At 66.5% G+C, this 50610-nt stretch carries 41 protein-coding genes and 1 riboswitch; of the genes, 20 read left to right on the top strand and 21 right to left on the bottom strand.

The window, feature by feature from the left end:
- The 5 genes from ACREB7_RS01050 to ACREB7_RS01030 form a co-directional block, all read left to right on the top strand.
- Nucleotides 1-875 (top strand): DUF4886 domain-containing protein (locus ACREB7_RS01050; protein ID WP_431590447.1); only part of this gene is annotated, 875 nt, incomplete at its 5' end.
- Between the two features lie 61 nt (nt 876-936).
- Nucleotides 937-1158: riboswitch (cobalamin riboswitch) on the top strand.
- Between the two features lie 176 nt (nt 1159-1334).
- Nucleotides 1335-3239 (top strand): TonB-dependent receptor plug domain-containing protein, encoded by a 1905-nt coding sequence (locus ACREB7_RS01045; protein ID WP_431590446.1) that lies wholly within the window; start codon nt 1335-1337, stop codon nt 3237-3239.
- The gene (locus ACREB7_RS01040) at nt 3239-4144 is read left to right on the top strand and encodes an ABC transporter substrate-binding protein (protein ID WP_431590445.1); all 906 of its coding nucleotides are present in this window, start codon (nt 3239-3241) and stop codon (nt 4142-4144) included. Before ACREB7_RS01045 ends, ACREB7_RS01040 begins: the two co-directional genes overlap by 1 nt.
- Entirely contained in the window at nt 4141-5127 is a 987-nt protein-coding gene (locus ACREB7_RS01035; protein WP_431590444.1) for a FecCD family ABC transporter permease, read from the top strand. Before ACREB7_RS01040 ends, ACREB7_RS01035 begins: the two co-directional genes overlap by 4 nt.
- A complete protein-coding gene (locus tag ACREB7_RS01030) occupies nt 5124-5891 on the top strand; it encodes an ABC transporter ATP-binding protein (protein ID WP_431590443.1) in 768 nt (255 codons plus the stop codon). The genes ACREB7_RS01035 and ACREB7_RS01030 overlap by 4 nt, the downstream gene beginning before the upstream one ends.
- A gap of 14 nt (nt 5892-5905) precedes the next feature.
- Here the strand turns inward: ACREB7_RS01030 and ACREB7_RS01025 are convergent, their stop codons facing one another.
- The gene (locus ACREB7_RS01025) at nt 5906-7609 is read right to left on the bottom strand and encodes an N-acyl-D-amino-acid deacylase family protein (RefSeq protein ID WP_431590442.1); all 1704 of its coding nucleotides are present in this window, start codon (nt 7607-7609) and stop codon (nt 5906-5908) included.
- A gap of 130 nt (nt 7610-7739) precedes the next feature.
- On the opposite strand from ACREB7_RS01025, the gene ACREB7_RS01020 reads away from it, so the two are divergent.
- Nucleotides 7740-8708 (top strand): NAD(P)H-dependent flavin oxidoreductase, encoded by a 969-nt coding sequence (locus ACREB7_RS01020; protein ID WP_431590441.1) that lies wholly within the window; start codon nt 7740-7742, stop codon nt 8706-8708.
- A 100-nt stretch (nt 8709-8808) separates the two neighbouring features.
- Here ACREB7_RS01020 and ACREB7_RS01015 read toward each other — a convergent pair whose 3' ends face one another.
- From ACREB7_RS01015 to ACREB7_RS01005, 3 genes are read right to left on the bottom strand one after another with little or no spacing between them, the layout of a single operon-like run.
- Entirely contained in the window at nt 8809-10236 is a 1428-nt protein-coding gene (locus ACREB7_RS01015) for an efflux transporter outer membrane subunit (protein ID WP_431590440.1), read from the bottom strand.
- Nucleotides 10236-13436, bottom strand: a complete 3201-nt coding sequence (locus ACREB7_RS01010) for an efflux RND transporter permease subunit (protein WP_431590439.1) — start codon at nt 13434-13436, stop codon at nt 10236-10238. Before ACREB7_RS01010 ends, ACREB7_RS01015 begins: the two co-directional genes overlap by 1 nt.
- On the bottom strand, nt 13433-14602 hold the full coding sequence (locus ACREB7_RS01005) for an efflux RND transporter periplasmic adaptor subunit (RefSeq protein ID WP_431590438.1): 1170 nt from the start codon (nt 14600-14602) through the stop codon (nt 13433-13435). Before ACREB7_RS01005 ends, ACREB7_RS01010 begins: the two co-directional genes overlap by 4 nt.
- Nucleotides 14603-14754: 152 nt before the next feature.
- Between ACREB7_RS01005 and ACREB7_RS01000 the strand changes: the two genes are divergently transcribed.
- Entirely contained in the window at nt 14755-15348 is a 594-nt protein-coding gene (locus ACREB7_RS01000) for a TetR family transcriptional regulator (protein ID WP_431590437.1), read from the top strand.
- A 17-nt stretch (nt 15349-15365) separates the two neighbouring features.
- On the opposite strand, the gene ACREB7_RS00995 is transcribed toward ACREB7_RS01000, so the two are convergent.
- The 4 genes from ACREB7_RS00995 to ACREB7_RS00980 form a co-directional block, all read right to left on the bottom strand.
- Entirely contained in the window at nt 15366-18647 is a 3282-nt protein-coding gene (locus ACREB7_RS00995; RefSeq protein WP_431590436.1) for an error-prone DNA polymerase, read from the bottom strand.
- Nucleotides 18644-20206, bottom strand: coding sequence for a Y-family DNA polymerase (locus ACREB7_RS00990; protein WP_431590435.1), 1563 nt, complete (start codon nt 20204-20206; stop codon nt 18644-18646). The genes ACREB7_RS00995 and ACREB7_RS00990 overlap by 4 nt, the downstream gene beginning before the upstream one ends.
- On the bottom strand, nt 20109-20906 hold the full coding sequence (locus ACREB7_RS00985) for an ImuA family protein (protein ID WP_431590434.1): 798 nt from the start codon (nt 20904-20906) through the stop codon (nt 20109-20111). Before ACREB7_RS00985 ends, ACREB7_RS00990 begins: the two co-directional genes overlap by 98 nt.
- A 245-nt stretch (nt 20907-21151) precedes the next feature.
- A complete protein-coding gene (locus tag ACREB7_RS00980; protein ID WP_431590454.1) occupies nt 21152-22039 on the bottom strand; it encodes a LysR family transcriptional regulator in 888 nt (295 codons plus the stop codon).
- A 95-nt stretch (nt 22040-22134) separates the two neighbouring features.
- On the opposite strand from ACREB7_RS00980, the gene ACREB7_RS00975 reads away from it, so the two are divergent.
- From ACREB7_RS00975 to mmsB, 9 genes are all read left to right on the top strand, one after another.
- Entirely contained in the window at nt 22135-23628 is a 1494-nt protein-coding gene (locus ACREB7_RS00975; RefSeq protein WP_431590433.1) for a CoA-acylating methylmalonate-semialdehyde dehydrogenase, read from the top strand.
- Between the two features lie 64 nt (nt 23629-23692).
- Entirely contained in the window at nt 23693-24232 is a 540-nt protein-coding gene (locus ACREB7_RS00970) for a hypothetical protein (RefSeq protein ID WP_431590432.1), read from the top strand.
- Between the two features lie 29 nt (nt 24233-24261).
- Nucleotides 24262-24570 carry an I78 family peptidase inhibitor gene (locus ACREB7_RS00965; protein WP_431590431.1) on the top strand — a complete coding sequence of 103 codons (309 nt, stop codon included), beginning with the start codon at nt 24262-24264 and terminating at the stop codon, nt 24568-24570.
- Nucleotides 24563-24982: a RidA family protein gene (locus ACREB7_RS00960; protein WP_431590430.1), complete on the top strand. Its 420-nt coding sequence runs from the start codon at nt 24563-24565 to the stop codon at nt 24980-24982. Before ACREB7_RS00965 ends, ACREB7_RS00960 begins: the two co-directional genes overlap by 8 nt.
- Nucleotides 24979-26124 carry an acyl-CoA dehydrogenase family protein gene (locus tag ACREB7_RS00955; RefSeq protein WP_431590429.1) on the top strand — a complete coding sequence of 382 codons (1146 nt, stop codon included), beginning with the start codon at nt 24979-24981 and terminating at the stop codon, nt 26122-26124. Before ACREB7_RS00960 ends, ACREB7_RS00955 begins: the two co-directional genes overlap by 4 nt.
- A complete protein-coding gene (locus tag ACREB7_RS00950; protein ID WP_431590428.1) occupies nt 26121-27806 on the top strand; it encodes a PHA/PHB synthase family protein in 1686 nt (561 codons plus the stop codon). The genes ACREB7_RS00955 and ACREB7_RS00950 overlap by 4 nt, the downstream gene beginning before the upstream one ends.
- A gap of 8 nt (nt 27807-27814) precedes the next feature.
- Nucleotides 27815-28867 carry an enoyl-CoA hydratase/isomerase family protein gene (locus tag ACREB7_RS00945; protein WP_431590453.1) on the top strand — a complete coding sequence of 351 codons (1053 nt, stop codon included), beginning with the start codon at nt 27815-27817 and terminating at the stop codon, nt 28865-28867.
- Nucleotides 28867-29649, top strand: a complete 783-nt coding sequence (locus ACREB7_RS00940; protein ID WP_431590427.1) for an enoyl-CoA hydratase-related protein — start codon at nt 28867-28869, stop codon at nt 29647-29649. The genes ACREB7_RS00945 and ACREB7_RS00940 overlap by 1 nt, the downstream gene beginning before the upstream one ends.
- 118 nt (nt 29650-29767) lie before the next feature.
- On the top strand, nt 29768-30643 hold the full coding sequence (gene mmsB, locus ACREB7_RS00935) for a 3-hydroxyisobutyrate dehydrogenase (protein ID WP_431590426.1): 876 nt from the start codon (nt 29768-29770) through the stop codon (nt 30641-30643).
- A 106-nt stretch (nt 30644-30749) separates the two neighbouring features.
- Here the strand turns inward: mmsB and ACREB7_RS00930 are convergent, their stop codons facing one another.
- From ACREB7_RS00930 to ACREB7_RS00880, 11 genes are all read right to left on the bottom strand, one after another.
- Nucleotides 30750-30986, bottom strand: coding sequence for a hypothetical protein (locus ACREB7_RS00930; RefSeq protein ID WP_431590425.1), 237 nt, complete (start codon nt 30984-30986; stop codon nt 30750-30752).
- A 144-nt stretch (nt 30987-31130) separates the two neighbouring features.
- Nucleotides 31131-33164: a 3-hydroxyacyl-CoA dehydrogenase NAD-binding domain-containing protein gene (locus tag ACREB7_RS00925; protein ID WP_431590424.1), complete on the bottom strand. Its 2034-nt coding sequence runs from the start codon at nt 33162-33164 to the stop codon at nt 31131-31133.
- 20 nt (nt 33165-33184) lie between these two features.
- Nucleotides 33185-34399 (bottom strand): serine hydrolase domain-containing protein, encoded by a 1215-nt coding sequence (locus tag ACREB7_RS00920; RefSeq protein ID WP_431590423.1) that lies wholly within the window; start codon nt 34397-34399, stop codon nt 33185-33187.
- A complete protein-coding gene (locus tag ACREB7_RS00915) occupies nt 34396-35343 on the bottom strand; it encodes an aldo/keto reductase family protein (protein ID WP_431590422.1) in 948 nt (315 codons plus the stop codon). The genes ACREB7_RS00920 and ACREB7_RS00915 overlap by 4 nt, the downstream gene beginning before the upstream one ends.
- 13 nt (nt 35344-35356) lie before the next feature.
- On the bottom strand, nt 35357-36163 hold the full coding sequence (locus tag ACREB7_RS00910; protein ID WP_431590421.1) for an SDR family NAD(P)-dependent oxidoreductase: 807 nt from the start codon (nt 36161-36163) through the stop codon (nt 35357-35359).
- Nucleotides 36160-36921 (bottom strand): SDR family oxidoreductase, encoded by a 762-nt coding sequence (locus tag ACREB7_RS00905; RefSeq protein WP_431590420.1) that lies wholly within the window; start codon nt 36919-36921, stop codon nt 36160-36162. The genes ACREB7_RS00910 and ACREB7_RS00905 overlap by 4 nt, the downstream gene beginning before the upstream one ends.
- Entirely contained in the window at nt 36918-37985 is a 1068-nt protein-coding gene (locus tag ACREB7_RS00900; RefSeq protein WP_431590419.1) for a phosphotransferase family protein, read from the bottom strand. The genes ACREB7_RS00905 and ACREB7_RS00900 overlap by 4 nt, the downstream gene beginning before the upstream one ends.
- Entirely contained in the window at nt 37982-39073 is a 1092-nt protein-coding gene (locus ACREB7_RS00895; RefSeq protein ID WP_431590418.1) for a Zn-dependent alcohol dehydrogenase, read from the bottom strand. The genes ACREB7_RS00900 and ACREB7_RS00895 overlap by 4 nt, the downstream gene beginning before the upstream one ends.
- Nucleotides 39074-39193: 120 nt before the next feature.
- Nucleotides 39194-40483, bottom strand: coding sequence for an acyl-CoA dehydrogenase family protein (locus ACREB7_RS00890; protein ID WP_431590417.1), 1290 nt, complete (start codon nt 40481-40483; stop codon nt 39194-39196).
- Nucleotides 40484-40594: 111 nt separating this feature from the next.
- Complete coding sequence (locus ACREB7_RS00885; RefSeq protein WP_431590416.1) at nt 40595-42052, bottom strand: MFS transporter; 1458 nt, start codon at nt 42050-42052, stop codon at nt 40595-40597.
- Complete coding sequence (locus tag ACREB7_RS00880) at nt 42049-42906, bottom strand: SDR family NAD(P)-dependent oxidoreductase (RefSeq protein WP_431590415.1); 858 nt, start codon at nt 42904-42906, stop codon at nt 42049-42051. The genes ACREB7_RS00885 and ACREB7_RS00880 overlap by 4 nt, the downstream gene beginning before the upstream one ends.
- A 171-nt stretch (nt 42907-43077) precedes the next feature.
- Here ACREB7_RS00880 and ACREB7_RS00875 point away from each other — a divergent pair, with 171 nt between their 5' ends.
- The 4 genes from ACREB7_RS00875 to ACREB7_RS00860 all read left to right on the top strand — a co-directional run bounded on the left by ACREB7_RS00875 (nt 43078) and on the right by ACREB7_RS00860 (nt 47224).
- A complete protein-coding gene (locus ACREB7_RS00875; RefSeq protein ID WP_431590414.1) occupies nt 43078-44259 on the top strand; it encodes an acyl-CoA dehydrogenase family protein in 1182 nt (393 codons plus the stop codon).
- Between the two features lie 149 nt (nt 44260-44408).
- Nucleotides 44409-45527: an acyl-CoA dehydrogenase family protein gene (locus tag ACREB7_RS00870; protein WP_431590413.1), complete on the top strand. Its 1119-nt coding sequence runs from the start codon at nt 44409-44411 to the stop codon at nt 45525-45527.
- A gap of 118 nt (nt 45528-45645) precedes the next feature.
- Entirely contained in the window at nt 45646-46449 is an 804-nt protein-coding gene (locus ACREB7_RS00865; RefSeq protein WP_431590412.1) for an SDR family oxidoreductase, read from the top strand.
- A 256-nt stretch (nt 46450-46705) separates the two neighbouring features.
- Nucleotides 46706-47224, top strand: a complete 519-nt coding sequence (locus ACREB7_RS00860) for a hypothetical protein (RefSeq protein WP_431590411.1) — start codon at nt 46706-46708, stop codon at nt 47222-47224.
- A gap of 122 nt (nt 47225-47346) precedes the next feature.
- Here the strand turns inward: ACREB7_RS00860 and ppc are convergent, their stop codons facing one another.
- Together ppc and ACREB7_RS00850 are read right to left on the bottom strand one after the other, a co-directional pair.
- Nucleotides 47347-50025: a phosphoenolpyruvate carboxylase gene (gene ppc, locus ACREB7_RS00855; protein ID WP_431590410.1), complete on the bottom strand. Its 2679-nt coding sequence runs from the start codon at nt 50023-50025 to the stop codon at nt 47347-47349.
- A gap of 78 nt (nt 50026-50103) precedes the next feature.
- Nucleotides 50104-50550: a hypothetical protein gene (locus tag ACREB7_RS00850; RefSeq protein WP_431590409.1), complete on the bottom strand. Its 447-nt coding sequence runs from the start codon at nt 50548-50550 to the stop codon at nt 50104-50106.
- Nucleotides 50551-50610: the final 60 nt, after the last annotated feature.

The raw sequence follows: 50610 nt of genomic DNA, 5'->3' as shown, positions 1-50610 counted from the left end.
CGGCAGCGGCAAAGGAGAGCGCGCCCGCGCCGACCGCCGCCGGCGCGACGACCCCCGCGCCGCCGGAAAAAGCGGCGCCGCGCACGATCCTGTTCATCGGCAACAGCTTTACCCAGGGCGCGCATTCGGCGGCGCGCAACTGGGGCGCCGACAGGGTGACCGACCTCAATGGCGCGGGCTATGGCGGCGTGCCGGCGCTGTTCAAGCTGTTCGCCGAACAGGCGGGGCTCGACTATGACGTCAGCCTTGAGACGCAGGGCGGCAAGTCGCTCGGCTTTCATTATGACGAGCGGCGCGCGCTGTTCGACCGGGCGTGGGATGTCGTCGTGCTGCAGGAGTTCAGCACCCTCGACCGCAAAAATCCCGGCGACCCCGGCGACTATCTGATGAATGTCGAACGGCTGGCAAAGCTCTTCACCGCGTGCAATCCGGCGGTCGATATCCGCCTCGCGTCGACCTGGACCCGCGCCGATCAGGCCTGGCAGCCGACAGGCCATTGGTACGGCAAACCCGTCACCGCGATGGCCGATGATCTGCGCGCCGCCGCCGACCGGGCGCGGCGCGCCAATCCGGCGGTGAAGGGCATCCTGCCGGTGGGCCAGGCGTGGAACCGGGCCTTCGCCGCCGGCGTCGCCGACCCCAATCCCTATGACGGCATCGCCTTCGACCAGCTCGATCTGTGGGCCTATGACCATTATCATGCCAGCGTCGCGGGCTATTATCTCTCGGCGCTGGTGACCTTCGGGGCGATCACCGGGATCGATCCGACCAGCCTCGGCCCGCGCGAGAAGGGCGGCGACCAGCTTGGCCTCGGCGCGGGGCAGATCGCCGCGCTGCAACGCGTGGCGCGCGATCAACTGGCGGCGGCGCCCTAGCTGCAAATGTCCATTGCGAAAGCGCGGGGTTCCGCTATGGGCTTGCGCCGCAGGGGCCTGGCCCCCGCAAGATCGCGCCGGTGCCCGAAAGGGCTTAAAATGGGAACGCGGTGAAAAGGCCCCTCGGGACCTTTGAATCCGAGGCTGTCCCTGCAACTGTAAGCGGTGAGCGCGATGCACCGGTCCGGATATCTGTCCGGGCCAGCCACTGGGGCAACCTGGGAAGGCGTGCATCAAGCTGTGACCCGCGAGCCAGGAGACCTGCCAGCGCACCGGTCGCTCTTGCCTTGGTCCAGGGGATGGTCATGGCACGGTACTTCTCCGTCTGAGCGACGACCTGTGCGGCTGGGGCCGCATCGGTGCGTGGTGACGGATGCCTGTGCGCCGCCCCTTCGCTCGCACCGACCGGTTCGCCGGTACGCCCCGCCAATGTTGCTCTGGCGCCAGAGGGGCTCCCCCATGTTGAAGACCGGTTTCATTTCTCTCCTCGCGCTGACGGCGGCCACGCCCGCCCTCGCGCAGTCCAATCCGGACGAATCGACCACCGATGCGAACGGCGACGCCATCGTTGTCACCGCCAGCGGTGTCGAACAGAGCCGCACCGAAACGGGCCACACCATCTCCGTTATCACGCGCGACGATCTGGAAACATCGCAAGTGACGTCGATCAGCGACGCTTTGAACCTCTTGCCAGGCGTCGCTGTCGCACAAAGCGGACCCGTCGGATCGCAAACCAGCGTATTTATCCGCGGTGCGGAAAGCAGCCAAACACTGGTGCTGATCGACGGCGTGCGGATCAATGATCCGTCGACGCCCAATGGTGCTTTCGATTTCGGTGCATTGCTGACGGGCAATATCGATCGGGTCGAAGTGCTGCGCGGGGCCAATTCGGTGATCTGGGGCAGCCAGGCGATCGGCGGCGTCATCAGTGTGCAAAGCGTCGCACCCACCGATACGCTGTCGGCCAATGCCATCGCCGAATATGGCAGCCATGACACCGCCAAAGTCTTTGGCAATGTGTCGGGCAAGAGCGGGATCATCTCCGGCAGCGTCGGCGCCGGCTATTATCGCACCGACGGTATGTCGTCGCTGATCGGCGGCACCGAACGCGATGGGTACAGGAACTTCTCCGCCAACGGAAAGTTGCTCGTCGAATTCTCGCCCACCCTCGCGCTCGATCTGCGCGGTTATTACAACAAGGGCCGGATACAATATGACGACGCCTTTGCCTTTCCGGGCAACCCGGCAAATTCTGTTCCCGAATCCGATAACGAACAGTTTGTCGGCTATGTCGGATTGAACCACGACCTGCTCGACGGCAAATGGAAGGGGCGCCTGTCGTACAGCCGTACCGACCTGACCCGCAAAGGCAGCGAGGATGGCGCGACCGGTCCGTTCAACTACAATGTTTTCACCGCGCGCGGCGAAGTCGATCGCTTTGCCTATGACGGCAATGTCGACTTCGGCATCGCATCGCTGGTTTTCGGCGGCGCCTATGAAGAGACGTTCGCCAGCACCTTCTACCCGCTGGGCGGCGACACCGCACCCACCAGGTTCAAAAGCGACTATAGCAGCTTTTACGGACAGATTGGCGTACACCCGTTCGACGGTCTGACGGTCAACGGTGGCGTGCGATATGAAGATCATTCGCAATATGGCGACCACACAAGCTTTGGTGCCGACGCGGCCTATACGCCCAATGATGGCAAGACCATATTCCGCGCGAGCTATGCCGAAGGCTTTCGTGCGCCGACGTTGAGCGAGGCATTGCCGCCATTCGGCAATATCAATCTGAAACCGGAAACCTCGAAAGGCTTTGACGCCGGAATCGAGCACAGCTTTATCGATCGTAAAGTCACGGCGACCGCGACCTACTTCCGTCGCAAAAGCAATGATCTCATCGCTTATAACCCCGCGACATTTCAATCGGAGAACATCGGGCGGGTGAAGTCGGAGGGCGTCGAGCTTGGACTTATCGTCCGGCCCAACGACGATCTGGACGTGCGGGTGAACTACGCCCTGGTCGATGCCACCACCCGCTCGCCGGGTGCCAATTTTGGCAACCAGCTTGCCCGGCGTCCCAAGGACAAAGCGAGTTTCGTCGCCGACTGGAAATCGCCCTGGGGCCTGAAACTGGGTGCAACGATTGCCCTGACCGGCGACAGTTTCGACAATATCAACAACAGCTTTGCCAATAGGCTCGACGGATATTGGCTGACCGCTGTACGTGCGGCTTTCCCGATTACCGACCAGCTCGAAGTCTATGGCCGGGTCGAAAATCTGTTCGACGAGGATTATGTGGTTGTCAAAGGCTACAACACTTATGGCCGCACCGCCGCCATTGGTATCCGCGTAAAAATCTGATGCGGCGGGTCGGCCTGGCGTCGGGGATTGCCGCTGCGGTGCTGCTGGTTTCGACCGGCAGCGCCGTGGCGCCGCCCGCCGCCGGGCCGCCGCCTTCCAAAGCGCTGCGTGTCATGTCGACGAACCAATGCACCGACCAGCTGGTGCTGGCGTTGCTGCCGCCCGAACGCATCGTGTCGGTGACCTGGCTGTCGCGCGATCCCTCGGGGTCGCTGATGGCCGATGCGGCGAAGAAGGTCGGGATCAACCACGGCCTTGCCGAAGAGGTGGTGCAGCAAGCGCCCGACCTGATCGTCACCGACCAATTCTCGAAGCCCGCGACGCGCGCGATGCTGAAGCGGCTCGGCTATGCGATGGTCGAGGTCGAGGATGCGAGCAGCTTCGCGAGCATCCGCACCAATGTCCGGCAGGTCGCCCGCGCCGTCGGCGAAGTCGCGCGCGGCGAAGCGATGATCGCCGCAATGGACCGCGACCTTGCCGAACTGGCGCGCGACCCCGGCCCGCCGCTGCGCGTCGTCGCGTGGGACGGCGGCGGGTTCAGCGCGAGCAAGGGGTCGCTTTACAATGCGGTGCTTGAAGCGGCGGGGGCGGTGAATATCGCCAACGAACCGCCGGTGTCGCGCTACAACCGCCCCGACACCGAGGTGCTGCTCGTCGCGGCGCCGACCTTGCTGGTGAAGGGCGCCGGGGTGCGTCCCGAATATGGGATGCGCGAGAATATCGAGCGCCACCCGCTCGTCCGCCGTTATTGGGATGGCGCGCGGACGGTGGCGATTTCGCCCGCCTATTACACCTGCGGCACGCCGACGATCGCCCAGGCGGCGATCCGGCTGCGCACCGAGCTGCGCGCTGCGGCCGGGGCCGCGCGCACGCCGCTGCCTTTCGCTGCGGGAGGGCCGCTATGACGCGCTGGCTCGTCCCGCTGCTGATCGTCCTGCTGCTGCTCGCGGGATTCGCATCGCTGCTCGCGGGCACCGTATGGCTGACCCCCGAACAGGCGCTCGGCGGCTTGTTCGCGGGTCGCACCGATCTTGCTTCGCTGATCCTCACCGAAATCCGGCTGCCCCGGCTGATCCTCGGGCTGATGGTCGGCGCAATCCTCGGTCTGTCGGGCGCGGTGCTGCAGGGACTGCTGCGCAACCCGCTCGCCGAACCTGGGCTGCTCGGCGTGTCGGCGGGGGCGTCGCTCGGCGCGGTGATCGCGATCTATTTCGGCTTTGCCGCGAGCTTCGCCATGGCGCCGCCGCTGTTCGGGCTCGTCGGCGGCTTCGTCACTGCGGGCACCGCGCTCGCGCTGTCGCGGCGCGGCGGCACTTTGTCGCTGATCCTCGCGGGTGCGGCGGTCAGCAGCATCGCCGCCGCCGGGGTCAGCGTCGCGCTCAACGTCGCGCCCAACCCCTATGCCGCTTACGAGATCATGGTCTGGCTGATGGGCTCGCTCGTCGATCGCAGCTGGGACCATGTCTGGCTCGCGGCGCCCTTCATCCTGATCGGCGGCCTGTTGCTGCTCCTCACCGGCCGCGCGCTCGACGCGCTCGCGCTGGGCGAGGCGCAGGCCGAAAGCCTGGGCATTGATGTTGCGCGCACGCGGCTGCTCGCGCTGCTCGGCACCGCGATGGGGGTCGGCGCGGCGACCTCGGTCGCGGGGGCGATCAGCTTTGTCGGGCTGATCGCGCCGCATATCGTCCGCCCGCTCGTCGGGCATCGCCCGGGCAAGACGCTGGTCCCCGCCGCGCTCGTCGGCGCGCTCCTGGTGACGCTCGCCGACATCGGCACGCGGCTGCTCGTCGTCGACGGCAAGATCCTCGCGCTTGGGGTGTTCATCAGCCTGTTCGGCGCGCCCTTCTTCCTGTGGCTCGTCCTCCATGTGCAAAGGCGCACCGCATGAGCGCGCTGACCTTCGCCGCAGTGACCGTGAAACGCGATGCGCGCGTCGTGCTGCGCGACATAGACGCCCTCTTTGCGCCGGGCCGGTTGACCGCGGTGATCGGCCCCAACGGCGCGGGCAAGAGCACGCTGCTCGAGGTCGCGGCGGGTCTGCGCGCGCCCGACGCGGGGCGGGTCGAACTCGGGGGGCAATCGCTCGCGGCTATCGGCCGCCGGATGCTCGCGCGGCGCCGCGCCTATCTGCCGCAGCGCGCCGAGGTCGAATGGCCGATCAGCGTCGAGCGCGTCGTCGCACTCGGGCTGACCCCGGTGCTGCCGAGCTTCGGTGATCTGCCCGCTGCGCTGCGCCCCGCGATCGATGGGGCGCTCGCCGCTTGCGATCTTGTCGAACTCCGGGATCGCCCGGCGACCAGCTTGTCGGGCGGCGAGCTCGCCCGCGCGATGCTGGCGCGCGCGATCGTCGGCGATCCCGAATTGCTGATCGTCGACGAGCCGACCGCAGGGCTCGACCCGCGCCACGCGCTCGACGCGGCGCGCCGGCTGCGGTCGCGCGCCGACGCCGGTCGCACGGTGATCATGGCGATCCACGACCTCGATCTCGCGCTGCGCCACGCCGACGATGTCGTCGCAATCCGCGACGGCGCGTTGCTCGCGGCGGGGTCGGTCGCCGAGGTGATGAGCGAGGAGCTTCTCGGTGCGCTCTACGATGTGCGCGTGCGGATCACCCGCGATGCCGACGGCGCCGTGATCCGCTTTCGCGACTGAGGCTCAGCGGGCGCTCAGCGGCATTTCCCGAAGCCCGCGCCGCGCACCGCACGCCCGGGGGTGGCGCCGGTTGGCGCGCCGTCCTTGAGCACGGCCGCGCCGTTGACGAAGACGTCGCGCACACCGGTCGCATATTGGTGGGGCTTCTCGAACGTCGCATGGTCGGCGATCGCCTTGGGGTCGAAGATCACGACATCGGCATAATAGCCGGGCTTCAGCGCCCCGCGCTCCTTGATGCCGAGGTTGGTCGCGGGCAGCGTCGTCAGCCGGTACACCGCCTGTTCGAGCGGGATCAGCTTCTCGTCGCGGACATAGCGGCCGAGCAGCCGCGCAAAATTGCCATAGGTGCGCGGGTGCGACCCCGATTTCAGGAACACCCCCTCGGCCGATTGCGACGCGGCGTCGGACCCGAAGCTCATCCACGACAGCTGGATCTGCTTGCGGACATTATCCTCCGACATCAGGAAATAGACGGTGCCGACGCGCGAGCCGTCCTCGACGACCAGGTCCATCGCGGTTTCTTCGGGCGACGTGCCGCGCATCGCCGCAACCTCGGCGAGCGTCTTGCCGGTGAGCGGTTTCAGCGCCTCGCTCTTGAAGCCCGACAGGATCATCTTGTCGGCGCCCGCGCCGTAAAAGAGATTTTCCCAGTCGCTCCCCGGCTTCTGCATTTCGGCGGCGACGCGCGCCCGGGTCGCGGGGTCCTTCAGCCGTTCGATCCACGCCTCGAGCCCGCCCGCCTGCACCCAGGTCGGCATCGCGGCGTCGAGCCCGGTCGCCCCAGCCGTATAGGTATACATGTCGGCGGTGATCCGCTGGCCCGCAGCGCGCGCCGCTTCGACCTTCTTCACCACCGAATCATATTTCTCCCAATTGTCGCGGCCCGCCATTTTGAGGTGATAGATTTCGGCGGGGGCGCCCGAGCGACGCGAAATCTCGATCAGTTCGTCGACGGCTTGTTCGAGCCGGTCGCCTTCGGAGCGCATATGGCTGATGTACATGCCGCCGCATTTGGCGGCCGCGCTGGTCAGCGCGACCAGCTCGTCGGTTTCGGCATAGGAGCCGGGGGCATAGATGATCGAGCTGCCGACCCCGAGCGCGCCCTCGTCCATCGCCTGACGAACGAGGGCCTGCATACGGAAGAGCTGCTCGGGGGTCGGATCGACATCGTCTTCGCCGAGCTCGTGGATGCGCACCGTCGCCGCGCCGACGAAGCTTGCGACATTGGGCGCGACCCCGCGCTTCTCCAGATAGCTCAGATAATCGCCAAGGCTGGTCCACTCGATGGCGTATTTGATGTCGCCCTGGCGTTCGGTCTCCAGTCGCTTCATTTCGGGATTCAGCGGCCCCATCGACCAGCCTTCGCCCATCACCTCCAGCGTCACGCCCTGGCGGATATCGCTCTGGCTGCGCGGGTCGGCGATCAGCGATTCGGTCGCCCAGCTGAGCATGTTGATGAAGCCCGGCGCGACCGCCATGCCGCTGGCGGAAATCTCTTTGCGGCCCTTGCCCTTGACCTTGCCGACCGCGACGACGCGGTCGCCCTTGATCGCGACGTCGCCGGTGAGCGGGGCCTTGCCCGACCCGTCGTAGATCGTGCCGCCGCGGATCACGACGTCATAGGCGGGCGCCTCGGCGGCCGGGGCGCTCGCGGCGGACAGCGCGATCCAGCTCGCGACGAGGACGACCGACCGTCCGATGCTTTGCCTGCCTGCCATGTCCCGTCTCCTGTTTCCCGTCGATACCCCACCCTGCCCGAGCGGCGCGCGCTTGCCTATCGCATTTAGCGGCTTGATCGCCGCGCATCGCCGCGCCAAGGCCAGCGCAACGAAACGATGGGAGGAAGCCTTGATCAAGACGCGCATTACCGAGAAGTTCGGCATCGAAACCCCGATCATCATGGGCGGCATGACCGGCGTGGGCTATGGCCCGCTCGTCGCCGCGGTCGCCAATGCCGGCGCGCTGGGCTTCATCACCGCGCATATGTATCCGACCGGCCAGGCGCTGTTCGACGAGATCGAGGCGACGCGCAAGCTGACCGACAAGCCCTTCGGCGTAAACCTGACTTTGCTGCCGTCGATCAACCCCATCCCCTATGACGAATATCGCGAGGCGATCATCGCGAGCGGGATCAAGATCGTCGAGACGGCGGGCCGCGCGCCGACCGATCACCTGCCGCGCTTCAAGGAAGCCGATGTCACCGTCATCCACAAATGCACCTCGGTCCGCCACTCGGTGTCGGCGGTGAAAAAGGGCGTCGACATGATCAGCATCGACGGTTTCGAATGCGCGGGTCACCCCGGCGAGGACGATGTCGGGCTGGTCGTGCTGCTGCCCGCGACGGTCGACGCGCTGCCCGACACCCCGATCATCGCCTCGGGCGGCATGGCCGACGGGCGCAGCATCATCGCTGCGCTCGCGCTCGGCGCCGATGCGGTCAACATGGGCACGCGCTTCTGCGCGACGGTCGAGGCCGTGATCCACCAGAATGTGAAACAGCGCATCGTCGACGCGAACGAGACCGACACCGTGCTCGTCGGCCGCACCCTGCGCAACACCGCGCGCGTCGCGAAAAATGCGGTGTCGATGGAAGTCGCCGAGATCCAGCGCGACCCGACCAAGACCTTCGACGACGTCCGGCATTTGATGGCGGGCGTGCGCGGGCGTGAGAATGTCCTGCGCGACGGCGATGTCGACGGCGGCATCTGGACCAGCGGCCAGAGCCAGGCGCTGATCCACGACATCCCGACCTGCGCCGAGCTGGTGAAGAACATCATGGCGCAGGCCGAAGCGGTGCGCGCGAAGATTGCGGGGTAATATCCTCCGTCATTGCGAGGAGCCGAAGGCGACGCGGCAATCCAGAGCGGTTTACGCACGCTCTGGATTGCTTCGCTTCGCTCGCAATGACGAAGATTGATTAGGCGCCGCCGTCCTGCCAGCCGCCGCCCAGCGCGAGGAACAGCGACACGAGGTTCGTCGCACGTGCCTGCTCCGACTGGGCGATGCTCGCATTGATCGCCGCCAGCGTGCGCTCGGCGTCGAGCACGACCTGGAAATTCTCGCGCCCCGCCTGATAGCGCAGCCGTGCGATGCGGGCGGCGTCGCCGGCCTCGGTCGCGGCGCGGCGTAGCGCCGCGAGCCGGTCGAGTTCGCCGGCATAAGTGGCGAGCGCGCTTTCGCTCTCCTGCAACGCGGTCAGCCAGGCGCCGTCGAAGGTCGCGAGCGCGCCGTCGGCGCCCGCCTCGGCCTGTTTCAGCCGCGAGCGTGCGACCTCCATGTTCGGGAAGTTCCACGAGATCAGCGGGCCGAGCGAAAAGCGGAAACTGTCCGACGTGCCAAGGCCGGAGATCGCGCTGGCGGTCGAGCCGATCGAACCGCCGAGGCGGATGCTCGGGTAGAGGTCGGCGGTCGCGACATTGACCCGCGCGGCCGCAGCCGCGAGCTGGCGTTCGGCGCGGCGGATGTCGGGGCGGCGCGCGAGCAGCGACGCGCCGTCGCCGACCGGGATCGGACGGTTCAGTTCGGGCGGCGCCATGCAGGCGAGCACGGCGGTCGGCGCCTCGGCGGGCGGCTTGCCGGTGAGGACGGCGAGGCGATAGAGCGCGGCGGCGCGCTGCGCGGTCAGGGTCGGGATCGCGGCGCGCGTCTGTTCGAGCAGGGCGCCCGCCTGTCCGGTTTCGAGCCGCGTCGCCCGCCCGCCCTCGAACAGCCGGCGGGTGAGGTCGAAGGTGCCTTGCTGGATGCGCAGCGTCTCTTCGGCGACCGCGATCTGGCGGTTGTACGAACAGATATCGCTGTAGGCGCGCGTCGTTTCGGCGGCGACGGTGATGCGGGTGAGGTCGAACGCCGCCTGGACCGCGTCGGCGTCGGCGCGGCTGGCGCGGATCGCGCTTTCGACGCGCCCGAACAGGTCGACCTGATAGCCGATGTCGAGCCCGACGTCATAGGTCTCGCCCTTGAACGCGCTCGCGCCCGGGATGTCGGCGCTCGCGCCGGTCAGCGGCTGGCGGGCATAGGTGCCATTGGCGTTGATCGTGGTCGTCGGCAGCCGGCCCGCGCGCTGCTCGCGCAGCACCGCGCGCGCCTGCGCCAGATTGGCGGCGGCGACGCGCAGGTCGGCGTTGGCGGTCAGCGCCTGCTGCACCAGATCGTCGAGCAGCGGGTCGCCGAACAGGCTCCACCATGGCCCCGGCGGCTGCTCGCCGCTGAACGCCGGCGACTTGGCGGCTTCGAGGAAGGGCGCCTGCGACGGCGCCGCGGGAACCGGCGAAACATAGCGCGGGCCGACGGTACAGGCCGACAGCGCCACCAGGCTCGCGGCGGCAAGGATCAGGTTGCGGGTCATTAGCGGGTCTCCGCCGGGCTGGTGTCCGGCTGTTTCGGCTTGCGGTCGCGGCGCGAAAAGGCGGTCGCCTTGTCGCCGAGCTTGCGGCAGAGGACATAGAAGAGCGGGGTGAAGATCAGCCCGAATACGGTCACGCCGAGCATGCCGAAGGTCACCGCGGTGCCCAGCGCCTGCCGCATCTCCTGTCCCGGCCCGCTCGCGATCGCCAGCGGCACCACGCCGAAGATGAAGGCGAAGCTGGTCATCAGGATCGGGCGGAGGCGCGAGCGCGCGGCGTGGACCGCCGCGTCGATCGTGCTCATCCCGTCCTGTTCCTCGGCCTGTTTCGCGAACTCGACGATCAGGATCGCATTCTTCGCGGCGAGCGCGATGAGCACGACGAGCCCGACCTGTGTCAGGATATTATTGTCCATGCCGCGTAAATTCACCCCGAGCATTGCCGCGAGAATGCACATCGGCACGATCAGGATCACCGCGAGCGGCAGCGGCAGCGATTCATATTGCGCCGCAAGCACGAGGAAGACGAACACCACCGCGAGCCCGAAGATCAGCACCGCGCCGCCGCCCGCCGCCTTTTCCTGATAGGCGAGGCCGGTCCATTCATAAGCGAAGCCCGACGGCAAGGTCTTGTCGGCGAGGCCCTCCATCGCGGCGAGCGCCGCGCCCGACGACACGCCCGGCGCCGCCTGGCCCTGCAGTTCGACCGCCGGGAACAGGTTATAGCGTACGACGCGCGTCGGACCGCTGTCGTCGCGGAAGGTCGCGACCGCCGACAGCGGCACCATCTCGCCCGAGGTCGAGCGGACTTGCAGCCGCCCGACGTCCTCGATGCTGGCGCGCGAGGTCGGTTCGGCCTGCGCGGTCACGCGGAAGGTGCGGCCGAGGAAGTTGAAGTCGTTGACGTATGTCGACGCGAGATAGGTGCCGAGCGCGGCATAGACCTGGCTCGGATCGACGCCGAGGATCTGCGCCTTGTCGCGGTCGACGTCGGCGAAGATGCGCGGGCTTCCGGTGTTGAACAGCGAGAAGACCTGCTGGACGTCCTTCATCTGCGCCGCGCCGCCCATCATCGCGCCGGTGGCCTGTTCGAGCTCCTTGTAGCTTTCGCCGCCGCGCGCCTGGATCATCATCGTGAAGCCGTTGCCGTTGCCGAGGCCCTGCACCGCAGGCGGCGCGATGACGAAGGCGTTCGCTTCGGGCAGGGCATTGGCGAGCACGCCCGACAATTGCTGCGACAGCGCGGTCGCCGACAGCTTGCTGCCGCGCTCGCCCCAGTCGGTCAGGCGGATGAACATCGTGCCGGCGTTCGACGCGGTCGAAAAGCTCGACCCGTCGAGGCCCGAGAAGGTCGCGATGCTCGCGACGCCGTCGATCTTTTTCACTTCCTGCTGCGCGCGGGCGAGGACTTCGCTGGTGCGATCGAGCGACGCGCCGGGCGGCAGCTGGACGACGCCGATCAGCACGCCCTGGTCCTGATCGGGAATGAAGCCCGTCGGCGTGTCGGCGAGACGCCAGCCGGTCGCCGCGAGCAGCACCGCATAGATGACGAGCATCAGCCCGCTCTTGCGCACGAGCGAGGCGGTGATGCGGCCATAGCGGTCGGCCAATTTGTCGAAACCGCTGTTGAACTTGTCCGCCGCGCGGCGGGCGAGGCGCATCACCGGGTTCTTCGGCTCTTCATGCTGGTCTTCGTGCGGCTTGAGCAGCAGCGCCGCCATCGCCGGCGACAAGGTGAGCGAGGTGAGCAGCGAAAACACCGTCGCCGCCGCGATCGTCACCGCGAACTGCTGGTAGAAGATGCCGGGAATGCCGGGGACGAAGGCGGTCGGCACGAACACCGCGACGAGCACGAGCCCGATCGCGATCAGCGCGCCCGACACTTCCTCCATCGTCCGGTGCGCTGCTTCGCGCGGACTGAGGCCTTCGCGGATATGCTTTTCAACCGCCTCGACGACGACGATCGCGTCGTCGACGACGATCCCGACCGCCAGCACCAGCGCGAAGAGCGACAGCGAGTTGATCGAGAAACCGAGCACGAGCTGGACTGCGAAGGTGCCGACCAGCGCCACCGGGATCGCGACGATCGGGATGATCGCGGCGCGCCAGGTCTGCAGGAAGACGAGCACGACGAGCACGACGAGGAAGATCGCCTCGACGAGCGTTTCCTGCACCGCCGTGACCGACGCTTGGACATATTCGGTGGGGTTGAAGGGGATTTCATATTCGAGACCGGGGGGGAAGTCGGCCGAGGCCTTCTTCACTTCCTCGAGGACGAGGTTCGCGGCGTTGAGCGCATTGGCGCCCGGCTGCTGGATCACCGCCATGCCGACGCCTTCGCGGCCGTTGAACACACCGCGCACGCCATAATCCTGCGCGCCGAGCTCGACGCGCGCGACATCCTTCAGCCGCGTGATCGCGCCGTTCGTCGTGTCGGTCTTGATCACGACATTGGCGAACTGGTCGGGGGTGACGAGGCGGCCGGGGACTTCCACAGGCAGTTCGAACGCCGGATTGCCCTTGCCATAGGGCGGGGCGCCGACCGAACCGCCGGCGACCTGGACGTTCTGGCTTTGCAGCGCGGCGACGATTTCGGGCGCGGTCAGGTTGCGCGCCGCCGCCTTGTCGGGGTCGATCCACACGCGCATCGAATAATAGCCGCCGCCGAAGATCTGGACGCCGCCGACGCCTTCGAGGCGGAGCAGGCGGTCGCGCAGCGTCGAATTGGCATAATTGCCGATATAATCGGTGTCGATCGCCGGGTCGGTCGAGGTCAGTGCGACGATCATCAGGAAGCCCGATTCCTGCTTGTTCACCTGCACGCCGATCTGGCGCACCTGTTCGGGCAAGCGCGGTTCGGCGAGCGCGACGCGGTTCTGGACCAGCACCTGCGCGGCATCGAGGTCGGTGCCGGGCTCGAAGGTGACGGTGATCTGTGCGGCGCCTTGCGTCGAACTGCTCTGGATATAGAGCATATTCTCGACGCCGTTGATCTCCTGCTCGAGCGTCGAGGCGACCGTTTCGGCGATCGTTTCGGACGAGGCGCCGGGATAGGCGGCGGTGATGCTGATCGTCGGCGGCGCGATCTCCGGATATTGGGCGAGCGGCAGCTGCGGGTAAGAAAAGGCGCCGATCAGCGTGATGAAGATCGCGATGACCGCCGCGAAGATCGGGCGGTCGACGAAGAAACGGCTGATATTCACTTGCTGTTCGCCCCGCCCTTCGCGGCGGGCGCGGCCTTGGCCGTCAGCACCTTGCCGTCAGCCGCGATCGTTCCGGCCTGCACCTTGGCGGGCTGGCCCGGCCGCGCGCGCTGGAGGCCGCCGACGATGATGCGGTCCTTCGCGGTGACGCCGGTCTTGATCACGCGCAGCCCGTCGACGACGGGGCCGAGGGTGACCGGGCGCGCCTGCACGACGTCCTTGGGGCCGATGACATAAACGACGCGGCGCGCGCCGTCGGTGACGATCGCGGTATCGGGGAGCAGGAAGGCCGGGCGCGGCGCCGAGGCGGCGAGCTGAAGCTGGCCGAACAGGCCGGGGCGCAGCTTGCCGTCGGGATTCTGGACGACCGCGCGCACCGTGATCGTGCCCGACCCGGTCGACAGCGCATTGTCGACGAAGTCGATGCGGCCGTTGATGGCATAATCGTCGGCGCCCTGCAGTTTGATGCGCACCGGCGCATTCTGCAGCGTGTCGCCGCGCCGCTCATAGTCGAGCAGGCTGGCTTCGGAGCCCTGGAAGCTGAAATGGATCGGGCTGGTCGACACGATCGTCGTCAGGATCGTCTGGTCGGCGGTCACCGAATTGCCCGGGTCGACCAGCCGCTGCGACACGCGACCCGAAATCGGTGCGACGACGCGGGTGAAGCCGACGTTGAGCGAAGCGGCGCGAATCGCGGCATTGGCGGCGGCGACATCGGCCTCGCCGGTACGCACGGCGGCGCGGCGCTGCTCGACCTCTTCCTGGCTCGCGGCCTGCGACGCGGCGAGCGTCGTCGATCGCGCCAGTTCGGTGCGGGCGTTGGCGAGCGTCGCCTGCGCGCGGGCGGCCTGCGCGCGGGCCTGGTCGAGCGCGGCCTGGCTCGGGCGCGCGTCGATGGTGAACAGCAATTGCCCGGCGCGGACATATTGGCCGTCGGTGAAATGCGCGCGCTGCAGATAGCCCGAGGCGCGCGGGCGCACCTCGACGCTGTCGACGGCTTCGAAGCGGCCGACATAATCGTCCCATTCGGTGACCTCGCGGACCAGCGGCGCGGCGGCGGTCACCGGCAGTTGCGGCGGGCCGCCCTGGGCGTCGTCACCGCCCGAACAGGCGGCGAGCGTCAGCGACAGCAGAATCGAAAGCGCGAGGGGAAAGCGCAAGGTCATGGGCGTTTGTCTTTTCTGTTTTCAGGGCGGTCCGGCACCGCGCGGCAGGGAGGGGGGAAGCGCCACGCGATGCCAGACTTTGCCGCCTAATCTGGGTTAGCGACTAAGTCAACAGGTGTTGATTTATTTCTCAGCGTCGATAATAGGGCGCCATGAAGAGAGAAATCATCGTCAAGAAACGTGACGCGGTCGCGACACGCGCCGCGATCCTGGCGGCGGCGCGCCAGCGTTTCCTGCGCGAAAGCTATGGCAGCGTCGGCCTGCGCGACATCGCCGGCGACGCGAAGGTCGATGTCGCGCTGATCAGCCGCTATTTCGGCGGCAAGGAAGGGCTGTTCCGCGAAGTCGTCGCCGACGAGGAAAAGCCGAAGATCTTTTTCGAGCCGAAAAGCGTCGACGAACTCCCCGGTTTTCTGGCGCAGCTTGTCGTCCAGGACGCCGACGAGGATCTCGAAAAGCGGATGGAGATGTTCATCATCATGCTCCGCTCGGCCTCGTCGCCGCAGGCCGGTGCGATCATCCGCGAATTCGTCCATCGCGATGTCCTCGGCCCGCTCACCGAGCTCATCGGCGGCGAGCAGGGCGAATTGCGCGCGAATATGCTGCTCGCGATCCTGATGGGGGTCGGGGTGTTGCGTTCGATTATGATGGTCGACGGCTTCGCGGATGAGGAAGATGAGGAGGCCGTGATCGCCGAATGCGCCGAGCGCTTCCGCGCCCTGTTCGCGGCGGCGCTGACCTGCTGACGCCATAGCTTCGGTCATCAATGAAAATCCCGCGACTTGGGCAGGATGCGGACATTGCGCGGGTGGCCGTGGCGCCGGGCCCATTCGGCTTTTGCGCCGCGCGGCGCTTGCGGATGCGCGGCCTCGTCGGCGCGGCATAGCTCGGGTTCGAAGGGCCGGTCGCTGCCCAGCGTATCGAGCAGCGCGGTGCGATCGACAATGCGGTTCGCCATCAGGTGGACGACGCCCTCCCTGCTCCGCTGCACCTCACCCGCGACCTCCATCAGCCGCGACGCCATGACGGCGCGGCGATAGCGTTCGAACTGGCGCGCCCAGAGCAGGACATTGACGATCCCGCCCTCGTCCTCGAGCGTGATGAAGATCGCATTGCCCTTGCCCGGCCGCTGGCGGATCAGAACGACGCCGGCGGTGCGGACGAGCGCGCCATTCTTCGCCGCGCCGACCTGGAGGCAGCTCAAAATCCCTTCGCTGACGAGGCGTCGCCGCAGGAAGGCCATCGGATGGCCTTTGAGCGACAATCTTGTCGTCTGATAATCGGTGAGCACATGCTCGACCAGCGGGGTGGGGGGCAAGTCGGCATCCGCCTCCGCGCCCAGTTCGTTCGCTTCGGCGGCGTCGAACAAGGGGAGCACCCCTTGCCGCACCCGCCGCGCATCCCACAGCGCCGGCCGCCGCTCGAGCCCCATGGAATTAAACGCATCGGCCTCGGCGAGCAGCCGTAGCGCGCGGGGCGGCAGGCCCGCGCGCCGTGCGAGTTCCTCGACGCTGGCAAACGGCGTCGTGCGGGCGCCGGTGATCTGCTCCGCCCACGCCTCGCGAAATCCGTCGACCTGCCGAAAGCCGAGCCGGAGAGCGAGGCTATCATCATCGCGCCGTTCGAGGCTGTTGTCCCAGCCGCTGAAATTGACATCGACCTCCCGCACCTCGACTCCATGCTCGCGCGCATCGCGGACGAGCTGGGCAGGGGCGTAGAAGCCCATCGGCTGCGAATTGAGGATACCGCAGGCGAAGACGGCGGGGTGATGGCATTTCAGCCATGAGGAGACGTAGACGAGCTTGGCAAAGGACTGGGCGTGGCTTTCTGGGAAGCCATAGCTGCCGAAGCCCTCGATCTGCTTGAAGCAGCGTCCAGCGAAGTCGGCTTCATAGCCACGGCGAACCATGCCCCCGACCATTTTCTCCCGCAGATTCTGAATCGTGCCGACATTACGGAAGGTCGCCATTGCCCGTCGCAATTCGTTCGCTTCTTCCGGGGTGAAGCCGGCAGCGACGATAGCAAGCTTCATAGCTTGTTCCTGAAACAGTGGAACGCCCTCGGTCTTGCCCAATACGTCTTCCAGCTCATTCGATTCTGCTCCTGCACGCAATGGCAGCTCGGGCTTTTCCTCCTTGTTGCGGCGGCGCAGATAGGGGTGGACCATATCCCCCTCGATCGGGCCCGGACGGACGATCGCGACCTGGATGACGAGGTCGTAAAACTCGCGCGGTCTGAGCCGGGGCAGCATGTTGATCTGCGCCCGGCTTTCGACCTGGAACACCCCGATGCTGTCGCCCTTGCACAGCATGTCGTAAACGACCGGGTCTTCGGGCGGGAGCGATTTGAGATCATGGTCGCCCAGATCGTGCAGCCGCATCAGGTCGAAGCATTTGCGGATGCAGGTCAGCATGCCGAGCGCGAGCACATCGACCTTCATCAGCTTGAGTTCGTCGATGTCGCCCTTGTCCCATTCGATGAAGGTGCGATCCGCCATTGCGGCATTGTGGATCGGCACCGTCTCGTCGAGCCGGTCCTCGGTCAGCACATAGCCGCCGACATGCTGCGACAGGTGGCGCGGGAAGGTCAGCAGCTGCGAAACCATCCATTGCAGCCGCGCGATATCGTCCTGTTCGGGGTCGAGGCCGGCTTCGACGAAACGCTCGATCGGCATCTCGCTGCCCCAGCTGCCCCAGGTCGTGTCGGCGAGCCGCTGGGTCACATCCTCGCTGAGCCCCAGCGCCTTGCCGGCCTCGCGCACCGCACTGCGCGGGCGGTAATGGATCACCGTAGCGGCGATGCCCGCGCGCCGCCTTGTGTAGCGGCGATAGATATATTGCATCACCTCTTCGCGCCGTTCGTGCTCGAAATCGACGTCGATATCGGGCGGCTCACGCCGTTCCTCGGACAGGAAGCGCGTGAAGAGCAGGTTGTTCGCGACCGGATCGATCGAGGTGATCTCGAGCAGATAGCAGACGAGCGAATTGGCAGCGGAGCCGCGTCCTTGGCATAGGACCGGTGGCTTCTGCGTGCGGGCGAATTTCACGATGTCGTGGACGGTCAGGAAATAGCAGGCGAATTTGCATGTGGCGATGAGCGTCAGCTCTTCTTTGAGCACCTCCCGCCAGCGGTCGGGCAGTCCATCGGGATGCAGCTTCGTTGCGGCATCCATCACCATATGCTCGAGCCAGCTTTGCGGCTCCCATCCTTCGGGCACCGGCTCGTGCGGATATTCATATTCAAGGTCGCGGAGCGAAAAGCCGATGCGGTCCAATATATTGATGCTCTCGCCCACCGCTTCGGGACAGTTGCGGAAGAGGCGACGCATCTCCTTGGGCGACTTCAGGTGGCGTTCGCCGTTGGCGCGCAGCAGGCGGCCGGCATCGCCCAAGTTCGTGCCTTCGCGAATGCAGGTGACGACGTCGTGCAGCGGCCGCTGCTCGCGCGTTGCATAGAGCGCGTCGTTGGTCGCGAGCAGCGGAATACCAATGCGGTCGGCCAGGGCTTCCAGCCGCGCGAGCCGACGCCGGTCCGTGCCGCCATGCGGCATCGTCGCGCCGAGCCACAACGCCCCGGGCGCCGCCCGTGCGAGGCGTCGAAGCAGGAAATCATCCTGCTCCGACGCCATCGCGATCAGCAGCATGTCCTCGCAATGGGCCAGCAGATTCTTGAACTTCATCACGCAATCGCCCTTTTCGGTGCGGCGGTTGCCGATGGTGAGCATGCGGGTCAGGCGGCCCCAGCCGTGGCGCGTGGTCGGATAGGCGATGATGTCGGGCGCGCCGTCGTCGAACACCAGCCGCGCCCCGACGACGAGCTTGAACGGCGGCAGTTCGATCCCCTCTTCGGCCGCCTCTTCACCCAGCTTGCGTAGCCCGGTCAGCGCCCGGACGACTCCTGCGACGCTGTTGCGGTCGGCGATGCCGATGCCGGGCATGCCGAGTGCGATCGCTTCGGCCACCATCTCACGCGCGTGCGAGGCGCCGCGCAGGAAGCTGTAGTTGGTCGCCGCGACCAACTCCGCGAAGGCTGGCTCTTCGCTCACGCAAACACCCCGTGGATGTACCAGAGCGGGTGCTCCTTCTCCTCATACAGCCCGTGGCGGAACAGCCAGAAGCGGCGGCCCTGCGCATCCTCGACGCGGTAATAGTCTCGGGTCAGCCCGGCATTGTCGCGGCGGCGCCACCATTCGGCGGCGATGCGCTCGGGCCCCTCGTAGCGGCGCACCGCATGCGCCTGCCGGCGCCAGCGGAACTGGTGCGGCGGGCCGTCGGGGACCTCGGCGACGACCTCGATCGGCTGCGGCGGGTCGAAGAGGTGGAAGGGGCGCGTCGGCGGCTCGCCGGGTTCGGGGGTTTCCCACGGCAGCGGCTGCGGCCAAGATTGTTGGGCGTCGATCGCGGGCAGCGCGAGCTGCGCCTGTTCGGGGATATGCGTGTCGGCGGCGAGCAGGCGGCGCACCTGTTTTCGCCCGAGCCGCGTCGTCATCCGGTCGACGAGTTCGTCCATCGCCCCTTCTTCGATCGACTTGCGCACCGCGCCGCCTTCGAGCTTCAGCTGCGTCGCGCCGAGCGCTTCGAGTCGCGGCACCGAAAGGCGGATCATGTCGAAACCGAAACCGGGGTCGAGCGGATCGGCGAGGCTGTCCATGCGCTCGGCGAAGAGGCGCATCACGAGCGCGGTGTCGCGCGTCGGATGGCCGGTCTCGATCTCGATGCCGCGCGCGAGCCCGTCGCTGCGAAAGAAGGTCGCGCGGAAATGACGCCCGCCTTTGCCGCGTTCGCCCAGCTCGCCCATCGCCTCGCCCACCAGTTCGGCCAGCACCCTCGTTGCATGCGCGCTGCTGCCGAGCGGTTCGGCGAAGCGGCGTTCGGTCGCGACGGGGGGTGGGGCGATGCGGGGGTCGAGCGGGCTCGGCGCATCGCCGAGGATGCGGCGCAGCGCACTCGCGGCATCGGCGCCGAAGCGCGCCGCGATATTCGCCATCGGCCGGCTCGCGAGGTCGCCGATCGTCTTCAATCCCGCGCGCACCAGCGCGGTCGTCGCCTCGGCTTCGAGTTCGAGCGCCGCGACGGGCAGGCGGCGCACCGCCTGGTCCTCGTCGGGGGCGGGGCGCGTCTGGTAGCGTGCGAGCGCGCGCGCCGCATCGGCGGTCGGGCCGAGCGCGGCGCGCACGCTCATCCCCAGCCGCGACAGGCGCATTTCGAGATCGTCGATCAGCTCGGCCTCGCCGCCCAGCAGATGCTCGGTCCCGGCGATGTCGAGGATCAGCCCGTCGGGGGCGTCGATGGCGACTAAGGGTGTGTAGCGGTTGCACCCCAAGGCGAGCCGGTCGAGCCAGGCGGCGTCGGCGACGGGGTCGTGCGCCACGACGAGCAGCTCGGGCACCCGCGCGCGCGCGTCGGCGAGCGGCATGCCGGGGGCGAGCCCGACCGCGTGCGCGGCGCGGTCGACGCCCCTGAGGCGGAGCGCGCCGCGCTGTTTCTCGGCGAAGACGAGCGGGGCGTCAGGCGGCCGCGGCGCCGTGCGACAGAGCCGCTCGGCGGGCAGCCAGGGGAAGAATAGCGCCAGATAGCGCCGCTTCGCCGAAGACTTGTTCGTCATGGTTCCATTCCATTTGCCAGCGCCCGCCCGCCGCGCCGCCGCGCCGGCGCAGCAGCTCGAGGTCGAAGGCGGGCGCCCCCGGCGCATTGGCCTCGAGCACGCGCGACGGCGCGGCGGCGACGCTCCAGCGCGTTTCGGCGACGCTGGGCGACGGCGCCGCATTGAGCCGCAACATCAACAGCGTGGTGCCGGCATCGCGCGCGCCGAGCGCGAGACGGCGCCCGGCGGTCAGATCGAGCGCCGGCCAGCGCCCCCAGCTTTCGACGATCACCGCCGCCGACCCGGCGCAGCGGATCGCGTCATTGGCGCAGGCGAGCAGCAGTTTCGGATCGGGCGCCTCGATCAGCAGCAGCCGGTCGGGGTCGCCGCCGAGTTCGGCGATGCCGGGCGCATAGATATGCCCGCCGCGCCGCGCGGCGTCGGCGGTGCGCAGCCAGACCAGCGGTGCTGCCCCCGGGGTGCGCAATGCCATCAACGCGGCAAAGGCGGCGGTGCTCGTCGCATCGAGCGCGTCGGCGGCGAAAAATTCATGCACGCGCCCCGTCGCGAGCCCGCCTCCCAGCGCGGCGTCGAAGTCCGCATGCCCGCTCGTCAGCCGCCCCGCAGTCTGCTCACGCGGTTCGGCCTCGCCGGTGATCCGGGCGAGACGCCGGCGCAGGCCGGCGATAGAAGGGTGCGACTCGTGGGGCATGATGTTCATGATTTGTTCTATTAGCGCTTTCAGGGCTGCGCTTGTCAAGGCGAGTCAGGGACAGCCTGACCCTCTCGCCTAAAACCCCGTCATCCCCGCGAAGGCGGGGATCCAGCTTTCTTCTTTTGCTCTTTTCTTCGTGCCTTTGCGTGAAACCAGAAAAATCTCACGCAAAGGCGCAAAGGCACGAAGAAGGAAAAAGCTGGATCCCCGCCTTCGCGGGGATGACGAAGAAGGGGAGGCGAAGAGTCTGCTCACCCCGGAACGAACAACCCCCGGCTCTCGCGTATCTCGCCATCGAGCCAGTCGATGAAGGCGCGGATGCGCGGCTGCGGGGCGACGTCGCGGTGGAGCGCGAGCCAGAAGGCGCGCGCGATGACCTGTTCGGGGCGCACGCGCACCAGCGCCGGATCGCCCGCCGCGAGGAAGCAGGGGAGCACCCCGACTCCGGCGCCGCCCGCGATCATCCGCCGCTGGGCCAGAATACTCGACGAGCGCACCCCGGCGCGCAGCCCCGGCTCGATCTCGCCCAGATAATCGAGTTCGGGCGCGTAGAGAATGTCGGGAACATAGCCGATCACCGGCACCCCGGCGCGCGACAGCGGGGTCGCGGCGACCGCCTCCTGCCAGTCGGTGCGGTGGGCGGGCGCATAGAGACCAAGGCTGTAATCGGACAATTTGCGCGTGATCAGCGGGCCTTTTCTGGGCCGCGCGAGCAGCACCGCCATATCGGCCTCGCGCCGCGACGGATTCAAAAAACCCGACGAAGCGACGAGGTCGATTTCGAGTTCGGGATGCGCGGCGACGAAGCCCGCGAGGCGCGGCGCGATGAAGTTGCCCCCGAATCCCTCCGACACGCTGACGCGCAATTGCCCCGACAGCGCCGCGCCGCCGTCGCCGGCCGAGCGGATGCGCGCCGCCGCCGCCGCCATCGCCTCGGCGTGCGGGACGAGCGCGCGGCCGGCCGCCGTGAGCAGGAAACCACCCGGCGCGCGTTCGAACAACGTCTGTTGCAGCATCGCCTCGAGCGCGCTCAGCTGGCGGCTGACCGTCGTCGCATCGACCTGCAGTGCTTGCCCGGCGCGCGCCAGCGTGCCCTGCTGCGCGACGGTCAGGAAATATTGCAGCTTGCCCCAGTCCATGACCTGCAAATATGCAGCATCGCCCTGCAAGTCTATCCCTTGCAATCGCCCCGCAACTCGGCTGTGGCAGCGGCAACAATTTCAGGAGGCTTGTGATGCGACAGATCGACCATCTTATTGTCGGCGGTGCCGGTGGCAGCAGCCGTCGTAGTCCGATCTTCGACCCCAACAACGGCAATGTGCAGGCCGAGGTCGCCTTGGGCGACGCGGCGTTGCTCGAAAAGGCGGTCGCCGCAGCGAAGGCGGCGCAGCCCGGCTGGGCCGCGACCAACCCGCAGCGCCGCGCGCGCGTCATGTTCGAATTCAAGCGCCTCGTCGAAGCCAATATCGACGAACTCGCGCATCTGCTGTCGAGCGAACATGGCAAGGTGATCGCCGATTCGAAGGGCGACATCCAGCGCGGCCTCGAAGTCATCGAATTCTGCTGCGGCATCCCGCATGTGCTGAAGGGCGAATATACGCAGGGCGCGGGGCCGGGCATCGACGTCTATTCGATGCGCCAGCCGATCGGCATCGGCGCCGGCATCACCCCGTTCAACTTTCCCGCGATGATCCCGCTGTGGATGTCGGGGGTCGCGATCGCCACGGGCAATGCCTTCCTGATCAAGCCCAGCGAGCGCGACCCCAGCGTTCCGGTGCGCCTCGCCGAACTCTTCCTCGAAGCCGGGCTTCCCGAGGGCATCTGCCAGGTCGTCCATGGCGACAAGGAAATGGTCGACGCGATCCTCGACCATCCCGACATCGGCGCGGTCAGCTTCGTCGGCTCGTCCGACATCGCCCATTATGTCTACAATCGCGGCGTCGCCAACGGGAAGCGCGTCCAGGCGATGGGCGGCGCGAAGAACCATGGAATCGTCATGCCCGACGCCGACCTCGACCAGGTCGTCAATGACCTCGCCGGCGCCGCTTTCGGCTCGGCGGGCGAGCGCTGCATGGCTTTGCCCGTCGTCGTCCCCGTCGGCGACGACACCGCCGAGCGCTTGAAGGCCAAGCTGATCCCCGCGATCGAGGCGCTGCGTGTCGGCGTGTCGACCGATGCCGAGGCGCATTACGGCCCCGTGGTGACGCAGGCGCACAAGGAAAAGGTCGAAGGCTGGATCCAGAAATGCGCCGACGAGGGCGCCGAGCTCGTCGTCGACGGCCGCGGCTTCTCGCTGCAGGGGCATGAGAAAGGCTTCTTCATCGGCCCGACCCTGTTCGACCATGTCACCACCGACATGGAAAGCTACAAGGAAGAAATCTTCGGCCCCGTGCTGCAGATCGTCCGCGCCCCCGATTTCGAAACCGCGCTGTCGCTGCCGTCGAAGCACCAATATGGCAATGGCGTCGCGATCTTCACCCGCAACGGCCATGCGGCGCGCGAATTCGCGGCGCGGGTCAATGTCGGCATGGTCGGCATCAACGTGCCGATCCCGGTGCCCGTCGCCTATCATAGCTTCGGCGGCTGGAAACGTTCGGCCTTCGGCGACACCAACCAGCACGGCATGGAAGGCGTGAAATTCTGGACCAAGGTCAAGACGATCACCGCGCGCTGGCCCGACGGCTCGCCCGATGGCGGCAACGCCTTCGTCATCCCGACAATGGGCTGATCGGACGCTGGCCATGAAACCGGCACCGGACATCGCGCATTTCTCCTGGCGAAGGAGAAAGACGATGATGCGATGGACGATGCCCGTGGCGCTGCTGCTGCTCGCCGGGTGCGGTGATGCGAACGACAAGGGCGCGACTGCGGACAAGGTCAGCGTCGCGCCCGCGCCCGACGCCGAACCCGCCGCGCCGCCTGCACTGCCCGAACCGGCGCCCGCCGAGGACTATAAGCCCGATCCCGCGCTGGCGCCGCCCGCCGCGCCCGAAGCGGGCATCGGCAGCGGCGACAAGGCGATCCCGGCCGCGATCCAGGGACGCTGGGCGATCGATGCGAGCGATTGTCCGAAGCGCCCCGGCACCGACCTCACCGCGCTGGTGATCGATGCCGCCAACCTGCGCTTCCACGAATCGCACGGCGAACTGGCGCGCGTGCGCGAGCGGAGCGCGACCCGCATCGTCGCCGATTATAAATTCAGCGGCGAGGGCATGGACTGGGACCGGCTGATGGTGCTCAGCGTCGCGGATGGCGGCAAGACGCTCGTCCGCCGCGACCATGGCGAGGGTGCCGCGCCCGATGCGATGCGCTATACGCGTTGCCGTGCCTGATTTGAGCCTGATCGGATAAAGGGAAACAGATGATGGATATTCGCTGGATCGCCGCCGCAACCCTGCTGCCGCTCGCTGCCTGCTCGACGATGGATGGCGACGCAAATCCCGCTTCACCGCCGCCGCCTGCCGAAGCTGCGTGCAATGGCGACGCCGGGCAGAGCTTCGTCGGCCAGACCGCATCCGCCGAGACGGGCGTCGCGCTGCTCCGCGCGACCGGCGCGCGCACCTTGCGCTGGGTCGCGCCGGGCATGGCGGTGACGATGGATTATCGCGCCGACCGGCTCACCGTCTCCTATGACGCCGCCTACAAGATCGAACGGGTCAGCTGTGGCTGACGCCGATCCGCAAGCGGGGGGACGGCGCCATCACAGCTCCGCCTCGCCCTTCGAGTCCGTCTACGGTTACAGCCGCGCGGTGCGCGTCGGCAGCCGCATCGACGTCGCCGGCTGCGCGCCGATCGAGCCCGATGGCTCATCGACCCCCGGTGATGCGGGCGCACAGGCGGCGCGCTGCATCGCGATCATCGGCGAGGCGCTCGCAGCGCTTGGCGGCAGCTTCGCCGATGTCGTGCGCACGCGCATGTATATCACCGACGCCGCCGACGCCGATCTTGTCGGCCGCGCGCATGGATCGGCATTCAAAAATGTGCGTCCGGCATCGACAATGCTGGTTGTGCCGGCGCTGATCCGCCCCGAATGGAAAGTCGAAATCGAAGCCGAAGCCATCATCATCGAGAAGAGCGCATGACCGACCAGTTTCAACTCACCGACGACCAGCTCGCCATCCAGGACATGGCGCGCAAATTCACCGCCGATCGCATCACGCCCTTCGCGGCGGAATGGGACGAGAAGCATCATTATCCCGTCGACGTCTGGAAAGCGGCGGGCGAACTTGGCTTCGGCGCGATTTACGTCGCCGAGGAATCGGGCGGCATCGGGCTCGGCCGGCTCGAAGCGGCGCTGATCATGGAGGCGATGGCCTATGGCTGCCCCGCGACCAGCGCCTATGTCTCGATCCACAATATGGCGACCTGGATGATCGACCGCTTCGGTGGCGCCGAGGTCAAAGCGCGCTTCCTGCCCGAGCTCGTCAGCATGGAGAAGATCGCGAGCTATTGCCTGACCGAACCGGGTTCGGGGTCGGACGCCGCCGCCTTGAAGACCACGGCCAAGAAGGACGGCGATCATTATGTGCTGAACGGCACCAAGCAGTTCATCTCGGGCGCGGGCACCAACGACATCTATGTCTGCATGGTCCGCACCAGCGAGGAGAAGTCGAAGGGGATCAGCTGCCTCGTCATCGAAAAGGACACCCCGGGCCTCAGCTTCGGCGCGCCCGAGAAAAAGCTCGGCTGGAATGCCTCGCCGACCGCGCAGGTGATTTTCGAGGATTGCCGCGTACCGGTCGAGAATCTCGTCGGCGCCGAGGGCGACGGCTTCCGCTTCGCGATGGCCGGCCTCGACGGCGGCCGCCTCAACATCGGCGCCTGCTCCTTGGGCGGCGCGCAGCGCTGCCTCGACGAGGCGATCGCCTACACCAAGGACCGCCAGCAGTTCGGCCAGCCGATCGCCGATTTCCAGAACACCCAGTTCATGCTCGCCGACATGGCGACCGACCTCGAAGCGTCGCGCGCCTTGCTCTATCTCGCGGCGGCAAAGGTCACCGCGAACGCCCCCGACAAGTCGCGCTTCTCGGCGATGGCGAAACGGCTCGCGACCGACAATGGCAGCAAGATCGTCAACGACGCGCTGCAATTGTTCGGCGGCTACGGCTATCTCCGCGACTATCCGATCGAGCGTTTTTGGCGCGACCTGCGCGTCCATTCGATCCTCGAAGGCACCAACCAGGTCATGCGAATGATCGTCGGACGGGACCTGCTGCGCCAATGACCGACAGCATCGACCAATCGATCCGCAAGGCCGCCGCCGCGATGGCGAAGATGGGGCCGAAGGGCGCGACGCTGCCCTTCGATCCGTTCGCGATCGCGTCCGCCACGATGGAGGCGGCGGCCGGGATGGCGGCGCGCCCCGCCGACCTGTTCGCGATTCAGCGGGCGGCGGTGGGACAATGGACCGATTTCTGGGTCCGCGCGGTCAATCCCGCTGCCGATCCCGCCGCCAAGCCAAAGGACCGCCGTTTTGCGGCGGCGGCGTGGCAGGACGATCCCTATTTTCGGACGATGCGCGACGCCTATCTGCTCGCCTCGGACCAGTTGCGCGGCGTGGCGGCCGGGGCAGAGGGATCGGGCGGCGCTATGGTGCGCTTCCTGCTCGATCAATATCTGAACGCGGCTTCGCCGACCAATCATGCGATGACCAACCCGGAGGTGATCGAGCGCACGCGCGAGACCGGCGGCGCCAATCTGGTCCGCGGTTTTGCGAATCTGCTCGAAGACCTGTCGAGCGGGCGCGGGATCGTCAGCCGGCGGACCGATCGCAACGCGTTTGTGAAGGGCGAGACGATCGCCGCGACGCCGGGCGAGGTGGTGTTCCGCAACGATCTGTTCGAACTGATCCAATATGCGCCCGCCACCGCCGAGGTCGCGGGCGAACCCCTGCTCTATGTGCCGCCGCTGGTGAACCGCTTTTACATGATCGACCTGCAGCCGCGATCGAGCCTGATCAAATGGCTGGTCGATCAGGGCCGCACGATATTCGTCATCTCGTGGGTCAATCCCGACGAAAGCCATCGCGACAAGGATGTCGAGGCCTATGTCCTCGAAGGCATCGTCACCGCGATCGGCGAAGTCGCGGCGCGCACCGGCGCGCGGCCCGATCTCTTCGCCTTCTGCCTGGGCGGCACGTTGGTCGCAATTGCGCTGGCCTATCTGGCGGCGGCGGGGCGGGCGGACGAGGTCAACAGCGCGACGCTGATCGGCTCGATGATCGATTTCGCCGACATGCGCGACTGGTCGGCCTTCGTGCACGAAGGGCATCTCGATGCGCTGGACAAGCATCTCGACGGCCAGGGCTATATCGATTCGTTCGAACTCCAGCGGCTGTTCGCGGCGATGCGCGCCAACGACCTGATCTGGTCGTCGGTGGTGAACCATTATCTGCTCGATCGTCCGGCCCCGCCCAGCGACCTGCTCTATTGGTTCGAGGATGGCGCCCGTATTCCGGCCGCCTTCCTCAAATCCTACAACCGCGACATCTTGTTCGAAAACAGGCTGGCGAACGGCGCCGGCTTTTCGATCGGCGGCAAGCCGATCGACCTCACCGATATCGCGACCCCGCTGCTGGTCGTCGCGCTCAAGGATGACCATGTCTCGGCCTGGGAAGCGGTCTATGACGGGGCCCGCCTGCTCGGCGCCGATTTCCTGCTCGGCGGTTCGGGGCATAATGCGGGGGTGATCAACCCGCCGGCCGCGAACAAGCATGGCTATTGGACCAGCGACGAGACCCCCGACCGCGCCGAAGAATGGCTGGCGGGCGCGACGAAGCACGACGGGTCCTGGTGGCCGCACTGGACCGCCTGGCTGGCCGCGCATGGTTCGGGTTCGCGCGTGAAGGCGCGCAAGATAGAGGGCGGGATCGAAGCCGCTCCCGGTTCCTACGCAAAGGCGAATTGATGACGATGATGCAAGACGAAATCCGCTCCTATCAGGATGGACAGGCCGGACGAATGCGGCTCAATCGCCCGCACGCGCTCCATGCGCTCGACCTCGCCATGGTGCGCGCGATGACGCGGGCGCTGATCGAATGGCGCGACCAGGATGATATTCGCATCGTGCTGATCGATCATGCCGAGGGACGGGGCTTTTGCGCCGGCGGCGACGTGGTGACGATCGCCAACAATATCGATGGCCATGTCGCGGCGGCGCGGGCCTTCTTTTTCGAGGAATATCGCCTCAACCACCTGATGTACACTTACCCCAAGCCCGGGGTGGCGTTCATGGACGGGGTGACGATGGGCGGCGGGGTCGGGATCACCTGTCCGTGCCGCTACCGTGTCGCGACCGAGCGGACGATGTTCGCCATGCCCGAGACGGCGATCGGCATCTTCCCCGACGTCGGCGGCGGCCGCTATCTGTCGCGACTGCGCGGGCGGCTCGCGCAATATCTCTCGCTCACCTCGGCGCGGCTGAACGGCGCCGAATGCAAGGCGTTGCGGCTCGCGACCCATGTCATCGCCTCCGACCGGCTCGACGCGGTCAAGGAAAAGATCGCCGCCAACCCCTATCGGGTCCAGGCGATATTGGACGAGGCGGAAGAGCCGGGCAGCGGTGATGCGCCGATCTTGGCGCGGTTGCCGCTGATCGACCGCTGCTTCGCCAGCGACGATCTGCACGCGATTCTCGCCAGTCTCGACGCCGAGGAGGATCCCTGGGCCGCCGCGACCGCCAAGACCATTCGCGCCAAATCGCCCACCGCCTGCCAGGCGTCGCTGCGGATGCTGGTCGAAAGCCCGAAGCATATGCATTTCGTCGACGAGATGCGGATGGAATATGCCCTGATGGTCCGCCTGATCGAATTTCCCGATTTTCGCGAGGGCGTCCGCGCGGTGCTGATCGACAAGGACAATGCGCCGACCTGGGCGCCGCTCGCCGATGTCGCGCCCTTTTTTGACCCCCTGCCCGAAGCCGAGGCCTGGAGCCCGCTTCCCGCCCATATCGGAAAGAATGATTTTTGATGACCTATGAAACCCTCCTGGTCGAACAGCGCGGCGCCGTCACGCTCGTCACGCTCAACCGTCCGCAGGCGCTGAACGCGCTCAACTCGGACGTGCTGGGCGACCTGATCGCCGCCTTTGCCGCGTTCGAAGCCGACCCCGGCCAGCGCTGCGCGGTGCTCACCGGTTCGGGCGACAAGGCCTTTGCTGCGGGCGCCGACATCAAGGAAATGGCCGACAAGCCCGCCGCCGATTTCTATCTCGAGGATTTTTTCTCGAAATGGACAAGCGACTTCGTGAAGAAGGTGCGCAAGCCGTGGATCGCCGCGGTCAATGGCTTCGCGCTCGGCGGCGGCTGCGAGCTGGCGATGATGGCCGATTTCATCATCGCGTCGGAAAAAGCGAAATTCGGCCAGCCCGAAATCAAGCTCGGCGTCGCGCCGGGGATGGGCGGCTCGCAGCGGCTGACCCGCGCGGTCGGCAAGGCGAAGGCGATGGAAATGTGCCTCACCGGCCGGATGATGGACGGTGCCGAAGCCGAGCGCTCGGGCCTTGTCGCGCGCGTCGTCGCGCATGAAAGCCTTGTCGACGAAGCCGTGAAGACCGCCACGACGATCGCATCGATGCCCCCGATGGCCGCGATGGTGAACAAGGACATGATCAACGCCGCCTTCGAAACGACGCTCGACCAGGGGCTGATCTACGAACGCCGCCTGTTCCAGATCCTCGCCGCGACCGAGGACAAGGCCGAAGGCATGGCCGCCTTCATCGAGAAGCGCGAAGGCGTGTGGAAGGGGCGCTAAGCCCGGTCCCCCTCCCGCTTGCGGGAGGGGTTAGGGGAGGGCCTGTTTCCTCCTCGCCAATGCAATATTCGGGACAGGCCTTCCCCCGGCCCCTCCCGCAAGCGGGAGGGGAGAAACAATGAAAATCGCATTCATCGGACTCGGCAATATGGGCGGCGGCATGGCCGCGAACCTGGCGAAGGCAGGGCATGAGGTCCGCGCCTTCGACCTCAGCGAAGAGGCGCTCGCACGCGCTGTCGAGGCGGGCTGCACGCGCGCCGTATCGGCGGCCGAAGCCGTGACCGGCGCCGAAGCGGTGGTGACGATGCTCCCCGCGGGCAAGCATGTCGCCTCGGTCTACGAAGCCGACGTCTTCCCGAACGCCGCGCCGGGCACCCTGCTGCTCGATTGCTCGACGATCGACGTCGCCACCGCGCGCTCGAACATCGAAGCCGCCACCGCCAAGGGTCTCGTCGCGGTCGACGCGCCGGTGTCGGGCGGCATCGCGGCGGCCAATGCCGGAACTTTGACCTTCATGGTCGGCGGCACCGACGAGGGTTTCGTGCGCGCCGAACCGATCCTCGCCAGGATGGGCAAGGCGGTGATCCACGCCGGCGATGCGGGGGCGGGGCAGGGCGCGAAGATCTGCAACAACATGCTGCTCGGCGCCTCGATGATCGCGACCTGCGAAACGCTCGCGCTCGCGCAAAAGCTCGGGCTCGATCCGCAGAAATTCTTCGACATCGCCAGCGTCTCGTCGGGGCAATGCTGGTCGCTGACCTCTTACGCGCCGCTCCCCGGCGTCGGCCCGGTCACCCCCGCCGACAATGGCTATGCGGGCGGTTTCGCGGCGGCGCTGATGCTCAAGGATTTGCGCCTCGCGATGGAGGCGGCGGCGAGCGTCGACGCCGATGTTCCGATGGGGTCGAAGGCGCGCGAACTCTACGAAGCCTTTGTCGAGGCCGACAAGGATGGCCGCGACTTTTCGGCGATTATCCAGACGTTGCAGGGCTGAGCCTCACACACCCAACCCCGTTTGCATCGAGCGAAGTCGAGATGCGTCTGGCGCTGTGCCGGCGTGTCTCGACTACGCTCGACACGAACGGGAATTGGGGCTCGTTCTAGTAAAAATCCGCCGTTTCGCCGCCGTCCTTGCGCTCGGTGCGATGCACCTGCGTCGGGGCCTTGCGGTCGCCGGTGCGCACTTCCAGCCGTCCGTCGACGCGCCGGACTTCCGCCGGTGCGACGATCCGGGCCCGTGCGATGCCGACCGCGCTCGTCTGCGGCGCCGCGACCGGCGTCGAGGCGGTCGCGCTGGCGGTGAGCAGCAGGAGGGCGAGCGGGGACATGGCATTCATGCTCTGCCCTAACGGCAGAGGTTGCCACGGCTTTAACCTTGAATCGCACATTCCCCCGCGGCGGCGGGCCGGCGTTCGGACAAAAGAAAGGCCGCCCGCCCCAGGGTGGGACAGGCGGCCGGATCTTTCTTTCGCGCGGGCGGTTTAGAAGCCGCTCTTCGCCTCGGCCTTCTCCTTGAGCAGCGGCGCAACCGCAAAGCCATGCTTCTCCAGCGCCGCGACGATCTTGTCGGTGCCTTCCAGCCCTGCCCAGAACATCGGGCCGCCGCGATAGACCGGCCAGCCATAGCCATAGATCCACACGACATCGATGTCCGACGCGCGCTGCGCCTTGCCTTCGGCCAGGATCAGCGCGCCTTCGTTGACCATCGGATACAGCGTGCGCTCGATGATTTCCTGGTCGCTGATCTCGCGCTTCGCCTTGTTCGAGTGCTGGCGGAAGTCCTCGATGATTTCGGCGACTTCGGCGCTCGGGCTCGGGTTACGCTTCTCGTCATAGTCATAGAAGCCCTTGCCGGTCTTCTGTCCCCAGCGGCCCTTGGCGGCGAGTGCGTCGCGGATGCTCTCGATGCGCGTCGGGTCGCGGTGCCAGCCGATGTCGACGCCGGCGAGGTCGCTCATCTGGAACGGCCCCATCGGCATGCCGAAATCGACATGGACCTTGTCGATCTGCTGCGGCGTCGCGCCTTCCATGAGGAGGTTCATCGCCTCGACCTGGCGGGGTTTCAACATCCGGTTGCCGATGAAGCCGTCGCACACGCCCGCGACCACCGCGACCTTGCCGATTTTTTTGCCGATCGCCATCGCCGTCGCCAGCGCGTCGGGCGCGGTCTTGTCGCCGCGCACCACTTCGAGCAGCTTCATCACATTGGCGGGCGAGAAGAAGTGCATGCCGAGCACGTCGCCGGGGCGGCTCGTCGCGGTCGCGATCTCGTCGATGTCGAGGTAGCTGGTGTTCGACGCGAGGATCGCGCCGGGCTTCGCGATCTTGTCGAGCTTGCCGAAAATGTCCTTTTTCACGTCCATATTCTCATAGACGGCTTCGATGATCAGGTCGCAGTCGGCGAGATCGTCGAGGTTCAGCGTGGGCGTGAGGATGCCCATCATCGCCTCGACCTGTTCGGGCTTGAAGCGGCCCTTGGCGGCCGACGCCTCGTAATTCTTGCGGATCACGCCGGTGCCGCGATCGAGCGCTTCCTGCTGCATCTCGACGATGGTGACCGGGATGCCCTTCTGCAGGAAGTTCATGCTGATGCCGCCGCCCATCGTGCCGGCGCCGATCACGCCGACCTTCTTGACGTCGCGCAGCGCGGTGTCCTTGGGCAGGCCGTCGATCTTTGCGGCCTGGCGCTCGGCGAAGAAGATGTGGCGCTGCGCCGCCGACTGGCTGCCGAACATCAGCTTCACAAACTGCTCGCGCTCAAAGGCGAGGCCTTCGTCGAAGGGCAGGCGCGTCGCGGCCTCGACGCAGGCGAGGTTCGCATAGGGCGCCTCGAACCCGCGCCATTTTTTGGCGTTCGCGGTCTTCAGCTGTTCGATGATCGCGACGTCGCCGAACACTTCGCGGTCGCGCGTCGGGCGCGGACCGTCGGCTACACGCGCGCGCGCAAAGGCGATCGCATCGGCCGCAAGGCTGTCTTCGCCGGCGAGCGCATCGACGAGGCCAAGCTCCTTCGCCTTGGCGGCGGGCAACGGGTCGCCGGACGACACCATCGTCGCGGCGGCCTCGACCCCGACGACGCGCGGCAGGCGCTGGGTGCCGCCGGCGCCGGGCAGCAGGCCGAGCTTGACCTCGGGCACCCCGAGCTTCGCCGACGGAACCGCGACGCGGTAATGGCAGACGAGCGCGGTTTCGAGACCGCCACCGAGCGCCGTGCCGTGGATCGCGGCGACGACGGGCTTGGTCGCCTGTTCGATGCTGTTGAGCACCGCGTTGAAATCGGGGCCGCGCGGCGGCTTGCCGAATTCGCTGATGTCGGCGCCGGCGATGAAGGTGCTGCCGTCGCAGCGCAGCACGATCGCCTCGACGCTGTCGTCGGCCAGCGCGGCCGCGAAATGGTCGGCAAGGCCCTGGCGGACGTGCCAGGAGAGGGCGTTGACCGGCGGGTTGTTGACGATGACGACGGCGACATTGCCGTCCTTTTCCAGCGTGACGCTGATCGGGGTTTCTTCGGACATGACAGGCTCCTTAAAAGGCTTCAATCGTTGATCGCGGCGTGGATCAGGGTCTTGACCTCGCGCCGCACGGGATAGGTGGAAGAGGGCATCAGCTGGGTCATAAACACGATGCAGAGCTGCTCGACCGGATCGACGAAGAAACCGGTCGAGAACATGCCGCCCCAATAAAAATCGCCCGCCGACCCCGGGGTCAGCGTCCGGGCGGGATGCTCGGTCACCGCGAAGCCGAGCCCGAAACCCACCCCGGCATTTTCGGCTTCGGAAAAAATACCGACGCTATGCTGGACGAGGTCGCCGCCGCCCGGCAGGTGGTTCGCGGTCATCAGCTCGAGCGTCTTGCGGCTGACGATTCGCACGCCGTCGAGCGCGCCGCCGCCGAGCAGCATCAGGCAGAAGCGGTGATAATCGGCGAGCGTCGAAACCAGCCCGCCGCCGCCCGAATGGAAACTGCGGTCCTTGGCCCAGCGGCTCTTGTCGCCGCTGTCGAAGACCTTCATCCTGTCCTTGGGGTCAAAGGCATAGGCGTCGGCCAGCCGGTGCTGCTGGTCGGCGGGCACCTTGAAGCCGGTGTCGACCATGCCCAGCGGGCCGAATATCCGCTCCTGCAGAACTTGCGCGAACGGCCTGCCTTCGACCCGCTCGATGACCGCGCCGAGCACGTCGGTCGCCATCGAATAATTCCAATGCGTGCCGGGGTCGAATTGCAGCGGGATTTTGGCGAGGTCGGCGAGGAAGCTGTCCATCGTATAATCGGCGTCGAAATCGTCGATCCGCGCCTTGCGGTACGCGGCGTCGACCGGGGTGCGTTCCTGGAAACCATAGGTCAGCCCCGCGGTGTGGCGCAGCAGGTCGACGATGCGGATCGGCAGCGTCGGCGGCCGGGTCAGGAACGGGACGTTGCCGCCGCCGGCGACGAAGACGCCGGTGTCCCTGAACTCGGGACAATATTTCACCAGCGGGTCGGAGAGCGCGACCTTGCCTTCCTCGACCAGCATCATCAAGACGATGCTGGTGATCGGCTTGGTCATGCTGGCGATGCGGAAGATCGTATCTTCCTTCAGCGCCTGGCCCGGCCGGGCGTCGCCGATGAGCGAGAGGTGCGCGATCTCGCCGCGCCGCGACACCAAAGTCGCGGCGTGGGGCAGGCGGCCGGTCTCGACATATTTGGCGTTGAGGAAGGCGGGGATGCGGTCGAGCCGCGCGGCGTCGAAACCCGGATTTTTGGAACCACTCACGAAATGCGGACTCCTTCGAGGACGGCGGCGGCTTCGGCGAGCAGCGCCGGATCGATCGTCATGTCGGCGGCGGCGGCGGTCTCGCGGAGCTGCTCGGGGCGGCTCGCGCCGACGATCGCGCTGGTGATGCCCGGCTGCGCGAGCACCCAGGCGATGGCGAGCTGCGCCATGGTGCAGTCCGCCCGGTCGGCAAGCGGTTTCAGCCGCTGCACCGCTTCGAGCACCGGATCGGTCAGGTAGCGGCCCATGAAATGCGCATCCTCGCCCGACGCGCGGCTGCCGGCGGGGATGTCGGCACCGGGGGCATATTTGCCGCTGAGTACGCCCATCGCCAGCGGCGACCAGACGATCTGGCCGATGCCGTGCGCGATGCTGATCGGGATCACCTTCGCCTCGGCGCGGCGATAGAGCAGGCTGTACTGCGGCTGGCTCGATACGAATTTGACGTGGGGCGGCGCCAGCGCCAGCGCCGCCTCGATCTGTTCGGGCGACCATTCGGAAAAGCCGATCGCGCGCGCCTTGCCGCTCGTCACGACCGCGCTCAACGCCGCCATAGTCTCCTCGAGCGGGGTGTCGGGGTCGTAGCGGTGGCATTGATAGAGGTCGACATAGTCGGTCTGCAGCCGCGTCAGGCTGGCCTCGATCTGCTTTTCGATCTGCGCCCGGCTCAGCCCCTTGTCGCTGTCCGACATCGGGAAAAAGGCCTTGGTCGCGAGCACATAGGAATCGCGCGCGTGCCCCTTCAGTGCCTTCCCCAGAAATTCCTCGGCGGCACCCCGGCCATAGACATTGGCGGTGTCGATGAAGTTGATGCCCGCATCCAGCGCCGCTTCGACGCAGGCGCGCCCGGCGCTGTCGTCGACCCCGACCCCGTAAGTGAGCCAGCTGCCGAGGCAGATCGTCGAAACGCGGATGCCGCTGTCGCCGAGCTCGCGATATTTCATGCGTCCAAATTCCTTAGTGCGAGGTCTGGCCGAGCAGTTGGCGCGTCACCGGATGCGAGCTGGTCAGCCCGCCATCGACCGCGATCGCCTGTCCGTTGACATAGCTCGCCTGGTCGCTGGCGAGAAAGAGCGCGACATTGGCAAGTTCCTCGGGCTGCGCGGCGCGCTTGAGCGGGTTCAATTGGCCCAGCTTGTGGGTGACCTCTTTGGCCTTGGCATAGTCGAAGGTCGGCTTGGTCATCCCGGTTTCGGTGAGGCCGGGGCAGATCGCGTTGACCCGGACGCCGCTCGTCGTCAGCTGCTGCGCCGCCGTCTTGGCGAGGTTGATCACCCCCGCCTTCGACGCCGAATAAGCCCCCGGGCCCGCGCCCGAATTGATCCCCGCGACGCTCGCGGTCAGCACGATCGCACCGCCGCGCCCCTGGTCGACCATCGCCTTGCCGGCATGTTTCACCATCAGCGCCGGGCCGATCAAATTGACGCGCAGCGTCTCGGCCCAGGCGGCGGGATCGAAATCGAAGATGCCGCCCATGTCGCCGATGATGCCTGCGTTGGCGAAGGCAACGTCGAGCGCGCCATAAGTCTCCTGCGCCGTCGCAACGAGGCTCGCGACATCGGCCTCGATGCCCGCGTCGATCTCCAGCGCGACCGCCTGACCGCCCGCATCCTTCACCAACTGCGCCGTCTCATGCACCGCTGCACTCTTGTCGCCGAGCACCAGCTTCGCGCCCTCGGCCGCAAAACGCAGTGCGCTCGCGCGGCCGATGCCCGATCCGGCGCCGGTGATGATCGCGACCTTGCCGTCCAATGCTCCGCTCATACCACCACGCCTCCGTCCAATACCATCGTCTGCCCGGTCATAAAACTCGCGGCATCCGAACCCAGATACACCGCCGCCCCCGCGATCTCGCGCGGTTCGCCGATCCGGCCGAGGCAGGCGTTCGACACCGACGCTTTCAGATTGTCGGGGTTTTCCCACAGCGCTTTCGCGAAGTCGGTCTTGACCAGCCCCGGCGCGATCGCATTGATCCGCACGTTCGACGGTCCGAATTCGCGCGCCAGATTCTTGACCATCTGGATATCGGCGGCCTTGGTGATCGCATAGGTGCCGATGATCGGCGTGCCGCGCAGCCCGCCGATCGACGAGACGAGGATGATCGACCCCGCCTTGCGTTCGCGCATGCCGGGCGCCACCATCGTGATCAGCCAGTGCTGGGCGACGATATTATGGTCGAGCGTCTTGCGCAGCGCCTCGTCGCTGATCGTCTCCATCGGCCCGTAATGCGGGTTCGACGCGGCGTTGCAGACCAGGATGTCGATCGGACCGAACGCGGCGCGCCCGGCATCGACCATGGCCTGCAGCGATTCCTTCGACGACAGGCTCGACGACACCGCGATCGCATGGCCGGGGTGCCGGGCGTTGATCGCCGCAGCGACCTCCTCGCACGGTTCGAGATTGCGGCTGGTGATCACGACCTTCGCGCCATGATCGGCATATTCCTCGGCGATCGCGCGTCCGATACCGCGCGACGACCCGGTGATGATCGCGACCTTGCCGCTGAGGTCGAACAGGCTCATGCGCCGGCCTTTCGTGCAAAATCCCACGCCTTTTCGGCGAGCGGGCGGACGCGTTCGGACATGTCCTTGGCGTGCTGCGACGAGGCGGTGCCCTCGATCACGCGCTTCTTGATGCCCTGGATGATCCCGGCGAGGCGGAAGAAATTATAGGCGAAATACCAGTTCATGTCGGGCACCCCGTCGCGGCCGGTCGCGGCGCAATAGCGGGCGACCATCTCGTCGAGTTCGGGAATGCCGAGCGCCTGGCGATCGAGGTCCATCACCCCCGAACGCCCGCCATTTTCGGTCACCCACGCCATCGCGACATAGGTGAAGTCGGCGAGCGGATCGCCCAATGTCGAGAGCTCCCAGTCGAGCACCGCGAGCACTTCGGGCCGGTCTTTCGCAAAGATCATATTGTCGATGCGATAATCGCCATGGACGATGCTGGTGCGTGTCTGCTCGGGCAAGGTCGCGGGCAGCCAGGCGATGAGCTGCTCCATCTCGTCCATCGTCTCGGTCTCGGACAGGCGGTACTGCTTGGTCCAGCGGTCTACCTGGCGGCCGAAATAATTGCCCGGCTTGCCATAGTCGGCCAGCCCCGCCGCCTCGACATCGACGCTGTGCAGCGCCGCGAGCGTGTCGATCATCGCATCATAGGTGGCGCGGCGGTTCTCGGGGGTCGATCCCGGCATCGCGCCGTCCCAGATCGTCTGGCCGTCGACCATGCCCATCACATAGAACCAGCTGCCGACGACGCTGTCGTCGGTGCACAGGCCATACTGGCGCGCGACCGGGAAGCCGGTCTTATGCAGCCCCGCTTGTACCTTATATTCGCGGTCGACGGCGTGGGCGGAAGGGAGCAGCGGGCCAAAGGGCTTGCGGCGGAGCACATAATTGCCCGACGGCGCCGAAATCTTGTAGGTCGGGTTCGACTGGCCGCCGGCGAACTTGCCCTGCGTCAGCGGCCCCTCGAACCCCTCGACATGGGCTTCCATCCACGCGGTCAGCTTCGCCTCGTCGAGCAGGTCGGCGCCCTCGGGCGCGACGGTGCCGCTGAAGGCCTTTTGGGCGTCGAGCGTCATTGGTCGAACACGATCACCGACCGCGCGGCATCGCCCTTCTTCATCTTGTCGAACCCTTCGTTGATCTGCGCTAGCGGGATCGTCTCGGCGACGATGCTGTCGAGGTCGAGCAGGCCGCGGAGGTAGAAATCGACGAGGCGCGGGATATCGACCGGGAAGCGGTTGCCGCCCATGATCGCGCCCTGCAATTTCTTGCCGCTGAGCAGGTCCATCGCCGACAGGCCGACCTTTTCCGAAAGCGGCATCATGCCGAGGATCGTCGCGGTGCCGCCGCGGCGCAGCGACGCGACCGCAAGGCTGGCCGAGGCGGGGCGCCCGACGGCCTCGATCGCATGATCGACTCCGCCCTTGCTCAGTTCGAGGATCTGTTTCGCGGCATCGGCGTCCATCGCATCGACGACATCGGTCGCGCCCAACTTGATCGCCAGCGCGCGCTTTTCGGGAACCGGGTCGGCGGCGATGATGCGCCCCGCGCCGGCGATCTTCGCGGCGTTGATCGTCGCGAGGCCGACCCCGCCGCAACCGACCACCGCGACGGTCTCGCCCGGGGTCACCTTGCACGCGTTGAAGATCGTGCCCGCGCCGGTGGTCACCGCGCAGCCGATCACCGCAGCGCGGTCGAGCGGCATGTCGGGGTCGATGCGCACGCACGCATGTTCATGGACCAGCATCGTTTCGGCAAAGGCGCTGAGGTTCAGCATCTGGTTGACGATGCTGCCGTCGGGGCGCGTGATGCGCGGCGGCTGGCCCGGCGCGCGGCGCGTGTCGCCGCCCATGCACAGGGACATGCGGCCGCTGACGCAAAATTCGCAATGCCCGCAAAAGGCGCTGAGGCAGGTGACGACCGCGTCGCCGACCTTGACCGTGCGCACTTCGCTGCCGACCGCCTCGACGATGCCGGCGGCTTCATGGCCGGGGATCGCGGGCAGCGGGTGCGGATAGGCGCCGTCAATGAAATGCAGGTCCGAATGGCACAGGCCGCAGGCGGCGGTGCGGATGCGCACCTCGTGCGGGCCGCAATCGGCGATCTGGACGGTCTCGATCGCGAGCGGCTGGCCGGGTTCGATCAGGATGGCGGCTTTGGTCATTCAAATCTCCGTTCAGTCCCCCTCCCGCTTGCGGGAGGGGCTAGGGGAGGGCTTGTCATGTGGGGCGGGCGCCAACAAGCCCTCCCCCGACCCCTCCCGCAAGCGGGAGGGGCGTTTCAATTAGCGCGAAACCCCGATGTCGCCCGACGAGAAACCCGGCTCGGCCGCGTCGCTGTGCTTGGCGAATTCGATGCGGGCGATCGCGCGTTCATGGACTTCGTCGGGACCATCGGCCAGCCGCAGCGTGCGCTGATGCGCATAGGCCTTGGCCAGCCCGAAATCCTCCGACACGCCGCCGGCGCCATGCGCCTGGATCGCGTCGTCGATGATCTTCAGCGCCATGTTCGGCGCCTGGACCTTGATCATCGCGATCTCGGCCGCAGCCGACTTGTTGCCGACCTTGTCCATCATGTCGGCGGCCTTCAGGCAGAGCAGGCGCGTCATCTCGATATCGATGCGCGCCCGCGCCAGGCGATGCTCCCAGATGCTGTATTCGGCGATTTTCTTGCCGAAAGCGACGCGCGACTGGAGCCGCTTCGCCATCTTGGAAATCGCTTCTTCGGCGACCCCGATGGTGCGCATGCAATGATGGATGCGGCCCGGCCCGAGGCGCCCCTGCGCGATCTCGAAACCGCGACCTTCGCCGAGCAGCATCGCCTCCTCGGCGTTGACGCGGACGTCCTTCAGCTGGATTTCCATATGGCCGTGCGGCGCATCGTCGTAACCAAAGACGGGCAGGTGCCGCAGGATGGTCACCCCCGGCGCGTCGAGCGGCATCAGCACCATCGACTGCTGCGCGTGGCGCTTCGCGGCGAAATCGGTCTTGCCCATCACGATCGCGACTTCGCAGCGCGGATCGCCGGCGCCCGACGACCACCATTTGGTGCCGTTGATGACATAGTCGTCGCCGTCGCGCTCGATCCGCGTCTCGATATTCGTCGCGTCGGACGAGGCGACCGCAGGCTCGGTCATCAGGAAGGCCGAACGGATCTGGCCGTTCATCAGGCGGCCCAGATATTTTTCCTTTTGCGCGCGCGTGCCATACCGGTGGAACACTTCCATATTGCCGGTGTCGGGCGCCGAGCAGTTGAACACTTCACTGGCGAAACCGACGCGGCCCATTTCCTCGGCGCACAGCGCATATTCGAGGTTGGAGAGGCCGGGCCCCTCGAACTCGAAGGTTTCGTCGACATGATGATGCGCACCGCTGCGCGGCGGCATGAACAGGTTCCAGATGCCGGCCTCTTTCGCTTCGACCTTCAGATCCTCGACGACCTGAATCACTTTCCAGCGGTCGCCGGCCTTGTCCTGCTTGTCATAGGTCGGGACGGCGGGGCGGACCTTGCGCTCGATGAAGTCGCGTACCCGGTCGCGCCAATAGACCTGCCGGTCGGTGAGATCGAAATCCATGCTCGCATCCTTCCCTTTACGTTTACGTAAGCCCATGGACCGATTCGGCCCCGCTTGCCAAGCCCTGCGGCCTGAAAATTACACCCTTTCGTCGCCTCGCGAACTTTTCCGTTACGGATGCGGTCTTGCCGCTTCCGCCGCATTCGCCATCGCCGCAACCCGCGCTTCATGGTCGGCGCGCGAAATCGGAAAGCGCGAGATGAACCAGATGCTCGCGATCGCGAAAAGGATGAGCACCCCCAGGAAATAGGTCGCCAGATTGTCGAGGATCGACGGGTCCACCTGCCCGGGTTTCGCCTGCGCCGGGAAATTCGCCGCCCCGATGATCTGGCCGGTCAGGAACAGGCCGACCCCGGTCGCGCATTTCTGGACGAAGAAATAGGCCGAAAAGAAAATGCCTTCGGAGCGCTCGCCGGTCTGTTCCTGCGACGCCTCGACGATGTCGGACGCCATCGACTGGGCCAGCATCATCGCCGCGACCGAAAAGGCGTTGGAGATGGTGATCAGCGTGAACAGCGTCGGGATCAGCGCCGCATCGCCATTGGCGGGGAACAGCCCCGCGAAGCGCAGCACATAGGGGGCGACGCCGAAGCACAAAGCGAGGATGCCCGCCGCGACGGCGCCGGTGCGCTTTTCCATGCGTTTCTGGAGCAGTCCGACGACCAGGAAGGCGCCGACGACACCGACGAACAGGGTCGCCGAATAGGCGATGAAACCCGCCTGCGGCATCAGCCAGTAATAAGTGAGCAGATAGGCGGTGATCGAAAAGGTCAGGCCCTGGTTGACGAAGGCGAAGACCGAACTGCCGAGCAGGACGAGGAAGGCTTTGTTCGACAGGATGGTCCTGATCTTGCGCAGCGTCTGGCCCAGCGGCAGGTGCGTCGGCGGCGCGGCGTCGGGGTGGGCAAGGCGGCGGTGCGTCGTCCATGCCGATACGCTTGTCGCGAGGATCATTAGCACCGCACCGGTCCAGCCATAGAGCTGATAGCCGTCGAGATTGAGCTGGCCGACGGGGTATTTTTCGCTGGGCACGAGGAAAAAGCCGAAGGCCAGCGTCAGCATGACGAGCCCACCCGCCCAGCCGAAGACGAAGCGCCAGCGCGTCAGCGAGGTCCTTTCGTCATAATCGCTGGTCAGCGCCGGAACGACCGAGAGCGCCGGAATTTCATAGCAGGACACCGCGGCGCGCATCAGGAAGGCGAACAGCAGCAGATAGCCATAGAGCCATTGCTGATCGAGCGACGGCGGGTGCCACAGCATGATCCAGGCAAAGGCCATCGGCAGGATCGCCGCATACATCCACGGGTGCCTCTTGCCCCAGCGGCTGTGCGTCTTGTCGCTCCAGTAACCGACCATCGGATCGATGATCGCATCCATGAACAGCGCGAGCAGCAGGATCAGGCCGACGATCCGCGCATCGAGCCCGAGGACCTGATTGTAGAGCAGCATGAGGAGCGTGGCGAAACCATTGTCCTTCACGCCATAGGCGATCGACCCGAAGCCGTTGCCGAGCTTGATCCGGAGCGGCAGCTTTTCGGAGGGCGGCAGCGCGCTGGCGGTTGCCGTCACGCCGGCGCCCCCGCCTTCGCCGCCTCCTCCATCGCTGTCAGGGCGTCGAACAGGCCGGGGGCCTCGGGGTCCCAGGCGTGACGCTGGCCGATCGTCAGTCCGCCGTCGACCAGCATATGGGTGCCGGTCATAAAGCTCGATTCCTCGCTCGCCAGATAGGCGACGGCATTGGCGATGTCCTCGGGCTGGCCGCCGCGCGCGACGGGCTGCGCGGCCTCGCTCAAGCCGGCGATGATCGCCTTGGCCATGTCCTTGTTCTCGTCGGGTACCTCGAGCGACGCGGTGAAGATATTGGTGTTGATGAAGCCCGGACAGATCGCGTTCACGCGGATGCCGTACTGCGCAAGATCGGTCGCCGCGACCTTGGTCAGGTGGAGCACGCCCGCCTTGGCGACGGCATAGGCGGTCGGCGAATAGCCCGCGCCGAGCGCCGCGACGCTCGCGGTGTTGACGATCGCCGCGCCCTTGCGGCCTTTCATATGGGGGCTGGCGTAACGGATGCCCATCGCCACCGATTTCAGCACCAAGTCCATCGTCCGGTCCCAGCCTTCGGGGGTGATCTCGTCGATCGGGGCGCGGTCGCCGCCCGCTGCGGCATTGTTGAACACGATGTCGATGCCGCCGGCCTTCGCGGCGGCGGCGTCCATCAGCGCTTCGATGTCGGACGGCTGCGTGACGTCGCAGCGGATGAAATCGATCTTGCCGTTCGACTGTTCGGCGAGCGCTTGTCCGCCCTTTTCGTCGATGTCGGCGGCGAACACATGCGCGCCCTCGCCGGCGAGTTTCAGCACCGCCGCTTTGCCGATGCCCGATGCTGCGCCGGTGACGACGGCGACCTTGCCTGCGAATCGCATATCCTGCTCCCGTTTTATTTTGCGACCTAAGCTTAGGCGCGTGGAAAGGCGCGTCAACGCCCGGCAATCGGACGCTACGGCGCCGTAACGGCAGGTCGGCCGCCCCAAGTTGACGCTTGCGTAAAGCAGCGACTCCGCCTTAGTTTGCGCGCCGGAAGAGGAGCCTTGAAGATGAGCGATCTGGACGCTTTCCGCGCCGAAGTGCGCGGCTGGTTGGAAGCCAATTGTCCCCCCGAAATGCGCGAGCCGATCCGCGAGGAAGGCGACGTCTGCTGGGGCGGGCGCAATTGGGTGTTCAAGAATGACGCCCAGAAAGCCTGGCTCGAGGCGTGCGTGTCGAAGGGCTACACCGTCCCCGACTGGCCCAAACCCTATGGCGGCGCCGGGCTGACCCCCGAACAGACCAAGATCTTCAAACAGGAAATGAAGCGCATCCATGCGCGCTCGCCGCTCGACAGCTTCGGCATCTGGATGCTCGGCCCCGCGCTGCTGCAATTCGGCACCGAGGAGCAGAAGGTCCAGTACCTCAACCCGATCGCGCGCGGCGAAATCCGCTGGTGCCAGGGCTATTCGGAACCCGGCTCGGGCAGCGACCTCGTCAGTCTGCAGACCTTCGGCGAAGACAAGGGCGATCATTGGGTCGTCAACGGCTCGAAGATCTGGACGAGCTATGCCGACAAGGCCGACTGGATTTTCTGCCTCGTCCGCACCGACAAGGCGAATAAGTATCAGGGCATCACCTTCATGCTCTTCGACATGGCGAGCAAGGGCGTCACGACCAAGCCGATCCTGCTGATCAGCGGCAACAGCCCTTTCTGCGAAACCTTCTTCGACGATGTCGAAGTGCCCAAGACGCAATATATCGGCGAGATCAATCGCGGTTGGGATGTCGCCAAATATCTGCTCGGCCACGAACGCGAGATGATCTCGGGCGGCGGCGCGGGCGGCGACATGGTCAGCATCGGCGGCGCCTTTGCCAAGGCGTTCGGCAAGAACGCGGCGGGCGAACTCGACGACCCGATATTGCGCGCCGAAATGGCGGCGTTCGACGTCGATGTCTTTGCGTACCGCGCGATGGGCGAGCGTTTCATGGACATGTGGAAGACCGGCCGCGCACATCCGGCCAGCTCGAACATGATGAAATATGTCGGGACCGAGCTCAACAAGCGTCGCCACGAACTCGTCATGTCGGGCGGCGGCAGCGAAGCGCTCGAATGGGACAGCGAAGAGACCAAGGGCGGCGCCCGCGCACGCGGCTGGCTCCGTACCAAGGCCAATTCGATCGAAGGCGGGACGAGCGAAGTCATGCTCAACGTCATCGCCAAGCGGATATTGGATTTGCCGGGGGCGTGACAAGAACACGCCCTCCCCTTCAGGGGAGGGCAGCGAGACTTGGGAGCTTGCTCCCTAGTCGCAGCGGGTGGGGGCCAGCGGCCTTGCTCAAGGTTTCGGGCCCCCACCCCAACCCCTCCCCTGAAGGGGAGGGGCTAAGGAGAAGACATATGCCCCTTTATCACAATGACGACCAGGCGATGCTCAAGGACAGTGTCGCGCCCTTTATGACCGAGCAGGCGCCGGTGTCGCACCTGCGCAAACTCCGTGACAGCGCCGACGCCACCGGCTTCTCGCGCGACCTCTGGGCGCAGTTCACCGACATGGGGCTGCCCGGCATGCTCGTTCCCGAGGCGCATGGCGGTCTCGGCATGGGGCATATGGAAGCGGGGATCGTGCTCGAGGAAATCGGCCGCAACCTGACCCCGTCGCCTTTTCTCGCGACCAGTGTCGGCGCGGTCGCCGCGCTGGCCAAGGCCGGCGGCACGCAGGCCGACCGCTGGCTCCCCGCGATCGCGGGCGGTCAGGCGATTATCGCGCTCGCGATCGACGAGGGCGCCAAGCACCGTCCCGACCGGATCGCGACCACCGCGACGCGCGCCGGCAACGGCTTCCGCCTCGACGGCAAGAAAAGCTTCGTCCTCCACGGCCATGTCGCCGACATGAGCATCGTCGCGGCGAAGACCGACGGCGGCATCACGCTGTTCGCGGTGCCCAAGGATGCCAAGGGCGTCACCGCCGATCCGCGCCGCCTCGTGGACAGCAGCTTGGCTAGCCACGTCACCCTCGACGGCGTCGAGGTCGATGCCGACGCGGTGATCGGTGAGGTCGATGCCGGCGGCGAGATCCTCGACGCGCTGCTCGCCGCCACCCGCACCGGCGCCGCCGCCGAAATGGTCGGCGTCGGGCAGGGCGCGATGGACATGACCGTCAAATACCTCAAGGAGCGCAAGCAGTTCGGCAAGCTGATCGGCGAGTTCCAGGGCCTCCAGCACCGCGCCGCACATCTCTATGGCGAGATGGAAGTCGCGCGCGCCACCGTGATGAAGGCGCAGGAACTGCTCGACCAAGGCAGCGACGGCGCCAGGCTGATGGTCTCGGTCGCCAAGGCCAAGGCCGGCCGCGCCGCCAATCTTGCGGTGCGCGAGGGCGTCCAGATGCATGGCGGCATCGGTATGACCGACGAATATGACATCGGCCTCTATATGAAACGCGACCGCGCGCTCGCCGAATACATGGGCGACGTGCATTACCATATCGACCAGGTCGCGCGGATGAACGGTTACTGACGTCGCGGGGGTCAATAAATAGGGACAGTCCCTATTTTTCTGCAACCAGCCCGGGTGCCGCAAACGATGTGAAGGAAAAATAGGGACTGTCCCTATTTATTGACAGAGAGCCCAACCAATGAACCTTCAGGACATGTTCGGCCTCGACGGCCGCATCGCGCTCGTCACCGGCGGCTCGCGGGGCATCGGCAAGATGATCGTCGAGGGCTATCTCGCTGCGGGCGCGGCGCGCGTTTACATCTCGGCGCGCAAGAGTGCGCAGATCGAGGAAGCCGTCGCCGATTTCGAGACGCGCTACCCGGGCAAGGTCATCGGCCTGCCCGTCGACCTCGCAACCGTCGAAGGCTGCCGCGCGCTGGCGAAGGAACTCGAAGCGCGCGAAGAACGGCTCGACATCCTCGTCAACAATGCCGGCGCGGCCTGGGGCGAACCCTTCGAGGGGTTCCCCGAGGCGGGCTGGGACAAGGTGATGGACATCAACGTCAAATCGCCCTTCTTCCTGACCCAGGCGCTGCACGGCCTGATGAAGGCCGCTGGCACGCCCGAACGCCCCGCCAAGGTCATCAACATCGGCTCGATCGACGGCCTGCGTCTCAACCCCTGGGAAACCTACAGCTATCACGCGTCGAAGGCGGCGATCCTGTACCTGACGAAGCGTCTCGCGGCGCGGCTGGTGACCGACAATATCATCGTCACCGCGATCGCGCCGGGCGCCTTCCAGTCGGACATGAACAAGGCGGCGCGCGACCATGGCGATGCGGTCGCCCAGAGCATCCCGACCAAGCGCATCGGGATCCCCGAGGATATGGCGGGCGCCGCGATCTTCCTCGCGTCAAAGGCGGGCGACTATGTCGTCGGCGACACGATCGCGGTCGACGGCGGGCTCGTCCATGGCGACCTCAAGACCAGCATCGACGCCTGACCTAAGCCCTTCCCCTTTAGGAGTGTCAGGTCGGTCATGCCCCCGGCATGACCTAAACCGTCCGGGGGACGGTTTACCTGACACTGGGTTGGGGTGGGGTCTGTCAGTGTTGCGCAAAGCCGCTGAACCCCACCCGCTGTGACTAACCAGCAAGCTGGTAAGTCTCGCTGCCCTCCCCTGAAGGGGAGGGCGAGTCCTATTTGACTCAGGATCCTCCAAGGTGTATTATCCAACTAATGCACCAAGGAGACCTCCCATGCGTTTCGCTTCCCTGATTCCCCCGGTCCTGCTCCTCGCCGCCTGCGGTCAGGATGAGAAGGCCAAGGACGGCACCGAAATCTCGATCAACGCCGGTGACGAGCATGGCGGGGTCCAGATCACCTCGAGCAAGGACGGCGGCGGCAAGGTCAAGATCGGCGGCGACGGTGTCGACATTGACATCAACGTGCCCGACTTCGTCGATTTCGACGTCACCGGCGATTTCGATATCGACGGGGTGAAGCTCTATCCGGGCAGCCAGGTGACGACGGTCAATGTCGATGCGAACGACAAGGACGGCGCCCGAAAGGCGGTGGTCAAACTCGGCTTCACCTCACCTGTGGCGCCAACCAAGGCCGCCGACTGGATGGCCGGCGAATTCGCGAAAAAATCGGTCAAGGTCACCCGCACCGGCGACACGCTCGCGGGCAAGGACAAGGACGGCAGCGATTTCACGATCAACTTCGGGCCGGACGGCGCCACCAGCAAGGGCGAAGTGCTGATCACCAAGAGCTGATCGGTTCGCCGCCAACACCAACTTCCGTTCGTGTCGAGCGAAGTCGAGACACGCGGGCGCTGCGCAGGCGTGTCTCGACTTCGCTCGACACAAGCGGGGTAGGGTAGAGGCCAGGCCTTCCCTTAGCCGCTGTTCCGCAAGGCCGTCGCGATCGCGTTGATCGTCAGCTGGATGCCCTCGGCGATCCGCGCATCGGTTTCACCCGCGCGGTGCCGCTTCATCAGCTCGATCTGCAGCAGGTTGAGCGGTTCGATATAGGGCAGGCGCAGCCGGATCGACGCCTCGAGCGCCGGGTTCTTTTCGAGCAGGCGCGTCTGGCCGGTGATCTCGAGCAGCCCGTCATGCGCGCGGTTCCAACCGTCCTTGATCCGCCCGAAGATCGCCTCATGCCCCTCGACCTGGCTCGCCAGCCCGGCATAATGCGCCGCAATCCCCATGTCGGATTTCGCCAGCACCATCTCCATATTGCCGAGCAGCGCGCCAAAGAAGGGCCAGCTCGCCGCCATGTCGGCGAGTAGAGCCTTATCGGCAAAGCCCGCAAAGGCCTCGCCGGTCCCGTACCAGCCGGGCAGCATCGTGCGCGCCTGCGCCCAGCTGAACACCCAGGGGATGGCGCGCAGATCCTCGATCGCGCTCGACTTGGTGCGGCTCGACGGCCGCGACCCGATCTTCAGCGTCGCGATCTCGGCGATCGGGGTCATCGCGCGGAAAAAATCCTTGAAGGTCGGGGTGTCGTAAACCAGCCCGCGATAGGCGGCGAAGGCGCGGTCCGACACCGCGTCCATCGCGGCGGTGAAGCGCACGCAGTCGGCTGCGCCCAAAATCTCGGGCTCGAGGCTCGCGAGCAGGCTCGCCGACACCATTGACTCAAGGTTCGTCGCGGCGCTGTCCGCCGTGCCATATTTGGCGGCGATGACCTCGCCCTGTTCGGTGATGCGGATGCGCCCTTGCACCGTGCCCGCGGGCTGGGCGCGGATCGCGGCAAAGGCGCTGCCGCCGCCGCGCCCGACCGCGCCGCCGCGGCCATGGAACAATTGCATCGACGGTCCGGCTGCGGCGAATACCGGGGTCAGTGCCTGCGACGCCTGATGCAACCCCCAGGTCGAGGTCAGATAACCCCCGTCCTTGTTCGAATCCGAATAGCCGATCATCACTTCCTGATGCCCGCGCAGGGCAACCTGCGGGCCGATCTCGGGCATCGCGAAATAACGCGCCATGATCGCGGGCGCCTTGTCGAGGTCGGCGATCGTCTCGAACAAAGGCACCACCATCAGGTTGCTCTTGCCGGCCGCTTCCCCGCTCCGCCACAGCCCCGCCTCGCGCGCGAGGACATGGACTTCGAGCAGGTCGGACAGCGTCTGCGCCATCGAGATGATCCATTGGCAGATCGCATCGGGGCCCAGCCGCGCGCGGACATCGGCGGCGGCGCGCACGATCGCGAGTTCGCCCGCCGTTTCCTCGCTCCAGCTGTGCCACGATGCCGCCAGCGGCCGGTCGCTCGCGAGTTCGGCGGTGAGCAGCGCGACGCGCGCTTCTTCATCGAGCGCCGCATAATCGTCGCACACCCCGGCGACGCGCAGTACCTCGGCGAGCACGCGTTCGTGCACCGCGCTGTTCTGCCGCATGTCCAATGTCGCGAGGTGGAAACCGAAGACCTCGACCGCGCGGATCAGCCGCCCGAGCGCGCCGATCCCGCCGAGCTGGCCTTCGCCGCTTGCCTCCAGCCCGTCGGCGAGCGTGACGAGGTCGCGGCGGAAATCGGCGGGGGTGGCATAGGCTTCGCCCGCCAGCGCCGAGGGGCGCGGCGGCGCCTTGCCGGTGATCGCGGCATAGGTCGCGGTCAGCCGCGCATAGATGCCCGACAAGGCGCGGCGATAGGGTTCGTCGCGGCGGCTCGGCGCGGTATCGCCGCTCGCCTCGGCCAGCGCTTCGACGGCGGCGGGCACCGGCGCGAGCCCTGCGGACACCGACAGCTCGGCGCCCAGCGCATGGACCGCGTCGATATAATGGCCGAGCACCGCAGCGGCGTTGCGGCCGGTCGCCTGCGTCAGCGTCTCGGCGGTGACGAAGGGATTGCCGTCGCGGTCGCCGCCGATCCAGCTGCCGACGCGCAGGAAGCTCGCGGGGCGCTGGCCCAGTTCCTTCTCCCAGCGCGCATAAAGCTTGGGCACCACGGGCAGGAACACGTCGCGCAAATAGGTGAGCGCATTGTCGATTTCGTCGGCGACGAACAATTTCTCGGTGCGGAGCGGCCGCGTCTGCCACAGCAGCACGATCTGCCGCCGGATCGCTTCCTCCACGATATCGCCTTCCGGGGTCTCGTCGGCGCCGCTGTCGCGCAGCAGCATCAGCTCGGCGATCCGGTTCTTGTGGTCGAGCATCGACTTGCGCCGCACCTCGGTCGGGTGCGCGGTCAGCACCGGCGCGACCAGCGCCGCGCCCATCAATTGTGCGACGGCATTGCCGTCGATCCCGCCGTCCTTCAGCCGCGCCAGCGCCGCCGCGACCGTCGCCTCGGGCTCGGCGGCGACGCCCTGCCGATCCTCGGCGAGGTTGGCGAGCATCGAAAAGAGCATGAAGCCGCGCACGAAGGCGATGGTGTCGTCGAGGCTCAGCGCATCGAGCCCCGCGTCGCTCGCCTCGGCTCCGGCGATGCCGCGATGCCGGTCGACGCTGACCGAGCGGATATATTCGGTCTGGCGGTACAGTTTCTCGCCGCCATAGGCGCGGATGACGTCGCCCAGGATCCGCCCCAGATAGCGGATGTCGGGATTTTGCGAGATCTGGATCGGAGGCCCCATGAGTGCGGATGCTGCACCTGCGAAGGCGCAGGGTCAAGCCGGGGATGGACGCGCATAGCTATGCCATGCGCGGCGGGTTCAGGCGAAGGTGTCGACGATATCGTCGCTGAACCCGCGCCCCCGGCTCAGCGCCCAGGCCCCGCGCACCCCGCCGACCATCGCCGCGAACATGATGATGCCGACGACCCAGTTGATGATGTTGCCGTTGACGATCATGCCAAGCGCGTAAAGCGCCGCCGAGATGATCGCGAGGATCGCGCCGCGTCCCCGACGCAGCAGCGTTGCGGCGATCAGCATCAACGCCAATTGGGCAAGGGTCAGCAACAACACGGGATGCGCCTGTCCGAGCAGCGCCATCAGATTGTCGAAACCCAAGGACGCGAACAGCATGAATGCGCTGGCGCCCGCGACGATATAGAGCGCGAGCGATGCGGTCTGCGCGGCGTTGAGCGCCCCCGCGCGCGTCGTCAGGTCGGGTGACCAGAGATTCTTGAATGTGTTACCCGAGCCGCCTTCATACGCCATGATCATCCCCCGTTTGCGGACCGGACGCGCGCCCCGCACGTCCGCACCCCTCCCGGCTCG

Source organism: Sphingopyxis sp., assembly GCF_050725615.1.
In the GTDB taxonomy this organism is placed as follows: Bacteria; Pseudomonadota; Alphaproteobacteria; order Sphingomonadales; family Sphingomonadaceae; genus Sphingopyxis.
This window is presented reverse-complemented; position numbering and strand designations above follow the sequence as displayed.

What these genes read in the sequence shown, in the direction of transcription:
- ACREB7_RS01045 (WP_431590446.1), top strand. Translation starts at nt 1,335, where the DNA reads ATGTTGAAGACCGGTTTCATTTCTCTCCTCGCGCTGACGGCGGCCACG.
- ACREB7_RS01040 (WP_431590445.1), top strand. Translation starts at nt 3,239, where the DNA reads ATGCGGCGGGTCGGCCTGGCGTCGGGGATTGCCGCTGCGGTGCTGCTG.
- ACREB7_RS01035 (WP_431590444.1), top strand. Translation starts at nt 4,141, where the DNA reads ATGACGCGCTGGCTCGTCCCGCTGCTGATCGTCCTGCTGCTGCTCGCG.
- ACREB7_RS01030 (WP_431590443.1), top strand. Translation starts at nt 5,124, where the DNA reads ATGAGCGCGCTGACCTTCGCCGCAGTGACCGTGAAACGCGATGCGCGC.
- ACREB7_RS01025 (WP_431590442.1), bottom strand. Translation starts at nt 7,609, where the DNA reads ATGGCAGGCAGGCAAAGCATCGGACGGTCGGTCGTCCTCGTCGCGAGC.
- ACREB7_RS01015 (WP_431590440.1), bottom strand. Translation starts at nt 10,236, where the DNA reads ATGACCCGCAACCTGATCCTTGCCGCCGCGAGCCTGGTGGCGCTGTCG.
- ACREB7_RS01005 (WP_431590438.1), bottom strand. Translation starts at nt 14,602, where the DNA reads ATGACCTTGCGCTTTCCCCTCGCGCTTTCGATTCTGCTGTCGCTGACG.
- ACREB7_RS01000 (WP_431590437.1), top strand. Translation starts at nt 14,755, where the DNA reads ATGAAGAGAGAAATCATCGTCAAGAAACGTGACGCGGTCGCGACACGC.
- ACREB7_RS00990 (WP_431590435.1), bottom strand. Translation starts at nt 20,206, where the DNA reads ATGACGAACAAGTCTTCGGCGAAGCGGCGCTATCTGGCGCTATTCTTC.
- ACREB7_RS00985 (WP_431590434.1), bottom strand. Translation starts at nt 20,906, where the DNA reads ATGAACATCATGCCCCACGAGTCGCACCCTTCTATCGCCGGCCTGCGC.
- ACREB7_RS00980 (WP_431590454.1), bottom strand. Translation starts at nt 22,039, where the DNA reads ATGGACTGGGGCAAGCTGCAATATTTCCTGACCGTCGCGCAGCAGGGC.
- ACREB7_RS00975 (WP_431590433.1), top strand. Translation starts at nt 22,135, where the DNA reads ATGCGACAGATCGACCATCTTATTGTCGGCGGTGCCGGTGGCAGCAGC.
- ACREB7_RS00970 (WP_431590432.1), top strand. Translation starts at nt 23,693, where the DNA reads ATGATGCGATGGACGATGCCCGTGGCGCTGCTGCTGCTCGCCGGGTGC.
- ACREB7_RS00965 (WP_431590431.1), top strand. Translation starts at nt 24,262, where the DNA reads ATGATGGATATTCGCTGGATCGCCGCCGCAACCCTGCTGCCGCTCGCT.
- ACREB7_RS00955 (WP_431590429.1), top strand. Translation starts at nt 24,979, where the DNA reads ATGACCGACCAGTTTCAACTCACCGACGACCAGCTCGCCATCCAGGAC.
- ACREB7_RS00950 (WP_431590428.1), top strand. Translation starts at nt 26,121, where the DNA reads ATGACCGACAGCATCGACCAATCGATCCGCAAGGCCGCCGCCGCGATG.
- ACREB7_RS00945 (WP_431590453.1), top strand. Translation starts at nt 27,815, where the DNA reads ATGCAAGACGAAATCCGCTCCTATCAGGATGGACAGGCCGGACGAATG.
- ACREB7_RS00940 (WP_431590427.1), top strand. Translation starts at nt 28,867, where the DNA reads ATGACCTATGAAACCCTCCTGGTCGAACAGCGCGGCGCCGTCACGCTC.
- mmsB (WP_431590426.1), top strand. Translation starts at nt 29,768, where the DNA reads ATGAAAATCGCATTCATCGGACTCGGCAATATGGGCGGCGGCATGGCC.
- ACREB7_RS00930 (WP_431590425.1), bottom strand. Translation starts at nt 30,986, where the DNA reads ATGAATGCCATGTCCCCGCTCGCCCTCCTGCTGCTCACCGCCAGCGCG.
- ACREB7_RS00925 (WP_431590424.1), bottom strand. Translation starts at nt 33,164, where the DNA reads ATGTCCGAAGAAACCCCGATCAGCGTCACGCTGGAAAAGGACGGCAAT.
- ACREB7_RS00915 (WP_431590422.1), bottom strand. Translation starts at nt 35,343, where the DNA reads ATGAAATATCGCGAGCTCGGCGACAGCGGCATCCGCGTTTCGACGATC.
- ACREB7_RS00910 (WP_431590421.1), bottom strand. Translation starts at nt 36,163, where the DNA reads ATGAGCGGAGCATTGGACGGCAAGGTCGCGATCATCACCGGCGCCGGA.
- ACREB7_RS00905 (WP_431590420.1), bottom strand. Translation starts at nt 36,921, where the DNA reads ATGAGCCTGTTCGACCTCAGCGGCAAGGTCGCGATCATCACCGGGTCG.
- ACREB7_RS00900 (WP_431590419.1), bottom strand. Translation starts at nt 37,985, where the DNA reads ATGACGCTCGACGCCCAAAAGGCCTTCAGCGGCACCGTCGCGCCCGAG.
- ACREB7_RS00895 (WP_431590418.1), bottom strand. Translation starts at nt 39,073, where the DNA reads ATGACCAAAGCCGCCATCCTGATCGAACCCGGCCAGCCGCTCGCGATC.
- ACREB7_RS00890 (WP_431590417.1), bottom strand. Translation starts at nt 40,483, where the DNA reads ATGGATTTCGATCTCACCGACCGGCAGGTCTATTGGCGCGACCGGGTA.
- ACREB7_RS00880 (WP_431590415.1), bottom strand. Translation starts at nt 42,906, where the DNA reads ATGCGATTCGCAGGCAAGGTCGCCGTCGTCACCGGCGCAGCATCGGGC.
- ACREB7_RS00875 (WP_431590414.1), top strand. Translation starts at nt 43,078, where the DNA reads ATGAGCGATCTGGACGCTTTCCGCGCCGAAGTGCGCGGCTGGTTGGAA.
- ACREB7_RS00870 (WP_431590413.1), top strand. Translation starts at nt 44,409, where the DNA reads ATGCCCCTTTATCACAATGACGACCAGGCGATGCTCAAGGACAGTGTC.
- ACREB7_RS00865 (WP_431590412.1), top strand. Translation starts at nt 45,646, where the DNA reads ATGAACCTTCAGGACATGTTCGGCCTCGACGGCCGCATCGCGCTCGTC.
- ACREB7_RS00860 (WP_431590411.1), top strand. Translation starts at nt 46,706, where the DNA reads ATGCGTTTCGCTTCCCTGATTCCCCCGGTCCTGCTCCTCGCCGCCTGC.
- ppc (WP_431590410.1), bottom strand. Translation starts at nt 50,025, where the DNA reads ATGGGGCCTCCGATCCAGATCTCGCAAAATCCCGACATCCGCTATCTG.
- ACREB7_RS00850 (WP_431590409.1), bottom strand. Translation starts at nt 50,550, where the DNA reads ATGGCGTATGAAGGCGGCTCGGGTAACACATTCAAGAATCTCTGGTCA.